This window comes from Pseudomonas sp. GW822-FHT02G04 (assembly GCF_058802085.1).
Genome location: NZ_JBXANU010000014.1, coordinates 112,282 through 157,734 on the forward strand (window position 1 = coordinate 112,282; position 45,453 = coordinate 157,734).

Annotated in this window: 45 protein-coding genes (1 of these 45 only partly in view); 14 read left to right on the forward strand and 31 right to left on the reverse strand. The window is 60.3% G+C overall.

Annotated features, from left to right (window positions below; genetic code table 11):
• The 4 genes from AC1RO5_RS18420 to AC1RO5_RS18435 all read right to left on the reverse strand — a co-directional run.
• A protein-coding gene (locus tag AC1RO5_RS18420; protein ID WP_493176831.1) for a DsbA family protein crosses the window boundary here: on the reverse strand, window positions 1-276 show its beginning. It extends 327 nt beyond the left edge of the window; only the first 276 of its 603 coding nucleotides appear in the window; it begins with the start codon at window positions 274-276; its stop codon lies beyond the left edge, outside the window.
• A 36-nt stretch (window positions 277-312) separates the two neighbouring features.
• A complete protein-coding gene (trhO, locus tag AC1RO5_RS18425; RefSeq protein ID WP_493176773.1) occupies window positions 313-1,254 on the reverse strand; it encodes an oxygen-dependent tRNA uridine(34) hydroxylase TrhO in 942 nt (313 codons plus the stop codon).
• A 299-nt stretch (window positions 1,255-1,553) separates the two neighbouring features.
• Window positions 1,554-1,850, reverse strand: coding sequence for a BolA family protein (locus AC1RO5_RS18430; RefSeq protein WP_018929866.1), 297 nt, complete (start codon window positions 1,848-1,850; stop codon window positions 1,554-1,556).
• 12 nt (window positions 1,851-1,862) lie between these two features.
• Window positions 1,863-2,387 (reverse strand): DUF2059 domain-containing protein, encoded by a 525-nt coding sequence (locus AC1RO5_RS18435; RefSeq protein ID WP_493176775.1) that lies wholly within the window; start codon window positions 2,385-2,387, stop codon window positions 1,863-1,865.
• A 192-nt stretch (window positions 2,388-2,579) separates the two neighbouring features.
• On the opposite strand from AC1RO5_RS18435, the gene AC1RO5_RS18440 reads away from it, so the two are divergent.
• Complete coding sequence (locus AC1RO5_RS18440; RefSeq protein WP_493176776.1) at window positions 2,580-3,974, forward strand: class II fumarate hydratase; 1,395 nt, start codon at window positions 2,580-2,582, stop codon at window positions 3,972-3,974.
• A gap of 113 nt (window positions 3,975-4,087) precedes the next feature.
• On the opposite strand, the gene AC1RO5_RS18445 is transcribed toward AC1RO5_RS18440, so the two are convergent.
• Window positions 4,088-5,047 carry a DMT family transporter gene (locus tag AC1RO5_RS18445; RefSeq protein ID WP_493176778.1) on the reverse strand — a complete coding sequence of 320 codons (960 nt, stop codon included), beginning with the start codon at window positions 5,045-5,047 and terminating at the stop codon, window positions 4,088-4,090.
• A 201-nt stretch (window positions 5,048-5,248) separates the two neighbouring features.
• Here AC1RO5_RS18445 and AC1RO5_RS18450 point away from each other — a divergent pair, with 201 nt between their 5' ends.
• Entirely contained in the window at window positions 5,249-5,443 is a 195-nt protein-coding gene (locus tag AC1RO5_RS18450) for a DUF6316 family protein (protein WP_493176780.1), read from the forward strand.
• A gap of 105 nt (window positions 5,444-5,548) precedes the next feature.
• Here AC1RO5_RS18450 and AC1RO5_RS18455 read toward each other — a convergent pair whose 3' ends face one another.
• Together AC1RO5_RS18455 and pap are read right to left on the reverse strand one after the other, a co-directional pair.
• A complete protein-coding gene (locus AC1RO5_RS18455; RefSeq protein ID WP_493176782.1) occupies window positions 5,549-6,733 on the reverse strand; it encodes a thiolase family protein in 1,185 nt (394 codons plus the stop codon).
• Window positions 6,734-6,838: 105 nt separating this feature from the next.
• Window positions 6,839-8,362: a polyphosphate:AMP phosphotransferase gene (gene pap / locus AC1RO5_RS18460; protein ID WP_493176784.1), complete on the reverse strand. Its 1,524-nt coding sequence runs from the start codon at window positions 8,360-8,362 to the stop codon at window positions 6,839-6,841.
• 321 nt (window positions 8,363-8,683) lie between these two features.
• Here pap and mnmC point away from each other — a divergent pair, with 321 nt between their 5' ends.
• From mnmC to AC1RO5_RS18485, 5 genes are all read left to right on the forward strand, one after another.
• Window positions 8,684-10,666: a bifunctional tRNA (5-methylaminomethyl-2-thiouridine)(34)-methyltransferase MnmC2/FAD-dependent 5-carboxymethylaminomethyl-2-thiouridine(34) oxidoreductase MnmC1 gene (mnmC, locus tag AC1RO5_RS18465; protein ID WP_493176786.1), complete on the forward strand. Its 1,983-nt coding sequence runs from the start codon at window positions 8,684-8,686 to the stop codon at window positions 10,664-10,666.
• 123 nt (window positions 10,667-10,789) lie between these two features.
• On the forward strand, window positions 10,790-12,562 hold the full coding sequence (locus tag AC1RO5_RS18470) for an N-acetylglutaminylglutamine amidotransferase (protein WP_493176788.1): 1,773 nt from the start codon (window positions 10,790-10,792) through the stop codon (window positions 12,560-12,562).
• Window positions 12,563-12,565: 3 nt separating this feature from the next.
• Window positions 12,566-14,314 carry an N-acetylglutaminylglutamine synthetase gene (gene ngg, locus AC1RO5_RS18475; protein ID WP_493176789.1) on the forward strand — a complete coding sequence of 583 codons (1,749 nt, stop codon included), beginning with the start codon at window positions 12,566-12,568 and terminating at the stop codon, window positions 14,312-14,314.
• Window positions 14,315-14,465: 151 nt separating this feature from the next.
• Window positions 14,466-15,656 (forward strand): osmoprotectant NAGGN system M42 family peptidase, encoded by a 1,191-nt coding sequence (locus tag AC1RO5_RS18480; RefSeq protein ID WP_493176791.1) that lies wholly within the window; start codon window positions 14,466-14,468, stop codon window positions 15,654-15,656.
• A 65-nt stretch (window positions 15,657-15,721) separates the two neighbouring features.
• A complete protein-coding gene (locus AC1RO5_RS18485) occupies window positions 15,722-15,949 on the forward strand; it encodes a YheU family protein (RefSeq protein WP_003199186.1) in 228 nt (75 codons plus the stop codon).
• 1 nt (window position 15,950) lies between these two features.
• Here AC1RO5_RS18485 and csrA read toward each other — a convergent pair whose 3' ends face one another.
• The 3 genes from csrA to AC1RO5_RS18500 form a co-directional block, all read right to left on the reverse strand.
• Window positions 15,951-16,136, reverse strand: a complete 186-nt coding sequence (gene csrA, locus AC1RO5_RS18490; RefSeq protein ID WP_007942062.1) for a carbon storage regulator CsrA — start codon at window positions 16,134-16,136, stop codon at window positions 15,951-15,953.
• Window positions 16,137-16,289: 153 nt separating this feature from the next.
• A complete protein-coding gene (locus tag AC1RO5_RS18495) occupies window positions 16,290-16,622 on the reverse strand; it encodes a YnfA family protein (RefSeq protein ID WP_493176793.1) in 333 nt (110 codons plus the stop codon).
• A 64-nt stretch (window positions 16,623-16,686) separates the two neighbouring features.
• On the reverse strand, window positions 16,687-17,502 hold the full coding sequence (locus tag AC1RO5_RS18500; protein ID WP_493176794.1) for an SDR family oxidoreductase: 816 nt from the start codon (window positions 17,500-17,502) through the stop codon (window positions 16,687-16,689).
• 288 nt (window positions 17,503-17,790) lie between these two features.
• Here AC1RO5_RS18500 and AC1RO5_RS18505 point away from each other — a divergent pair, with 288 nt between their 5' ends.
• Window positions 17,791-17,949 carry a DUF3309 family protein gene (locus tag AC1RO5_RS18505; protein WP_177324963.1) on the forward strand — a complete coding sequence of 53 codons (159 nt, stop codon included), beginning with the start codon at window positions 17,791-17,793 and terminating at the stop codon, window positions 17,947-17,949.
• A 62-nt stretch (window positions 17,950-18,011) separates the two neighbouring features.
• Here the strand turns inward: AC1RO5_RS18505 and AC1RO5_RS18510 are convergent, their stop codons facing one another.
• From AC1RO5_RS18510 to AC1RO5_RS18555, 10 genes are all read right to left on the reverse strand, one after another.
• Window positions 18,012-20,105 carry an LTA synthase family protein gene (locus AC1RO5_RS18510; RefSeq protein ID WP_493176796.1) on the reverse strand — a complete coding sequence of 698 codons (2,094 nt, stop codon included), beginning with the start codon at window positions 20,103-20,105 and terminating at the stop codon, window positions 18,012-18,014.
• Window positions 20,106-20,670: 565 nt separating this feature from the next.
• Window positions 20,671-21,273 (reverse strand): START domain-containing protein, encoded by a 603-nt coding sequence (locus AC1RO5_RS18515; RefSeq protein ID WP_413694678.1) that lies wholly within the window; start codon window positions 21,271-21,273, stop codon window positions 20,671-20,673.
• Window positions 21,274-21,314: 41 nt separating this feature from the next.
• Window positions 21,315-21,569: a YkgJ family cysteine cluster protein gene (locus AC1RO5_RS18520; RefSeq protein WP_007942053.1), complete on the reverse strand. Its 255-nt coding sequence runs from the start codon at window positions 21,567-21,569 to the stop codon at window positions 21,315-21,317.
• Between the two features lie 168 nt (window positions 21,570-21,737).
• Window positions 21,738-22,205, reverse strand: coding sequence for a translation initiation factor 2 (locus tag AC1RO5_RS18525; protein ID WP_493176798.1), 468 nt, complete (start codon window positions 22,203-22,205; stop codon window positions 21,738-21,740).
• A gap of 87 nt (window positions 22,206-22,292) precedes the next feature.
• Window positions 22,293-23,732 (reverse strand): aminotransferase-like domain-containing protein, encoded by a 1,440-nt coding sequence (locus AC1RO5_RS18530; protein ID WP_018929883.1) that lies wholly within the window; start codon window positions 23,730-23,732, stop codon window positions 22,293-22,295.
• A 202-nt stretch (window positions 23,733-23,934) separates the two neighbouring features.
• Window positions 23,935-24,747, reverse strand: coding sequence for an OmpA family protein (locus AC1RO5_RS18535; protein WP_493176800.1), 813 nt, complete (start codon window positions 24,745-24,747; stop codon window positions 23,935-23,937).
• Window positions 24,744-25,100, reverse strand: coding sequence for a DUF4398 domain-containing protein (locus AC1RO5_RS18540; protein ID WP_018929885.1), 357 nt, complete (start codon window positions 25,098-25,100; stop codon window positions 24,744-24,746). Before AC1RO5_RS18540 ends, AC1RO5_RS18535 begins: the two co-directional genes overlap by 4 nt.
• A gap of 9 nt (window positions 25,101-25,109) precedes the next feature.
• The gene (locus AC1RO5_RS18545) at window positions 25,110-25,937 is read right to left on the reverse strand and encodes a substrate-binding periplasmic protein (RefSeq protein ID WP_493176802.1); all 828 of its coding nucleotides are present in this window, start codon (window positions 25,935-25,937) and stop codon (window positions 25,110-25,112) included.
• A gap of 102 nt (window positions 25,938-26,039) precedes the next feature.
• Window positions 26,040-26,969: an electron transfer flavoprotein subunit alpha/FixB family protein gene (locus AC1RO5_RS18550; RefSeq protein ID WP_493176804.1), complete on the reverse strand. Its 930-nt coding sequence runs from the start codon at window positions 26,967-26,969 to the stop codon at window positions 26,040-26,042.
• Window positions 26,970-27,719: an electron transfer flavoprotein subunit beta/FixA family protein gene (locus AC1RO5_RS18555; RefSeq protein WP_003226982.1), complete on the reverse strand. Its 750-nt coding sequence runs from the start codon at window positions 27,717-27,719 to the stop codon at window positions 26,970-26,972.
• Between the two features lie 548 nt (window positions 27,720-28,267).
• On the opposite strand from AC1RO5_RS18555, the gene AC1RO5_RS18560 reads away from it, so the two are divergent.
• Window positions 28,268-29,932, forward strand: a complete 1,665-nt coding sequence (locus tag AC1RO5_RS18560; RefSeq protein WP_493176805.1) for an electron transfer flavoprotein-ubiquinone oxidoreductase — start codon at window positions 28,268-28,270, stop codon at window positions 29,930-29,932.
• A gap of 83 nt (window positions 29,933-30,015) precedes the next feature.
• Here the strand turns inward: AC1RO5_RS18560 and AC1RO5_RS18565 are convergent, their stop codons facing one another.
• The gene (locus AC1RO5_RS18565) at window positions 30,016-30,906 is read right to left on the reverse strand and encodes an AraC family transcriptional regulator (protein WP_493176807.1); all 891 of its coding nucleotides are present in this window, start codon (window positions 30,904-30,906) and stop codon (window positions 30,016-30,018) included.
• Between the two features lie 191 nt (window positions 30,907-31,097).
• Here AC1RO5_RS18565 and AC1RO5_RS18570 point away from each other — a divergent pair, with 191 nt between their 5' ends.
• Complete coding sequence (locus AC1RO5_RS18570) at window positions 31,098-32,150, forward strand: NAD(P)-dependent alcohol dehydrogenase (RefSeq protein WP_493176809.1); 1,053 nt, start codon at window positions 31,098-31,100, stop codon at window positions 32,148-32,150.
• Here the strand turns inward: AC1RO5_RS18570 and AC1RO5_RS18575 are convergent.
• The 6 genes from AC1RO5_RS18575 to AC1RO5_RS18600 all read right to left on the reverse strand — a co-directional run bounded on the left by AC1RO5_RS18575 (window position 32,147) and on the right by AC1RO5_RS18600 (window position 38,025).
• Window positions 32,147-32,950, reverse strand: coding sequence for an IclR family transcriptional regulator (locus tag AC1RO5_RS18575; protein WP_493176811.1), 804 nt, complete (start codon window positions 32,948-32,950; stop codon window positions 32,147-32,149). The two genes, AC1RO5_RS18570 and AC1RO5_RS18575, sit on opposite strands and share 4 nt — an antisense overlap.
• A 60-nt stretch (window positions 32,951-33,010) precedes the next feature.
• Window positions 33,011-34,321, reverse strand: coding sequence for an MFS transporter (locus tag AC1RO5_RS18580; protein WP_493176813.1), 1,311 nt, complete (start codon window positions 34,319-34,321; stop codon window positions 33,011-33,013).
• Between the two features lie 159 nt (window positions 34,322-34,480).
• The gene (gene dgoD, locus AC1RO5_RS18585; RefSeq protein ID WP_007903915.1) at window positions 34,481-35,629 is read right to left on the reverse strand and encodes a galactonate dehydratase; all 1,149 of its coding nucleotides are present in this window, start codon (window positions 35,627-35,629) and stop codon (window positions 34,481-34,483) included.
• A 62-nt stretch (window positions 35,630-35,691) separates the two neighbouring features.
• Window positions 35,692-36,312 (reverse strand): 2-dehydro-3-deoxy-6-phosphogalactonate aldolase, encoded by a 621-nt coding sequence (locus AC1RO5_RS18590; protein WP_018926189.1) that lies wholly within the window; start codon window positions 36,310-36,312, stop codon window positions 35,692-35,694.
• A 19-nt stretch (window positions 36,313-36,331) separates the two neighbouring features.
• Window positions 36,332-37,324: a 2-dehydro-3-deoxygalactonokinase gene (locus AC1RO5_RS18595; protein WP_493176815.1), complete on the reverse strand. Its 993-nt coding sequence runs from the start codon at window positions 37,322-37,324 to the stop codon at window positions 36,332-36,334.
• Between the two features lie 218 nt (window positions 37,325-37,542).
• Entirely contained in the window at window positions 37,543-38,025 is a 483-nt protein-coding gene (locus AC1RO5_RS18600; RefSeq protein ID WP_493176816.1) for a GNAT family N-acetyltransferase, read from the reverse strand.
• A 243-nt stretch (window positions 38,026-38,268) separates the two neighbouring features.
• On the opposite strand from AC1RO5_RS18600, the gene AC1RO5_RS18605 reads away from it, so the two are divergent.
• From AC1RO5_RS18605 to AC1RO5_RS18620, 4 genes are all read left to right on the forward strand, one after another.
• Window positions 38,269-38,946 carry an HD domain-containing protein gene (locus AC1RO5_RS18605; RefSeq protein ID WP_493176818.1) on the forward strand — a complete coding sequence of 226 codons (678 nt, stop codon included), beginning with the start codon at window positions 38,269-38,271 and terminating at the stop codon, window positions 38,944-38,946.
• 88 nt (window positions 38,947-39,034) lie between these two features.
• A complete protein-coding gene (locus AC1RO5_RS18610; protein WP_493176820.1) occupies window positions 39,035-40,240 on the forward strand; it encodes an MFS transporter in 1,206 nt (401 codons plus the stop codon).
• A 124-nt stretch (window positions 40,241-40,364) separates the two neighbouring features.
• Window positions 40,365-40,619 carry a hypothetical protein gene (locus AC1RO5_RS18615; RefSeq protein ID WP_018926197.1) on the forward strand — a complete coding sequence of 85 codons (255 nt, stop codon included), beginning with the start codon at window positions 40,365-40,367 and terminating at the stop codon, window positions 40,617-40,619.
• A 99-nt stretch (window positions 40,620-40,718) separates the two neighbouring features.
• The gene (locus AC1RO5_RS18620) at window positions 40,719-41,099 is read left to right on the forward strand and encodes a Rho termination factor N-terminal domain-containing protein (RefSeq protein ID WP_086944608.1); all 381 of its coding nucleotides are present in this window, start codon (window positions 40,719-40,721) and stop codon (window positions 41,097-41,099) included.
• Window positions 41,100-41,127: 28 nt separating this feature from the next.
• Here AC1RO5_RS18620 and AC1RO5_RS18625 read toward each other — a convergent pair whose 3' ends face one another.
• The 4 genes from AC1RO5_RS18625 to AC1RO5_RS18640 are packed head-to-tail and all read right to left on the reverse strand — an operon-like array spanning window position 41,128 to window position 45,294.
• Window positions 41,128-42,057 carry a PfkB family carbohydrate kinase gene (locus AC1RO5_RS18625; RefSeq protein ID WP_493176821.1) on the reverse strand — a complete coding sequence of 310 codons (930 nt, stop codon included), beginning with the start codon at window positions 42,055-42,057 and terminating at the stop codon, window positions 41,128-41,130.
• Window positions 42,050-43,528, reverse strand: coding sequence for a purine-cytosine permease family protein (locus tag AC1RO5_RS18630; RefSeq protein WP_493176823.1), 1,479 nt, complete (start codon window positions 43,526-43,528; stop codon window positions 42,050-42,052). Before AC1RO5_RS18630 ends, AC1RO5_RS18625 begins: the two co-directional genes overlap by 8 nt.
• A 57-nt stretch (window positions 43,529-43,585) precedes the next feature.
• Window positions 43,586-44,584 (reverse strand): ADP-ribosylglycohydrolase family protein, encoded by a 999-nt coding sequence (locus tag AC1RO5_RS18635; RefSeq protein ID WP_493176824.1) that lies wholly within the window; start codon window positions 44,582-44,584, stop codon window positions 43,586-43,588.
• The gene (locus AC1RO5_RS18640) at window positions 44,581-45,294 is read right to left on the reverse strand and encodes a GntR family transcriptional regulator (protein WP_493176826.1); all 714 of its coding nucleotides are present in this window, start codon (window positions 45,292-45,294) and stop codon (window positions 44,581-44,583) included. The genes AC1RO5_RS18635 and AC1RO5_RS18640 overlap by 4 nt, the downstream gene beginning before the upstream one ends.
• Window positions 45,295-45,453 lie beyond the last annotated feature (159 nt).

A 45,453-nucleotide genomic window follows, 5' to 3' on the forward strand; every position in this document is an offset into this window, starting at 1 on the left:
AGCCAGGCTGCGCGCGGTCACCAGTGCCCGACAGGCAGGCTCGGTGTCGTAGACAAACCCGTCGGGCAACGCGCCTTCAAATTTGAACGGCTGGCCGGTGGCCTCGCTGACCGCCTGCCAGTGCTCAAGGATGTAGCGCCGGGTGGTTGGCTCCAGCGCCGCGCCACTGCCGGTGCGCAAACCACCCACCACCAAATGCAACTCCACACCCGCCGCCTGCGCCTGCTCAACCAGCGCTTTGGCCACCGGAGCGAAGCCCCAGCACCAGGAACACATCGGATCCATCACATAGAGCAGGCGTGCAGACATGGTTCAAGCCTCGGAAGCGGATTGCTTGTAGTTGTAACCGATCGGGTGCGGCATGTTGCGCGCCTTGGCCAGTTCGATCTGCTTCTGCCGGTCGATGGCACTGCGACGGGTTTTCTCGCTCAGCTTATCCCAGCAATGCGGGCAACTGATGCCGGCCACATAGTGCTCGGATGCGCGGTCTTCAACGCTGACAGGCGTACGACAGGCATGACATTGATCGTAGTCGCCTTCGCTGAGATCGTGACGAACGGTCACGCGGTTATCGAACACGAAGCAGTCGCCCTGCCATTTGGTTTCTTCCTGCGGCACCTCTTCGAGGTACTTCAGGATGCCGCCCTTGAGGTGATAGACCTCGTCGAAACCCTGGCTGAGCATGTAGCTGGAAGCTTTCTCACAGCGAATGCCGCCGGTGCAGAACATCGCGACTTTCTTGTGCACGGCCGGGTCGAAGTTGGCTTTGATGTAGTCGGGGAATTCGCGAAAACTGGTGGTCTTCGGGTCGATGGCGCCTTCGAATGTACCGATCGAGACTTCGTAATCGTTGCGGGTGTCGATCAACAGCACTTGAGGATCGCTGATCAGCGCGTTCCAGTTCTGCGGATCCACATAGGTGCCGACCTTTTTGTTCGGGTCCACGCCTTCAACGCCCAGGGTAACGATTTCTTTCTTGAGTTTGACTTTGGTGCGGTAGAACGGCTGCTCTTCGCAGTACGACTCTTTGTGGTCGATGTCGTCCATGCGCGGGTCGTTCTTGAGCCAGGCCATCAGCCCGTCAATGCCTTCGCGGCTGCCGGACACGGTGCCATTGATGCCTTCTTCGGCGATCAGCAGCGTGCCTTTGATGCCGTTGTCGATCATCGCTTGCAGCAGTGGCTCGCGCAGATCAACGTAATTTTCCAGGGTGACGAACTTATACAGTGCCGCCACGACAATCTGTTGTGTCATGGGTAATTCTCCAGGTGGCTACCCTCGTAAGGGGTGAACCGGATGCGAAAAAAAACGCGCCGGGTGAGCGGCGCGTTGCGGATTCTAGCAAAAACCGTATGGCTTTAGGACTGTGAGATGCCTCTGTGGCGAGGGAGCTTGCTCCCGCTCGGCTGCGAAGCAGTCGTAAAACCGGCAAACTCGGTTTGCCTGACACACCTCGGTGGTGTTGGTATTTTCAGGGCCGCTTTGCGCCCCAACGGGGGCAAGCCCCCTCACCACAGCAAGCTCCCTCGCCACAACAGCCCCAGACCATCAGATCAATGACTGCCGCCAGCACAGGTCGGCGAGGCCGGAGCCGCGTCGATCTGTGCCCATTCTTCCGGCGTGTAGGTATGCAGCGCCAACGCATGGAACTCGCCCATCAGTTCGCCCAAAGTGCCGTACACCTTCTGGTGACGCTTGACGCGATTGAGCCCTTCGAACTGCCGGCTGACCACCACTGCCTTGAAGTGGGTCTGCAACCCACGGCTGTGCATGTGGCTTTCATCCAGCACTTGCAGGTGCTCGGGCTGCAGCAGCCCCAGCGTCGATTCGATGCGTTGTTGCATGGTCATCCCGAACTCCGCTTAAGGCTTTTTCTTGGCAGGAGCAGCCGCATCTTTCGGCGTCAGCTCGGCCGTCATGTCAGCCAGCAGTTTGTTGACCACAGGCACCGCGCTTTCCAGCTTGGCTTGAGTCATCTGGGCCGATTGCTGAGTCAGCTGCGGCATTTTTTCCAGGACTTTCTTGCCCAGTGGCGACTGGTAGAACGCCACCAGATCCTTGAGCTCGGATTCGCTGAAGTTGGTGGTGTAGAGCTTGACCATGTCCGGCTTCAGCTTGTTCCAGCCAATGGCTGCGTCCAGCGCTGCGTTGGCCTTGGCCTGATAAGTTTCCAGAACCGCTTTTTTCGACTCAGGGGCTTTGGTCTGTTCAAAGCGCTGAGCGAACATTTGCTGCACTTGCATGTACACCGGAGTGCCCAGTTTGTCAGCGTGCGCCAGGGTCAGGAAAGCTTCGGCACTGGCGTTGTGGCTGGCGGTATCGGCAAAAACCTGGCCGCTGGCGCAAACCAGTGCAACCGCGGTACAGATGGCACGAAGACGAGTCATCGAGTTTCCTTTTCTAGCAGGCGAGGTATAACCCCAAGGGCGCCCATTCTGCGCCTAAAAAAGTGTGTCGCTCAACCCCAAGCCTTGTCACGCCTGATTTAGAGGGGTTGAACGGTCAAATTCCAGACTGATGGAACCACGACCGGCGATCACAGCCTAAACTGCGCTATCAGACCTACAGGAGTGTGCATGATGAGCCGTATCGAAACCGACAGCCTGGGCCAGGTGGAAGTCCCGGATGACGCTTACTGGGGCGCACAGACGCAACGTTCGTTGATTAACTTCGCCATCGGCAATGAACGCATGCCGCTGGCGGTGTTGCATGCCCTGGCCCTGATCAAGAAAGCCGCGGCGCGCGTCAATGATCGTAATGGCGACCTGCCCGCCGACATCGCCCGCCTGATCGAACAGGCGGCCGACGAAGTGCTCGACGGCCAGCATGACGACCAGTTCCCGCTGGTGGTCTGGCAGACCGGCAGCGGCACCCAGAGCAACATGAACGTCAACGAAGTGATCGCCGGTCGCGCCAACGAACTGGCCGGCAACCCGCGGGGCGGCAAGTCTCCGGTGCACCCCAACGATCACGTCAATCGCTCCCAGAGCTCCAACGACTGCTTCCCCACGGCCATGCACATCGCAACGGTTCAGGCGGTGCAACAGCACTTGCTGCCGTCGATCGCTGAGTTGTCTGGCGGGTTGGCGGAGTTGTCCGCGCGGCACATGAAACTGGTCAAGACCGGTCGTACCCACATGATGGACGCCACGCCGATTACCTTCGGTCAGGAACTCTCGGCGTTCATCGCACAACTGGATTACGCCGAGCGGGCGATCCGCGGCGCGCTGCCGGCGGTCTGTGAACTGGCCCAGGGCGGCACCGCGGTCGGCACCGGGTTGAACTCGCCCCACGGTTTTGGCGAAGCGATCGCCGCCGAACTGGCCGCCCTCTCCGGCCTGCCGTTCGTCACCGCGCCGAACAAATTCGCCGCACTGGCCGGCCATGAGCCACTGACCACGCTGTCCGGCGCCCTGAAAACCCTCGCCGTGACCCTGATGAAAATCGCCAACGACCTGCGCGTACTAGGCTCCGGACCGCGAGCCGGGTTCGCTGAAGTGAAACTGCCGGCCAACGAGCCAGGCAGCTCGATCATGCCCGGCAAGGTCAACCCGACCCAGTGCGAAGCGTTGTCGATGCTGGCCTGTCAGGTGTTGGGCAACGACGTCGCCATCGGTTTTGCCGCCAGTCAGGGGCACCTGCAATTGAACGTGTTCAAACCGGTGATCATCCACAACCTGCTGCAATCGATCCGCTTGTTGGGCGACGGCTGCAGCAACTTCCAGCAGCATTGCATCGCCGGCCTGGAACCGGATGCCGAGAAAATGGCCGAGCATCTGGAACGAGGCTTGATGTTGGTGACAGCGCTGAACCCGCACATCGGCTACGACAAATCAGCCGAGATTGCCAAGAAGGCTTATGGCGAGGGGCTGACGCTGCGTGAGGCCGCGTTGAAGTTGGGGTATCTGACCAATGAAGAGTTCGATGCGTGGGTGAGGCCGGAGAATATGCTGGAGGCAGGTGCCAAGGGCTGAGTTTCCCTGATCGTTCCCACGCTCTGCGTGGGAATGCCTCAATGGACGCTCTGCGTCCGCTCTTGGGACGCAGAGCGTCCCGGGCTGCATTCCCACGCAGAGCGTGGGAACGATCACTCAACCGCCATTTTGATCTTTCTGGCACGAAGTCCGGCGATCAACGATGGCCCCAACGCCACCAGCGCCGACCCGAGCACCACCAGCACCGCCCCGCCATAACCCAGACCGTTGATCTGCTCGGCATGCACATACTCCGGCCATAACCACGCAGCCACGGCCACCGCGGCAAAGGTCACCAGCGGCGTGATCGCCAGCGTCGCGCTGACCCGCGAAGCTTCCCAATGGGCCAAGGCTTCGGCAAAGGCGCCATACGCGATCAGAGTGTTCAAACAGCACGCCAGCAGCAGCCAGCCTTGCAGCGGGCTCAGTTGCAGCGCTTGCAGCGGATGCACCCACGGCGTGAGCAACAGCGCGCAGAACAGGTAGATCACCATCATCACCTGCAACGAATTCCACACCGTGAGCAACTGCTTCTGGCCCAAGGCATAAAAGGTCCAGACCGTGGACGCCAACAGCACCATCAGCACACCCGCGGTGTAATCGGTCAGCGAGGTGAGCAACTCACTCAAGCGCTGATTGAAGAACAGCGCAAAGCCGATCAGCAGTACCAACAGGCCAATCCCCTGCCCCACGCTGAACCGCTCCTTGAACACGAACAGACTGGCGATCAGCAACATGATCGGGCCCATCTGCACCACCAGTTGCGCGGTGCCGGCGCTGAGCAGGTTCAGGCCCATCAGGTACAGCACGTAGTTGCCGACCAGTCCGAGCACCGCCATCAACACCAACCAGCCACCGCGCGGGCCAAGAACTTTGCGGCTCGGCAAGCGCTTGGTCGCCGCCAGATAAATGAACAGGCAACCGCCGGACACCATCAGGCGAAACCAGGTCACCGTCATCGGGTCCATCACCAGCAGCACTTGCTTGAGCTTGATTGGCAGGATTCCCCACAGCAACGCGGTCAGCAAGGCCAGGAATAAACCGTACACCCAGCGACCCGATGAAATATGCATGCTGACCCCGAAGCCCGTTGACAAGAACGGTCATTCTAGGCTCAGACCGGGGCGCGACACAGGGACAGTTGCCCACGGGCCGCAAATGAAACTGTGCAGGTCGTACCATGACATTGACGGGATGCCGTCGATCAGCTCGCCAGGCGTTGCAAAGGGTTCATGCATAAGCTCATTGAAACCGCCCTCTGCAGGAGATCGCCCATGTACGGCATGCGCGCCCAGGACACCGCCCCCGCCACGCACTTTCGCTGTGACCGGTTGTGTCGTGTCAATGGGGAGTTGTATTTCACCACCCGGGAACAGACCCTGGAGGGGCCGTTCGATAATGCGGCGACGGCCGAGAAAGAGATTCAGGCTTATATCGAGCGGATGCGGGTTTTGCGGATGAACTCGTAAATCGCGTCGCCTGCTTCGCGGGCAAGCCTCGCTCCTACAGGTGCAATTCCTGTAGGAGCGAGCGGTGCGGCGATCCGACTTGCCCGCGAAGGCGACCTCACGGAATTAACGCACCGCCTCAAACAACCCAGTAGCCCCCATCCCGCCCCCCACGCACATGGTGACGATGCCGTAACGCAGGTTACGCCGCTGCAACTCGCGCACGATGTGCCCGACCTGACGCGAACCGGTCATGCCGAATGGGTGGCCGATGGAAATCGAGCCGCCATTGACGTTGTATTTGTCGTTATCGATCTCCAGCCGGTCGCGGCTGTACAGGCATTGCGAGGCGAACGCTTCGTTGAGCTCCCACAAATCAATGTCGGCAATCTGCAACCCCTTGGCCTTGAGCAACTTCGGCACCGAGAACACCGGGCCGATGCCCATCTCGTCCGGCTGGCAGCCGGCCACGGCGAAACCGCGAAAGAAGGCTTTGGGCTTGAGCCCCAGCGCCAGGGCTTTTTCCAGGCTCATCACCAGCGTCATCGAAGCACCGTCAGACAGCTGCGACGAGTTGCCGGCGGTCACCGAGCCGTCTTCGGCAAACACCGGTTTCAACCCGGCCAGGCTTTGCAGGGTGGTGTCAGGGCGGTTGCAGTCATCGTGATCAACGATGCCGTCGAGGATCTGCACCTGGCCGGTGGTCTTGTCTTCAACGCGATACTTCACCGCCATTGGCACGATTTCATCGTTGAACAATCCGGCGGCTTGCGCCATCGCCGTACGTTGCTGACTTTGCAGGGCATACAGATCCTGCTCTTCGCGGCTGACGCTATAACGACGCGCGACGATCTCGGCGGTCTGGCCCATGGGGAAATAGATGCCCGGCACCTGCTCTTTCAGCAGCGGGTTGATCAGGTTGTCGGTGTTGACGCTTTTCATGGTCAGGCTGATCGACTCGACACCGCCGGCGACGATGATGTCGCTGCAACCCGAAGCGATCTGATTGGCGGCAATCGCGATGGCCTGCAAGCCCGACGAACAGAAGCGGTTAAGGGTCATGCCACCTGTGCCGATGCCCAAGTGCGACAGCACCGCGACGTTGCGACCGATGTTGTAGCCCTGGGCGCCTTCGTTGGAACCGGCGCCAACGATGCAATCCTCGACGCTGGCCGGGTCGACGTCATTGCGCATGAGCAGCGCGTTGACACAATGGGCCGCCATGTCGTCCGGACGGGTCTGGTTGAACTTGCCGCGAAAGGATTTGGCCAGGCCGGTCCGTACGCTATCGACGATCACCACTTCACGCATGGCATACACCTCATTGTTGTTGTCAGTCAGGAGTTGGACCGAGCATAAGTCCACCCTATGACTGACCGCGACAATCATTCACCCCGCGTATGCGTAACCATCGGCTCAGCGCTCGCGCTTTTGCAGTTTCTTCTCGCGCTTGTCGGACTTTTCGAATGCCTCTTCCAACGCCTCATTGAGGGTGCGAAGAACCTTGACCCGCGCCCAGCGCTTGTCGTTGGCTTCTACCAATGTCCAGGGCGATACCTCGGTGCTGGTGCGATCGACCATATCGCCGACGGCGGCGCGGTAATCGTCCCACTTGTCACGATTGCGCCAGTCGTCTTCAGTGATCTTGAAGCGCTTGAACGGGATCTCTTCGCGCTCCTGGAAGCGCTCCAGTTGAGTCTGTTTGTCGATGGCCAGCCAGAACTTGACCACGATCACCCCGGCATCGGCGACCTGTTCTTCAAAGTCGTTGATCTCACCGTAGGCACGTAACCAGTCCGCCTTGCTGCAAAAACCTTCGATGCGCTCCACCAGCACCCGGCCATACCAGGAACGGTCGAACACGGTAAATTTTCCTCGCGCCGGAATATGCCGCCAGAACCGCCACAGATACGGCTGCGCCCGTTCTTCTTCGGTGGGCGCGGCGATCGGCACGATGTTGTACTGGCGTGGATCGAGCGCCGCGGCCACTCGACGGATCGCCCCGCCCTTGCCCGCCGCGTCGTTGCCTTCGAACACCGCGATCAACGCGTGACGACGCATGCGTTTGTCGCGCATCAACCCGGAAAACCGTGCCTGTTCGGTAATCAGCTGTTCTTCGTAATCGTCCTTGTCCAGGTGCAGGGTCAGGTCCAGGCTGTCGAGCAGATTCATCTGATCAACGCTGGGGAACATGGGCGCGGCGCTGACTTTGTCCGGGTGAATCCTGGGTCGCTTCAGTGCGCTTTGCAGGCCTTCGAGCAAGATTTTGCCAACCGCCAGGCTCCGATAACGCGCGTCCACGCCAGCGATCACATGCCACGGCGCATAGTCGCGGCTGGTACGGCGCAGCACCCGTTCGCCGTATTTCACGAACTTGTCGTAGGTCTCGGATTGCTGCCAGTCCAGCGGGCTGATGCGCCAGCTATGCAGCGGGTCATCAGCCAGCGCCTTGAGCCGCGCTTTCATCTGTTTCTTGGAGAGGTGAAACCAGAACTTGAAGATCAGCGCGCCTTCGTCGCACAGCATCTTCTCCAGCCGCTCGGCGCCGTTGATGGCTTGATCGAGTCGCGGGTCCTTGAACACGCCATGAACCCGTCCTTGCAGCATCTGGCTGTACCAGTTACCGAAGAAAATCCCCATGCGCCCCTTGGCCGGGAACATCCGCCAGTAGCGCCAGGCGGGTGGTCGCGCCAGCTCTTCGTCGGTCTGCTGGTCGAATGTGCGAACCTCGATCGAGCGCGGGTCCATCCATTCGTTGAGCAACTTGACCGTCTCGCCCTTGCCGGCCCCTTCGATGCCGTTGATCAAAATGATCACTGGAAAACGGTGTTGCTGCCGAAGTTCGAACTGCGCTTCGAGCAGGGCCTCACGCAACGCCGGCAGTTCGGCTTCATAGGTTTCTTTGTCGATGACATGACCGATTTCGGCGGATTCGAACATGAGAGCGCTCCTTCCAGGATTGAGCAAGACTAGCGGATTGGCGTCTCATGCGTAGGACAAATCCATCTTTGAGGCTGATACGAACCCTGTGGCGAGGGAGCTTGCTCCCGCTGGATGGCGAAGCCGTCCCGATATCAGAAAACTTGTACGCCGGTGGTACATAGACAACCAACTTGCGGCTGCTTCGCACCCGAGCGGGAGCAAGCTCCCTCGCCACAAAAGCGACGATTCTCCCTGCCTCCCCAATGTGGCACTTGCCATGGATCAAGCACCCCGTTGGCGATCGGCTAGAATGCCCACCTTGCCGTTGCCGAGCCTGCCATGAAACCTGTATTGCCCCACGCCCAGCTTGACTGGGACGACCAAGGTCGCCCGCGCTCGCGGGTGTTCGATGATGTGTATTTTTCCGACCAGTCGGGCCTTGAAGAAACCCGCTACGTGTTTCTGGAGCAAAACGATTTGCGCAACCGCTTCGCCGCATTGCCGGCGGGTGGGCGACTGGTGATTGGCGAGACCGGTTTCGGCACCGGGCTGAATTTCCTCTGTGCCTGGCAGTTGTTCGAACAACACGCAGTGGCCGGTGCGCGGCTGCATTTTGTCAGTGTCGAAAAGTACCCGCTGAGCGCCCCCGACCTGCAACGGGCGCTGGCGTTATGGCCGGAGCTCAAGCCGTTCGCCGATCAACTGCTGGCGCAATACGTGGCTATCCATCAGGGCTTTCAGCGGCTGGTGCTGGGCAACGGCCACGTCACCCTGACCTTGCTGATCGGCGATGTGCTGGAGCAGTTGCCGCAACTGGACGCGCAGATCGACGCCTGGTTTCTCGACGGTTTTGCTCCGGCGAAAAACCCCGACATGTGGACCGCCGAACTGTTTGCAGAACTGGCCCGTCTGGCGGCACCCGGCTCGACCATCAGCACCTTCACCAGCACCGGTTGGGTGCGCCGCCTGCTGAACGCGGCGGGCTTCAAGATGAAACGCACGCCAGGCATCGGCCACAAATGGGAGATCCTGCGGGGCACCTTCCTCGGCTGGCCTGAAGAGACCGCTAAACCGGCCGCAACTAAACCGTGGTTCGCTCGCCCAACCCCGCTGCCCGGCGAGCGCCGCGCCCTGGTGATCGGTGCCGGGCTGGCCGGTTGCGCCAGCGCCGCCAGTCTCTCCGCGCGGGGTTGGCAAGTGAGCCTGCTGGAGCGCCACGATGCATTGGCGCAGGAAGCCTCGGGCAATCCTCAAGGCGTGCTGTACCTCAAGCTTTCGGCCCATGGCACGGCGTTGTCGCAATTGATCGTCAGCGGTTTTGGTTACACCCGGCGCCTGCTGGAACAATTGCAGCGCGGCGTCGACTGGGACGATTGCGGGGTCTTGCAACTGGCCTTCAATGCCAAGGAAGCCGAACGTCAGGCGCAATTGGCCGCGGCTTTTTCGCCAGGCCTGGTACACCTGCTCGATCAACCGCAAGCACAGGCCCGGGCCGGCATCGAACTGCAGCACGGCGGCCTGTTCTTCCCCGAAGGCGGCTGGGTTCATCCTCCTGCGTTGTGCCAGTGGCAGGCGTCTTCAACGAACATTCAGTGGCTGCCCCATCGCGAGGTGCTGGAACTGCGCAAGGTGGAGGATCAATGGCAGGCCTGGGACGGCGAGACACTGCTGGCCAGCGCGCCCGTGGTGATTCTGGCCGGCGCCGCCGAGATCAAGCGTTTTCCCCAGAGCGCCGAGCTGCCCCTCAAACGCATTCGCGGCCAGATCACCCGACTGGCGCAAACCCCGGAAAGCCAGAGCCTGGCAACCGTCGTCTGCGCCGAAGGCTATGTGGCACCCGCGCGCCTCGGCGAACACACGCTTGGCGCCAGCTTCGATTTCAAGAGTGACGATCTGGCCCCGACCGTCGCCGAACACCTCGGCAACCTGGCGTTGCTCGAAGAAATCTCCACCGACTTGGTCACCCGTCTGCATGTTCAAGACCTGGACCCGCAACAGCTTGCAGGGCGCGCGGCGTTCCGTTGCACCAGCCCGGATTACTTGCCGATCGTCGGACCACTGGCCGACCAGGCCAGCTTCGCCAATGCCTATGCCGCGCTGAGCAAAGATGCCCGGCAAGTGCCCGATGTGCCCTGCCCGTGGCTCGATGGGTTTTACGTCAACAGCGGTCATGGCTCTCGCGGTTTGATCACCGCGCCATTGTCTGGCGAGCTGCTGGCGGCATGGCTTGAGAACGAGCCTTTGCCCTTGCCCAAAACCGTGGCCGAAGCCTGCCACCCCAACCGTTTTGCCTTGCGCCAGTTGATCCGCGGAAAAGTCTGACACGCAGACTTATAACTTATCGGTCTAAAACTCCAGGGATTCAGCCGGGTCAGTTTTCGGGTACCCGCCGTTTTTTGGCGGGTATCGATTGCCCCTCCCCAACGGAAAAACCGGTAAGGACTTATGTGCGGATTAGCTGGAGAATTACGTTTCGACCATCAACCTGCGGACCTCGCAGCCATTGAACGAATCACCCATCACCTGGCCCCTCGCGGCCCTGATGCGTGGGGCTTCCACAGCCAAGGCCCGATTGCCCTCGGTCATCGGCGCCTGAAAATCATGGACCTGTCGGACGGCTCGGCACAGCCGATGATCGACCATCAACTGGGCCTGTCCCTGGCCTTCAACGGCGCAATCTACAACTTCCCGGAACTGCGCACCGAGCTGGAAAGCCTCGGTTATGCCTTCTATTCCAGCGGCGACACCGAAGTGTTGCTCAAGGGCTATCACGCCTGGGGTGAAGCGCTGTTGCCCAAGCTCAACGGCATGTTCGCCTTCGCCATTTGGGAGCGTGACACCCAGCGTCTGTTCATTGCCCGCGACCGTCTCGGTGTGAAGCCGCTGTACCTGTCGCGCACCGGCCAGCGCCTGCGCTTTGCCTCGGCCCTGCCGGCATTGCTCAAGGGCGGCGACATCAACCCGATTCTCGATCCGGTGGCGCTCAATCATTACTTGAACTTCCACGCGGTGGTCCCGGCCCCGCGCACCTTGCTGGCGGGCATTGAGAAACTGCCGCCGGCGAGCTGGATGCGCATCGAAGCGGACGGCACCACCGAGCAGAAAACCTGGTGGACCCTGCCCTACGGCCCACATGCCGACGAACTGAATCTGACCCTCGAAGACTGGCGCGATCGCGTGCTCGACAGCACCCGTGAAGCGGTGGCGATCCGTCAACGGGCGGCGGTGGATGTCGGTGTGCTGCTCTCGGGTGGCGTCGATTCGAGTCTGTTGGTGGGGCTGTTGCGCGAAGTCGGGGTCGAAGACTTGTCGACCTTTTCCATCGGTTTCCAGGATGCCGGCGGCGAGCGCGGTGATGAATTTCAGTACTCGGACCTGATCGCCAAACACTACGGCACCCGGCATCACCAACTGCGTATCGACGAACTAGAGATCATCGAGCGCCTGCCTGCGGCGTTCCGCGCCATGAGCGAGCCGATGGTCAGCCATGACTGCATCGCCTTCTACCTGCTATCGCGGGAAGTGGCCAAGCATTGCAAAGTGGTGCAGAGCGGCCAGGGCGCGGATGAGTTGTTCGCCGGGTATCACTGGTATCCGCAGGTGGACGGCGCGAGCAATCCGTATGCGGCGTATCGCGATGCGTTTTTCGACCGCAGCTACGCCGATTACGCCGCCACGGTGCAGCCTAAATGGCTGACAGCCAACGACGCGGCCGGCGACTTCGTGAAAGAGCATTTCGCCCAACCCGGTGCCGACGCGGCGGTGGACAAAGCCCTGCGCCTGGACAGCACCGTGATGCTGGTGGACGACCCGGTCAAACGGGTCGACAACATGACCATGGCCTGGGGCCTGGAAGCGCGCACGCCGTTTCTCGACTATCGCCTGGTGGAGTTGTCGGCACGGGTGCCGGGCAAATTCAAACTGCCTGATGGTGGCAAGCAAGTCCTGAAGGAAGCGGCGCGGCTGGTCATTCCAAGCGAAGTGATCGACCGCAAAAAAGGCTACTTTCCGGTGCCAGGTCTCAAGCATTTGCAGGGCGACACGCTGAACTGGGTGCGGGAACTGCTGCTCGATCCGAGTCAGGATCGCGGCCTGTTCAACCCCGCCATGCTCGACCGCCTGCTGACCGATCCGCAAGGTCAACTGACCCCGTTGCGCGGCTCCAAGCTGTGGCAATTGGCGGCCCTGAACCTGTGGCTCAGTGAACAAGGAATCTGATCGATGAAACCCCACGCCACGGCTTACAGCCAACGCTTGTTGCGCGGTCAGGCACCCTCCTACGAACGCTTGCAGGCACGCCTGGCCGAAGACGGCAGTGCATTGAGCGCCGCGCCCATCGCCGTGCATTGCGGTTGGGGCCGGTTGCTGATCGGCCATACCTTTCCCGATGCGGCGAGCCTCGCCCAAGAGTTGCTCAATGAGCAGCCCGGTGAACGGGACATCGCCTTGTACGTCGCCGCCCCCCAGCAAGTGCTGGGGTTGGAACCGGTGCAACTGTTTCTCGACCCGTCCGACACCTTGCGCCTGTGGTTCAGCGATTACCGTCAGGCCACCCGGGTGTTTCGCGGTTTCCGTATCCGTCGGGCGCAAAGCGAGGCGGACTGGCAGGCGATCAATCAGCTGTATCAGGCCCGCGGCATGCTGCCGATCGATGCAGGTTTGCTGACCCCCCATCATCAGGGCGGCCCGGTTTACTGGCTGGCCGAAGACGAGGACAGCGGCGCGATTATCGGCAGCGTCATGGGCCTCAATCACCACAAGGCATTCAATGATCCGGAGAACGGCAGCAGCCTGTGGTGCCTGGCGGTGGATCCGCAATGTTCCCGCCCAGGCGTCGGTGAAGTGCTGGTGCGGCACTTGATCGAACACTTCATGAGCCGTGGGCTGAGTTACCTGGACCTGTCGGTGCTGCACAACAACCGTCAGGCGAAGAGTCTTTACGCCAAGCTCGGTTTTCGCAACTTGTCGACGTTTGCGATCAAGCGCAAGAACGGCATCAACCAGCCGTTGTTTCTCGGCCCCGGCCCCGAAGCCGAGTTCAATCCGTATGCGCGGATCATCGTCGAAGAGGCTCATCGGCGCGGTATTGAGGTGCAGGTGGATGACGCGCAAGCCGGTCTGTTCACCTTGATTCACGGCAGTCGCCGGGTGCGTTGCCGCGAATCCTTGAGCGATCTGACCAGCGCCATCAGCATGACCTTGTGCCAGGACAAAAGCCTGACTCACAAGGTGCTGAAAAATGCCGGCCTCAAACTGCCCGCCCAACAACTGGCGGGGAGCGCGGACGACAACCTGGCGTTTCTCGACGAGCACGAACGGGTGGTGGTCAAACCGCTGGACGGTGAACAGGGCCAAGGGGTAGCGGTGGATTTACGCAGCATCGAGGAGGTCCAGCAAGCCATCGAGAACGCCCGTGCATTCGACAGTCGAGTGCTGCTGGAAAGTTTTCACGAAGGCCTCGATTTGCGGATTCTGGTGATCGGTTTCGAGGTGATCGCGGCCGCCATTCGCCGGCCGGCGGAAGTGGTGGGCGATGGTCAGCATTCCATCGGCGCGCTGATCGAGGCCCAGAGCCGTCGCCGTCAGGCAGCGACCAGCGGTGAAAGCAAAATCCCGCTGGATCAGGAAACTCAACGCACCTTGCAGGCGGCGGGTTATGACTACGGCAGTATTCTGCCGGCCGGCGAGCACTTGTTCGTACGGCGCACGGCGAATCTTCATACCGGCGGCATCCTTGAAGACGTCACGGCGATTCTGCATCCAGCCCTGGTGGATGCGGCGGTGCGCGCGGCACGGGCGCTGGATATTCCGATGGTCGGGCTCGACCTGATGGTGCCGGCCGCCGACCAGCCGGAGTACGTGTTTATCGAAGCCAATGAACGCGCCGGCCTGGCCAACCATGAACCGCAACCGACGGCCGAGCGGTTTGTGGATTTGTTGTTTGCGCATAGTCAGCCGGCAGTCTCTTAGTGATGTACTGCCCGGCCCCATGATCGTTCCCACGCTCTGCGTGGGAACGCAGCCAGGGACGCTCTGCGTCCCAAGCGATTGCTGCGCGTCCGAAGAGTCATTCCCACGCAGAGCGTGGGAACGATCAGCTCTCACCCCATCAGGAGTTTCCATGACCAGCAAAATTCCCGAACCGGATCTCAATTACCTGCAAAAAGTCCTGCTGGAAATGCTCGCCATTCCCAGCCCCACCGGGTTCACCGACACCATCGTGCGGTACGTCGCCGAGCGCCTTGAAGAACTGGGCATTCCCTTTGAAATGACCCGTCGCGGCACCATCCGCGCTACCCTCAAGGGCAAGAAGAACAGCCCGGACCGTGCGGTCTCCGCTCACCTGGATACCATTGGCGCGGCGGTTCGCGCGATCAAGGACAACGGGCGCCTGACCCTGGCGCCAGTCGGCTGCTGGTCCAGCCGTTTTGCCGAGGGCAGCCGCGTCAGCCTGTTCACCGACAACGGTGTGATCCGCGGAAGCGTGTTGCCGCTGATGGCTTCCGGGCACGCGTTCAACACCGCCGTGGATGAAATGCCGATCAGCTGGGATCACATCGAATTGCGCCTGGACGCCTATTGCGCGACCCGCGCCGATTGCGATTCGCTGGGGATCAGCGTCGGCGATTTCGTCGCCTTCGACCCGTTGCCGGAATTCACCGAAAGCGGCCACATCAGCGCCCGTCACCTCGATGACAAGGCCGGCGTTGCCGCACTGCTGGCGGCACTGAAAGCGATTGTCGACAGCGGTGAAGAGTTGATGATCGACTGCCATCCGCTGTTCACCATCACCGAAGAAACCGGCAGCGGTGCGGCGGCTGCCCTGCCCTGGGATGTCAGCGAATTCGTCGGCATCGACATCGCGCCGGTCGCACCCGGCCAGCACTCCAGCGAACACGCGGTGAGCGTGGCGATGCAGGATTCCGGCGGGCCTTATGACTATCACCTGTCGCGACATCTGCTGCGCCTGGCCGCTGACAACGAACTGCCGGCGCGTCGGGACCTGTTTCGCTATTACTTCAGCGATGCTCACTCGGCCGTCACCGCCGGCCACGACATTCGCACCGCCCTGCTGGCCTTCGGTTGCGACGCCACCCACGGCTACGAACGCACCCACATCGACAGCCTCGCCGCCCTCAGCCGCCTGCTCGGCGCCTACATCCTCAGCCCACCGGTATTCGCCAGCGATGCACAACCGGCCACAGGATCACTGGACCGGTTCAGTCACCAGATCGAGCACGAGACGCAGATGGAAAGCGATACGCGGGTGCCGTCGGTGGATAGCCTCGTTGGCCTGCGCACAGAAAGCTGAGGCGAACACTGGTGATGTGTTCATATCCGCCGTAGCATCGCGCCAATGTTTAACCGAGGTGCCTTATGCTGATCCCCCACGACCAACTTGAAGTCGACACCCTGACCCGCCTGATCGAGGATTTCGTGACCCGTGACGGCACGGACAACGGCGATGACACGCCGCTGGAAACCCGTGTGTTGCGTGTCCGTCAGGCATTGACCAAGGGCCAGGCGCTGATCGTCTTCGATCCGGAAAGCGAGCAATGCCAGTTGATGCTCAAGCACGATGTGCCCAAGCACCTGTTCGACTGAGTCAACGAACTTTGGCTTTTGCCTGTTTGATCTGGATGCGCTCGTAGACTTCGGCGCGGTGTACGTTGACTTGCTGTGGCGCTTCAACACCGAAGCGCACACTGCTTCCGTTGACGGCGAGCACCCGCACGGAAATGTTGTCACCAATGGATATCAATTCGCCCACAACGCGACTGAGTACAAGCATGGCATTCATCCTTCAGGGTTACCGGCCCCTGAAGATGCCCGGCGCAGAGCGGGTCTTCAATGCAACGACCGCAAAACAGTCCCGCCCTACAATGCAGGCTGCATCACCCTGACGGACGTGTCCGACAAACCGCTTGAATGAAGGACCGATCCGTCAGGAAGCGGTAAGGCGCGGACCAAACAAAATGACACTCGCCCCGAGTACACACAGCGCCACGCCGATCCAGTCCGAGCCCAGTGGTCGAATCCGCTCGACCACCGCCAGCCAACCAATCGAGGCAATGATGTAGATGCCACCGTAGGCGGCATAGGCGCGACCGGCGTAGCTCGCTTCGACACGGGTCAGCAGCAGTGCGAACAACGTCAGGCTGAGCAAGGCCGGGATGACCCACCACACGCTTTTACCCTGGCGCAGCCACATCCAGAAAGCGAAGCAGCCGGCGATTTCGAACAGCGCGGCGAGGAAAAACCACAGGTAATTGAGCATGCAAACGTCTCGTGAGGATGACCGATTGCGGCCACCCTAACGACGGTGTTGCGCACGGGCAAGTTCAGCCTGCGTTTTGTTTGGCCTTGGCGCGCATTTTGTCGGCCATCACAGTCATTTCGTTGTAGAGCAATTGCGGGTCTTTCTGTTTGATCGCCCAGGCCATACGGCCCTGTTCGTGAGGCAGGATCAAGAATTCGCCAGCGGCGACCTGCTGATAGATGTATTCGGCAATGTCTGCAGCGGTGATCGGCGAGCTTTCCAGCAATTTGCCAACCTGCGCTTTCATGGCCGGGGTCGGGCCACGGAAGGAGTCCAGCAGATTGGTCTGGAAGAACGACGGGCAAACTACATGCACGCTGACTTCCTCGTGGGCCAGTTCAATCAGCAAACTTTCGGACAACGCCACTACACCCGCCTTGGCCACGTTGTAGTTGCTCATGGCCGGGCCTTGCATCAGCGCTGCCATCGAGGCGATGTTGATGATCTTGCCTTTGCTTTTCTCCAGCAGCGGCAGGAAGGCCTTGCAGCCCTTGACCACGCCCATCAGGTTGATCGCGATTTGCCAATCCCAGTCCTCAAGCGACAGTTCACTGAAGAACCCGCCCGAGGCCACACCGGCATTGTTGACGATGACATCGATACCGCCGAGTTTCTCTTCGCAGGCCTGGGCAAAGGCGGTCAGTTGGCTGTAGTCGCGTACATCGCAGCGCTGAATGAAGCCGTCACCACCGGCTTCGCGCACCAACTTGAGGGTTTCCTGCAGGCCGGGCTCACTGACATCCGACAAGGCCAGTTGCCAGCCTTCACGCGCCCAGCGCAGTGCGATTTCGCGACCCAGGCCTGAGCCCGCGCCAGTGATCATCATGCGATTTTGCATAGCAAACAGCCTTGTTGTTCCGGGGAAGATGCACCGAGTGTAGCGAAGGATAATGCGCGACCCACGCTCCATCAGAGTGCTGAATGGCCAGCGATGAACCACGGCGCGGTCCGGTTGTTTCAACTTCGAAACGCCGTCAAAGAAATAAGCGTACCTTCCAAAAACACTAAAAATACTTGGAATTATTTTTCATTGCCGCGAGTCGGATTTTGTATGCAGCGCGGATTAATACAGTCCAGCTGAACGGCTGAAACGCCAAGTCAAATCCACAATGCTTCCAGCAAGGAAATAGACATGGGCACAATTCTTATCGTTATTCTTATCCTGTTGCTGATAGGTGGTTTGCCGGTCTTCCCGCACTCCAGAAGTTGGGGTTACGGCCCGTCCGGTATCATCGGCACGGTGTTGGTGGTGCTGTTGATCCTGCTGTTGCTTGGCAAGATTTAAAAATTTTACCGGCAAAAAAAAAAGAGGCCCTGCGAAGGGCCTCTTTTGTATTCCGGAAAAACTTAGTCCGGTTTGCCGTTAACCACACCGGCGGTGTTATCGAGCAGGCTCTTGGTCGCCGTTTGCAGGAACGCTTCGAGCTTGAGTTTCAGCTCAGCTGTACGCGGAGCATCCGGAACGATCTCGGCGTGAGGCGTCGCACCCAGTTCGTACTGGTACATCTTCGGCGCCATTTCCTTTTCTTTCGGCAGCACCAGGATCTGGTCAGCTGTGACGATGGCGGTGGTCTGCTCGCTACCCGACGGCTTGATCACACCAAAACCGGTGTCGCCTTCAGGCAGGTTGAGCAGGTCGCGTCCCCAGCACTGATGACGCACTTCGCCACCAATACGGCCCATGATGGTCGGCACGATGTCGATCTGGGTGCCCACGGTGTGGTCACGCTGGCCGAACTTTTCCTGGATGCCCGGTGCGATCATCAACATCGGCACGTTGAAGCGGCCCAGGTCCATTTCGGTGATCTGACGCTCGTTGCCAAAACCATGGTCGCCAACGATGACAAACAGGGTTTCCTTGAAGTACGGCTCCTTGCGGGCCTTTTCAAAGAATTGACCCACTGCCCAGTCCGCGTAACGCATGGCGGTCAAATGCTCGTTCAGGCTGCCGCGATCGGTTACACGCTCAACCGGCAATGGTGTCGGCAAGGCATATGGCGTGTGGTTGGACAGGGTTTGCAGCAACGCATAGAACGGCTTGCCGTTCGCCCGCGCCTTGAGCTCTACCAAACCACGGTCGAACATGTCCTGGTCGGACACGCCCCAGGTCGGATCGGAGAACACCGGGTTCACGAAGTCGTTACGACCAATGAAGTTGGTCATGCCCTGGTTGCTGAAGAAACCCGACTGGTTGTCCCAGGCGAAATCGCCGTTGTAGACATACACGTCGCCGTAATTACGTGCGCTGAGCAGCTGCGGCAGGCCGGACAACTTGTGGCTGCCTTCCGGGGTCTGCATCAGGTATTCGAAACCCGGCAGGTTCGGGAAGCAGGCCATGGTGGCGAACATACCCTGGTGGGTATGCGTCCCGTTGGAGAAGAAGCGATCGAACAGCAGGCCTTCTTTCGACAGTTTGTCGAGATACGGCGTGATGTTGCCCGGTGCGCCCAAGGCCCCCACCGAGTGACCGGCCATGCTTTCCATCAGGATCACGACGACGTTCTTGATCGGCAGGGTCTTGTCGGCCGGCGGCATGTAATCGCGACGCACCGCTGCGATATCGGCATCCACCAGTTTTTCGTCCGGCATCACCAGCATGTCACGTACGATTTGCTGAGCTTGCGGCTGTGGCAGCGTTGCCTTCCAGATATTGTCGCGATCTTCGGACATCCGGCTCTTGGCCGCGGCGATCAGCGACAGCGTGCCGTTGAGGCCCAACTGGTTGGCGAAGTTCGAGTCGGTGGTGTAGACGTCACCCCAACGCAGCGGCGGGCCCTGGCGCAGGGTGCCACGCGCCGCGACCACACAGACCATCAGGCAGACCACGAACACTACGCCGCGCACATACCACGGAGCGACCTGGCGCGTGCCAATGCTGCCACCACTGAACGGCCCGCGAGGACGCGTGGCGCGGTCGGCGCCCTTGAACGCCAGGGTCAGAATCAACGTGCCCACGGCCCAGGCCAACAGATAGCGAACTACCGGGAAACCGTACCAGAGCATGCTCATCACGGTTTTCGGGTCTTCTTTCACATACTGGAAGACCAGGCCGTTGAGGCGCTGGTGGAACTCGCGGTAAAAGTCCATCTCCATCAGGCCGAGGAACAGCGCGATGCTCGAGGCAACGGTCAACCAGAGCCGGAAGAACCCGCGGGCCGCCATGGCCCGGGCGCTGAACAGGGCCAGCAGCAGCGGAACGCTGAGGTAAACCACCAGGCGCAAGTCGAAACGCAGGCCATTGGCGAACGCTTCCAGGAAGGTCGAAGCCGGTGTGTCGAGGATCATCGAGCGGTTGTAGACCAGCAGCGCGACGCGCAGCAGGCTGAACATGACCATCATGATCAGGGCGCACAACAGTGTGTAGGCCAGATGCGATTTGACGGTCGGTTGCAGCAGGCGACTAGAAGCTCGCTGCTGATTCAGGGCGTCCGGGTTTGCCATGTCGTTTTAGGACCCATTGGAAGTTGAAGTTTCAAAAATACAGCGGCGCCTTGCCCTCTGTTGGCCATCCTCGGCCCCGGGGCGTGCGCGGTGCGCAAATGTTGCACGATCAACCGCGGCATTGCCATTGATTACTGTCCGGCAGCCCAACTGTCGCTTGTAGCGCTCTGGGACAAGGGGCGTGGCGCAGAGTTGCGGGGTTGACTCGTTGAGGCGAGAGTGAATTGTCTTGGAGACTTTGTGAAAATTTTGTTCAACGCATATCCGGAAACAAAATAAAGCCAGCCCTTGGTAAAAAACGCAAACGCCCCGATCAAATCGCAATGCTGTTCACTTAACGCACTCTTCAGTCATGCCTACCTTTGTGGCGAGCGAGCTTGCTCGCGCTGGGCTGCGTAGCGGCCCCAAAAATCTGACAACCATTGCCGATTTTTGTGAGTGCTACGCACTCAAGCGGGAGCAAGCTCCCTCGCCACAGGTTTCTCTGACTCAAGACTCTCTAAGTGAACGGTATTGCGATCAAATCGGGGCGTTGTTCAACAGGTCGTATCAACTGGATACGCGGTTACTTCTCGGCGCGTTCTTTCAGGGCTTTGAGAGTATTGAACGGCGCATCGACCACAAACTTGTTGGCCAACCACGACGGCACGCTGCCGCCTGGATCGGTGTGGACCTGATATGTCACTTCGACTTGATCGCCTTTGGGCACGAACTTCCAGAAACCCTTGACCTGGGCAACCCGTACAAAACCTTTTTCTTCCGGAAGGTACTTCGGCTGCCCTTCCAGCTCGCGGGTCAGGCTGCCATCGGCGCCGTCAACGGTGGTGACATGCAATACCGAATCGCGAGAAGTCACCGGCCACGGTGTATTGAACTGAGTGTAGGTCCAGCTCTGGTTGCCTTCATGCTTGAGCAGCTTCTGGACCTTGCACTCGTGAATCCAGGCGCAGGCTCCCGGAACGTCTTCCTGCAATGCACGCAGTTTGGCCATGGTGGTCTTCATCACCGTTACACCACGGTAAGCCTTGTATTGGGAACCAGCCACCTCACTCAAGGACACCTTGATGCCGTCTTCATCCTTGGCGGTTTTCCAGTCTTCGGCCTGGGCTGTGGAGGCCAGCAAAACCGTCAAACCACACAGCACAGCGATACGATGCAGCGAACCCATAATCTTATTCCTTATTGTTGAAGTTCCGTTCGTTGAACACATCACGCAGCCGTCATTTGCTCCCACCAGCCCAGCAATTTGATCGCTTCGTCGCGGCTGCTTCCGCAAACCTCGACATCGGCCTCAAATGCCGAACACACCGCGGGACGTTCCGGCTTGCCGAAAATGCTGCACAGGTTATCGGCAGACAGTTGTACGCATCGTTCTCCGGCGGCTTTGCCATTGGGCATGCCGGGAATCGGCGAACTGATGGAAGGGGCAATGCAACAGGCGCCACAGCCTTCACGGCATCTCATGACGACAAGCTCCTCGTGGCGAGCAATGTGTTAAAGGGACGTGGCACAGAGTAACGGCTAAAACAGTTGTTTTAAATTACCCGGGCCCGGGTTTTTACGCTCAAACGAACGTGACTGACCAGTCTCCGACAAAGCGTCTGTTTCACGGGTCACGAATAGGGGGGGAATTTACTGCTTGAACTCGAATTCCAGCGCCGCGCCTTCAACATCCCGGCGCTCATCATTGCGCCGTTGCAGCTGCATTTCGTTGCTGATCAGGCGACCGTTGAGCTGAAACGGACTGCTTTTGTCACCGAACATTTGCGGCAACACCGCATCGTGTCGAGGCAACGGTACCGTGCCGACCGGTTTCAATTCATCGACCTTATCCTTGGGCAAACTCAAGTCGAGATTGGCGGGAGGGAGTTTGGTTTTCACCACTTCACTGGCTGGTTTCGACTTGGAAGCAATGGGAGAACGCTTTTTGACCGGTGCAGCCTTCTTTGTGGCCGGAGCGGTTTTTATGACAGTCGCCGGTTTTTTCGCGGTTGCGGCGGCTGTCGGTTTTTCCTGGACGGAAGCCGCCATGACACCTTCCGCATGACAAGTCATCAACAGGCAGATCAATAACCAGGCGGCAGGAAAAATCGGTTTCATGGACCCAACGGCGCGAACGGCAGAAAGCTATATGCTCGCCTGTTGGAGGCGACAAGACAAGCGGGCAGTTCATAACTGCCCGGCAAGTCAAAAACCGCTCGTTGTCTCCTGACACAGTTGTGTCGCCAGCAGCCCCAGCGTCATCAATGCACGCTCGGCCTCGCGGTTCCAGGGGATGCCGCAGTTCAGGCGAATGCAGTGATTGAATTGCTCGGTGTTACTGAAAATAAGCCCCGGCGCAATGCTGATGCCCTGCTGCAACGCACGCACATGCAACTCTTGCGTATTGACCCGCCCCGGCAGACTGACCCACAGAATGAAACCGCCGGTAGGCCGGGTCATCTGTGTACCTTCCGGGAAGTATTGCTGCACTGCCAGTTGGAAAGCGCTGAGGTTCTTGCGGTACTCCTGACGGATGTAACGCAAATGCCGGTCGTACCCGCCGTTCTCCAGATAGGCCGCAATGCCCATTTGCGTGACACTGCAGGCCGAATGCGTGCTGAACGTCTGCAAGCGCTGAATTTCCTGCTGGTACTTGCCGGCAATCATCCAGCCGATCCGCACGCCGGGCGACAGGGTTTTGGAGAAGCTGGAGCAATAAATCACCCGATCCAGCCGGTCATAGGCCTTGAGCGATTTGGTGCGGCCCTGCTCGAACATCAGCTCGCCGTAAATATCGTCTTCGACAATCTGAATATCGAAATCCGAGGCCAGGCGCAGCAGTTGTTTCTGCCGCTCTTCGGGCATGGTGCCGCCCAAGGGATTGCTCAGGCGCGTGGTCAGCACCAGTGCCTTGATCGACCACTGGTTGGCCGCCAATTGCAAGGCTTCGAGGCTCATGCCGGTGGCCGGATCGCTGGGGATCTCGATGACTTTCAGCCCCAGCAGGTCGGCCAGTTGCAGCAAACCGTAATAGGTCGGCGACTCGGCGGCGATCAGATCGCCCGGCCGGGTCAATACACGCAGAGACATCTGCAACGCATCGACGCAGCCGTGGGTGATTACCACCTCCGACGGATCAACCACCACGCCGGCATCGCGCATGCGGATCGCCACTTGCCGACGCAACGGCTCGAAACCAGGGCTGAACATGTAGCTGAACGCCCGCGGACTATGGAAACGGGTGACCTTGGCCAGTTGCTGATGCAGTGCCCGCACCGGCAGATAATCGACACTCGGTACAGCCGCGCCCAACGGGAACACACCTTCGCGGCGGGATTCGACCAGGACTTGCTGAATGATGCTGCTGCGGGTGACCAGGCCTGGGCGCTCGACCCGGGCGATGTCCGGGGTCGGTGCCGTCAGGGCGGGCGTCTGGTGCACGTAGTAACCGGATTGCGGCCGGGCACGGATCAGCCCTTGATCTTCAAGGTTCGCGTAGGCCTGCAACACCGTCGCATGGCTGACGTTGAGCTGCGAACTCATCTTGCGCACCGAAGGCACGCGCTCGCCCGGCTGATAGACACCGCGGCGGATGTCTTCGGCCAGCTGCTGAGCAATACGTTGATAGAGCAAGAGATTGGTCATGACGCAGCACTCGATTTCACGGGCATTTTATTCTTGTGTGAAACAATACCGGAACAGTTTAGAAGTGTACTGGGACAGTTAATACAATAGTCGACCATACAGTGCGGTGTCAGCAAAAACTGTACTGTTTTACGACGCATTTGGCGGGCGCAAAAAAAACCGGCGCTGCTGAACAGGCCGGGTTTTTCCAGTGACGCAGCCCTTAACGAGCCGCGCCGAGCTGGCCTTTTTCGTCGGAGAATACAATTTCCACCCGACGGTTCTGGGCACGACCGCGCTCGGAAGCGTTGGCGTCCACCGGGTATTCATCGCCGTAACCTTCGACCTGGATGCGCTTTTCGTCGATGCCCAGGTCCGTCAGCACGTCAGCCACCGATTGCGCACGGTCGCGGGACAGCTTGAGGTTTTCCTGTTTACCGCCGGTGCTGTCGGTGTAGCCCTCGATCCGCACCACACGCTTGGGGTTGAGTTGCAGGAACTGGACGATCTTCAGCACCACACGGTTCGCCGAGCTCTTCAGTTCCGCTTCACCGGTATCGAACAACACATCGCCCAGGGTCATCACCAGACCACGGTCGGTCTGGGTGGTCGCCAGCGCCACGATCTGCTCTTCGAGCCACTTGCCCTGTTGCTGCACGCTGAGCAATTTGGACTCACGCAGCGCCAGTTGCAGGCGCTGACGCTCGAGTTCGAGTTTCGCTGCGCGCTCTTCGTTGAGTACCTGATTGGTGTGTTCCCGGGCGATTTCGCTGTAGCGCTGGCTCAGGTAGGCGTAATGCACCACGTCAGAACCGCTGCCCCAGTAGCTGGACAGACGATCGGCGCGGGCCAGGGACTCGCCGGCGCGGATCACGTCTTTGGGCGCAATGCGCAGCACGTTGGAATCTTCCTTGACCTTCTGGAAGTCGGCGCCGGCCTGCTGCAACGCGGCTTCGCTGTGTTGACCGGCGCAGCCATAAAGGCTTGCGCAGCCGACCAGGATCAAGCCGCCAAGTGCTTTGGTCTTCAGATTCATTGGGCATCTCCCAGTTGCTTGCGCAGGCGGGTGATGCGGGTATTGAGCACGTTCAACTGCTCCTCGCTCTTGTGGGTCAGGACCCGGGCTTCGGCCAGGCGCGCGTCCAGCTCGGCCTGCTCGGCCCGCATACGCGCATTCTTGAAGGACTGGTCGGCCATGTTGCCCTTGGCACGGTTGAACTTGTCCTGGGCCAGTTTCAGCTCCGGCACTTCCTCGGCGGTAGCGCCCACGGCCTTGGCTTGTTCAAGGGCCTGTTCGGTCAAACGTATTTGTTCATTCGGCGCCGGATCGGCTGCACAACCCGCCAGAGCCAGAACGGCCAGGGCAGCGAAAAGAGGTCGAATACTCACTAAAAATCCCTACTGTTTTGGGGTACTGACAGGTTGTGGCTGCTGTTGTGAGCCTTGCGCTTTCCAACGCTCGATATTGCGCAGCAACGCAGCTTCCGTCAGTCCGGACGCGGGCAATTCTGTCATCTTTTTGGCCAGCTGTCCGCGCAACCAAGGATCGTTACAGGCGGAGTTATGGGAAACCGCGAGGTACAGGCCGGGTTTGTCGATGGGTTGTGGGTGGGCCATCAAGTCATTGGCCATCCCCAGCGTTTGCACCATGGCCATGCCCGAGTAGCGGCCGGCGAGGACAAATTCCACCTCGCCCAGCAGCAATTTCTGAAAGGCCTGAGTCAGATTGGGTGTGCGCACAAGGGTCAATTGCTGTTCGGCAAAAGTGCCGAATGAAGGGGTCACTCGAGCCTTTTCCGACAATGCGCCGGGATGACCGTGAAGGTCCTGCGCTTCGTTGTAGACCAATAGCGAGTCATTGCGAGTCCAGACCAGATAATCGTTTTCCAGCAGCGCTGGATGGATGTAATCCAGATTTTCCAGCTCATTTACCGCCAAGGGCGCATCGGCCAGCATGTCCATGCGCCCGCTGCGCACTTCATCCAGGGCCTGGGAGCGTTTGCCGGCGTACAGCAGCTCAACCTTGATGCCCAACTCCCCCGCCACTTGCTGCAACAGATCAGCACTGGCGCCGATCAGGTGCTTGGGGTTTTGCGGGTCTTGCCACAGGTACGGCGGCGCGTCCGGGCTGCCGGTCACGATCAGGCGCTCGCACTTGCCCGCGGCGGCAGACAGCCCCGGCAATAGCGATAATCCCAGCAAGCCCCATACAAGACGCAGATCCATGGCCAAACTCTCCTCTCAATCCCGGATATGCCAACCGTAGGACAAAACACAAAAAAAAAGCCCGACCAAAAGGCCGGGCTCTTTATAAGTCAAGCCGCCGGATTAGACCAGCTTCTCGAACTCGGGGATGGCTTCGAACAGGTCTGCCACCAGGCCGTAATCGGCCACCTGGAAGATCGGCGCTTCTTCGTCCTTGTTGATCGCCACGATCACCTTGGAGTCTTTCATGCCGGCCAGGTGCTGGATCGCGCCGGAGATACCGACGGCGATGTACAGCTGTGGCGCAACGATCTTGCCGGTCTGACCGACCTGCATGTCGTTGGGTACGAAACCTGCGTCGACCGCAGCGCGGGAAGCACCGACGGCAGCGCCCAGCTTGTCGGCCAGGGCGTACAGGTGTTTGAAGTTGTCACCGTTCTGCATGCCGCGACCGCCGGAAACGACGATCTTGGCAGCGGTCAGTTCCGGACGATCGGACTTGGCCAGTTCTTCGCCAACGAAGCTGGAAATGCCAGCGTCGTGAGCAGCGGCAACGGCTTCAACGGCAGCCGAACCACCTTCAGCCGCCACCGGGTCGAAACCGGTAGCACGCACGGTGATCACTTTGACCGCCGCGTTGGACTGCACGGTAGCGATGGCGTTACCGGCGTAGATCGGGCGCTTGAAGGTGTCAGCGCTTTCGACCGAGATGATCTCGGAGATCTGGTCAACATCCAACTGAGCGGCAACGCGCGGCAGGATGTTTTTGCCGTTGGAAGTGGCGGCGGCCAGGATGTGGCTGTAGCCCTTGCCCAACTCGGCCACCAGCGGGGCGATGTTTTCCGGCAGTTGATGCGCGTAAGCGGCATTGTCAGCAGACAGGACTTTGCTCACACCCGCGATTTTCGCAGCGGCTTCAGCCACGGCGCCAGCGCCTTGGCCTGCAACCAGAACGTGGATGTCACCACCGATCTTGGCGGCAGCAGCAACGGTGTTCAGGGTGGCCGGGGCCAGCACTTTGTTGTCGTGTTCAGCAATAACCAAGATAGTCATTTAGATTACCTTCGCTTCGTTTTTCAGTTTCTCGACCAGTTCAGCCACCGACTTGACCTTGATACCCGCGCTGCGTGCAGCCGGCGCTTCGACTTTCAGGGTCTTGTTGGTGGAGGCGGTGGAAACGCCCAAAGCGTCCGGAGTCAGCACTTCGAGAGGCTTCTTCTTGGCTTTCATGATGTTTGGCAGGGACGCGTAGCGCGGCTCGTTCAAACGCAGGTCGGTGGTGACGATGGCCGGCAGTTTCAGGGAAACTGTCTGCGCGCCGCCGTCGATTTCGCGGGTCACGGCAACGCTGTCGCCGCTGACTTCGACTTTCGACGCGAACGTGCCCTGACCGTAGCCGCTCAATGCAGCGAGCATCTGGCCAGTCTGGTTGTTGTCGCTGTCGATGGCTTGTTTGCCGAGGATCACCAGCTGAGGCTGTTCCTTGTCGACAACAGCCTTGAGCAGCTTGGCCACGGCCAGGGAAGTCAGATCTTCAGCGGATTCGACGAGGATGGCGCGGTCGGCACCCAGAGCCAGCGCGGTGCGCAGTTGCTCTTGAGCGGTGGACGGGCCGATAGAGACGACGACGATTTCAGTCGCAACGCCTTTCTCTTTCAGACGTACGGCTTCTTCCACTGCGATTTCGCAGAACGGGTTCATCGACATCTTGACGTTAGCGAGGTCGACGCCGGAATTGTCCGCCTTGACGCGAACCTTGACGTTGTAATCCACAACGCGTTTGACAGCTACAAGAACCTTCATGGATTCCTCGTTACTCTCCGGTGAAAAGAAAGTCGCCTAGGCGAACCTGGCGGTTGATGCACATGGGGCACAAGGGCACCTCTAAAAACGCCGGCATTCGTATCAAGTGACCATCACTCACGATGTTGATGACCGTTCGTCAGTGGTGACCGACAGGTCATTCATTATCGCGGCGTGTAAACTGCGCGCCAAAGCTGCGCGACACATCACCTTGTCCTGCCATCGCCCTGTCTTTAGAGGTGCTCTTGAAACCTACAATCAGCCTACGGCGAGCGCAAAACCGACCGTATCTTGACCGGAACACCTATTCTGGTCAATACGGCAAAATGGCCAGTCATAAGCCGCGTGACTTTGATTTCTCTGGGTTTGAGCCAATTCAAACAAACGTTTGTATTGGACGCTAAGAGTGGTGTAGATATAATGCGCCACCCAGAGAGAAAGGTGGCTCATCGATTGTCCTCTCCCCCGCGTTGTGGGGGAATTCATGGATGCGACACCCAACCTCCAATTAGAAAAAAAACTGTTGAGCCTTGAGTAGGAGATAGCCTGTGGAACGCGAATACATGGAATTCGACGTGGTCATCGTCGGTGCCGGCCCCGCTGGCCTGTCCGCCGCCTGCCGTTTGAAGCAGAAGGCCGCCGAAGCCGGTAAGGAAATCAGCGTCTGCGTGGTCGAAAAAGGCTCCGAAGTCGGCGCTCATATCTTGTCCGGTGCCGTGTTCGAACCACGGGCCCTGAACGAACTGTTCCCGGACTGGAAAGAACTCGGCGCGCCGCTGAACACGCCAGTCACCCGCGATGACATCTTCGTTCTGAAGAACGCTGACAGCGCGCAGAAGATTCCAGACCTCTTTGTGCCCAAGACCATGCACAACGAAGGCAACTACATCATCTCCCTGGGCAATCTGTGCCGCTGGCTGGCCCAGCAGGCCGAGAACCTGGGCGTGGAAATCTACCCGGGCTTCGCCGCCCAGGAAGCGCTGTTCGACGAGAACGGCGTGGTTCGCGGGATCATCACCGGTGATCTGGGCGTTGACCGCGAAGGCAATCCGAAAGAAGGCCTGTACACCCCAGGCTTGGAACTGCGCGCCAAGTACACGCTGTTCGCCGAAGGTTGCCGCGGCCACATCGGCAAGCAGCTGATCAAGCGTTTCAACCTCGACAGCGAAGCCGATGCCCAGCATTACGGCATCGGCCTGAAAGAAATCTGGGAAATCGACCCGGCCAAGCACCAGCCAGGCCTGGTGGTCCACACCGCCGGCTGGCCGCTGGACATCATGGGCACCGAGAACACCGGTGGCTCGTTCCTCTATCACCTGGAAAACAACCAGGTGGTGGTCGGTCTGATCGTCGATCTTTCCTACAGCAATACCTTCCTGTCGCCGTTCGACGAGTTCCAGCGCCTCAAGCATCACCCGGTGCTCAAGCAATACCTGGAAGGCGGCAAGCGTGTCAGCTACGGCGCTCGCGCCATTTGCAAAGGCGGCCTGAACTCGCTGCCGAAAATGGTCTTCAAGGGCGGCGCTCTGATCGGTTGCGACCTCGGCACCCTGAACTTCGCCAAGATCAAAGGCAGCCACACGGCGATGAAGTCCGGCATGCTCGCCGCTGACGCCGTGGCCGATGCGCTGTTCGCCGATCTGGACGGCACGCAAGAGCTGACCACTTACGTCGACGCCTTCAAGAAGAGCTGGCTCTACGACGAACTGTTCGCCAGCCGCAATTTCGGCCCGGCGATCCACAAATTCGGCGCCATTGTCGGTGGCGGCTTCAACTGGATCGACCAGAACATCTTCGGCGGCAAACTGCCGTTCACCCTGCACGACACCAAGCCGGATTACGCGTGCCTGAAACTGGCGGCCGATTGCAAGAAGATCGACTACCCGAAACCGGACGGCAAGCTCAGCTTCGACAAGCTCAGCTCGGTGTTCATCTCCGGTACCAACCATGAAGAAGAGCAGCCGTGCCACCTGAAGCTGGCCGACGCGAGCATCCCGATCAGCAAGAACCTGCCGCTGTACGATGAACCTGCCCAGCGTTACTGCCCGGCCGGCGTGTATGAAGTCGTCACCCAGGAAAACGGCGAGAAACGCTTCCAGATCAACGCCCAGAACTGCGTTCACTGCAAGACCTGCGACATCAAGGACCCTGCACAGAACATCACCTGGGTGGCACCGGAAGGTGCCGGCGGCCCGACTTACCCGAACATGTAAGTCGAACGTTTGAACAACAAGGCTCCCTGAACGGGGGCCTTTTTGTTGCCCGCAATTCAAGCGTCACCACAAAGCCCTATGGATCAGGCAACGCGCTCATCCCCCGGATTTCGTTCAAAGTAGCGCTTGTACTCACGGCTGAATTGCGACGTGCTCTGATACCCCACCCGATGCGCCACCTGGGCCACGCCCAGTCCTTCGCCCAGCAACAACTGCTGGGCCTTGAGCAAACGCAAACGCTTCAGATACTGCACCGGCGACAATAAGGTGCTGCGCTTGAAATGCTCATGAAACGTCGACGCACTCATGTTCGCACAACTGGCCAGGGTCTCGACGTTCAGCGGCTCGGTGTAATGCGCATGCAGATGGCTCAACGAGGCCGCGATCCGGGCGAACTGCCCCTGTTGCTCCACCAGCGCCCGCAACACATCGGCTTGCGGCCCGCGCAGGGCGACGAACAACAATTCACGCAATCGCGCCTGCCCCATAACCTGGCATTCCAGCGGATCGTGCAGGCAACGCAACAGCCGTTCAACACAACCACGCATCGCATCATCGAGTACCGCCGAAGTCATGGACTCTGGCGTCTGCGCCTCGATATAACGCCCCGGCGCCAGCCTCATGGCCAGCACCAACTCACCGAGCAACACCCGGTCAATGGCGATGGAAACGCCCAGCATCGGGCCATCTGGAGCCGAAAACGTCTCGCATTCGAACGGCACCGGCAGCGCCTGAATCAAATAATGCCCGGCGCCGTATTCCAGAGTACGCGGCCCCAGATACGCCAACTTGCTGCCCTGGGCGATGATGACCAGGCTTGGCTCGTAGATTTGCGGGCCACGGGCCAAATCACAACTGGCCCGCAAAATCTGCACGCCCGGCAACGTGGTAGGCGTGAAACCATCGCGGTTGGTCAGCGGCTGGATCAGCGAAACCAGCGTGGCATTGGCATCGAGATGACGGGTCAACAACATGGAGAGCTCTTCACAAAAAAGTCACGAAAAAAGGGATGAAAACATCATCGCAGGTCTGAACGCCAATGCGACCAAACGAAGGCGCATGCCGGAGGATTAGGCATGACACCCGGAGGAATCGCCATGGCCGGTCACCCGCGCGGTGCCCAGAATGGCTCGCCTCACCTGTCACTGCTTTTGCGAGGTTCACCATGTACACCGCCATCGGATACGCCGCTCAGTCGTCCACCACGCCCCTCGCCCCAATGAAATTCGAACGCCGCAGCCCACGGGCCGACGATGTGGCGATCGAGATTCTCTACTGCGGCGTCTGCCATTCCGACATCCACCAGGCGCGCAACGAGTGGGGCATTGCGGTTTACCCGCTGATGCCCGGCCATGAGATCGTCGGCAAAGTGACCGCCGTCGGCGCGAACGTTACTAAACACAAAGTCGGCGATCTGGTCGGCGTCGGTTGCATGGTCGACTCGTGCCGCCACTGCGAAGCCTGCCAGGCCGATCTGGAGCAATACTGCCTCGAAGGCCCGACCCTGACTTACGCCACCCCGGACCGGGTCGATGGCAGCAACACGATGGGCGGTTACTCCGACAGCATCGTGGTCAGCGAGCACTTTGTCGTGCGCATCCCGGAGAAGCTCGACCTGGCCAGCGCCGCGCCGATTCTGTGTGCCGGCATCACCACCTACTCGCCGCTCAAGCACTACGGCGTGAAGGCCGGTGACAAGGTCGGGATTCTTGGCATGGGCGGTCTCGGTCACATGGGGATCAAGTTCGCCAAGGCGATGGGCGCTGAGGTGACCTTGTTCACCCGCTCGGAGAGCAAAGCTGAAGAAGGTCGTCGCCAAGGCGCGGACCACGTGATCGTGTCCACCGATGCCGAACAGATGAAGGCCGCCGCCGGACAATTCGACTTCCTGCTGGACACCATTCCGGTGCAGCACGACCTCAATCCCTACCTCGATACCCTGCGTTTCGACGGCGTGCACATTGTGGTGGGTTTGATCGAGCCGATCGATCCGCCGGTGCATGCTGCCAAACTGGTATTGGGTCGTCGCATGCTGGCCGGCTCACTGATCGGCGGCATCGCCGAAACCCAGGAAGTACTGGACTTCTGCGCCGAGCACGGCATCTCCTGCGACATCGAAATGCTCGACATCCGCCAGATCAACGAGGCTTACACCCGCATGATCGCCGGTGACGTGAAATACCGCTTCGTGATCGACATGGCGACGCTGAAACTCTAAACCTTCAGGCCCAATTCCGCCGACAGCCGGGCTGTGACCCCTTTGATCAGGGGAATCAGCTCGGCCATTTTTTCCAACGGCATGTACGGCACGGTGCTGGCGACGCTGATACCGGCGACAATGCGCTTGCTGGCATCGCGGATCGGCGCCGCCACGCAGCGGATCGACGGTTCGTTGTCTTCCAGGTCGAAAGCGTAACCGCCGGCCACGTACTCGATCATGCGCTGCTGAAACTGTTCCCAGGATTGCTCCGGGTGCTGCGGCCAGAACTGATTTTTCCCGCCCACCGGCAAGCTGATTTCATACAGCCGTTGCCATTCTTCCTGCGAGTCATCAAGCATCAGCGCCTTACCGATCCCGGTACGCGCCAACGGCATGCGATGGCCAACCCGCGAACGCATTTCCGGGCCGTTGCGCCCCGGATTCTTGTGCAGGTACAGCACCTCGTCGCCTTCACGAATCGCCAGGTGAATAGTGTCGCCGGTCAACGCCGACAACTCATCCAGATACGGCCCGGCCAGCGTCACCAGCGGCAGTTCTTCGCGCGCCTGAAAACCCAGCTCGATCAGTTTCGGCCCCAACAGATAGCCGACCTGTGGCACCACCCGCAGATAACGCTCGTCCACCAGGCAACTGGCCAGGCGATGAGTGGTGCTGCGCGTCGTGCCGATCAGCCGGGCGATTTCCTTGAGATCGCGGGCGCCACTGGCCACCGCCTGAACCACACCCAGGCCACGAAGCAGTGTCTGGGTGCCGGTCGGCGCGGCGTCCTTGGCGATTTTTGGGGCGTCTTCCTGCATATCCAGCCTTTACCGTTGAGCGAGGGAACGGGCGGCATTATGGTCGCCCGGCGGCTGCGACTACAACTTGATACGTTCGACCTTGCCCACCAGCAACACGTAGGAAAGCGCACCCAGCAACGCCAGAACCGAGATATAGGTGATCGCCGGGGCAAACGAATCACCGGAGGCGAGGAAACCGATGACGATTGGCGTGGTAATCGCCGCCAGGTTGCCGATGAAATTGAACACCCCACCTGTCAGTCCGAGCAAGCGCGCCGGGGCCAGGGTCGACACCAGCGACCAGGTGATCGAGGCCAGACCGTTACCGAAGAAGGCCAGCGCGAGGAAGGCAATCACCAGTGGTGTCGACTCGACGAAGTTGGCGCCGATGATCGAGGTGGAAATCAGCAAACCACCGATGATCGGTAACTTGCGAGCAAAGCCCACCGTGCAGCCGCGACGAATCAAAAAGTCCGAGAAGAACCCCGAACACAGCACGCCGACGAAGGCCGCCAGAAACGGTAGCGACGCCAGCAAGCCAGACTTGATGAAGTCCATGCCGCGATACTTCACCAGATAAGTCGGGAACCACGTCAGGAAAAACCACAAGGTCGAATTGAGGCAAAACTGGCCGAGGTAAATGCCCCACAACTTGCGCTTGCTCAGGACAATCCCGAGGTCGACCCAGCTGAATTTCGCCTTGGCCCTGGCGGCTTCGGCCTGGATATCCACCAACCCGCCGCCCTCGCGGATCAGATCGATTTCAGCATCATTGGCGCCCTTGAAATCCCGTGGTTCGCGATACACCGCGTACCAGATCACCGCCCACAGGATGCCCACCGCACCGGTGCTGACAAACACCATGTGCCAGCCATATTGGTGTTGTAGCCAGGCAAGCACCGGCGTCAGGAACGCCAGGCCGACGAACTGCCCGGAGGTGTAGAAACCGATGGCCGTGGCGCGTTCGCGCTCGGGGAACCAGGTGGTCACTACGCGGCTGTTGATCGGGTACGCCGGCGCTTCCAGTGCACCGACCGCCATGCGCAGCACGAACAGCGCAATGAAGCTGGCGGCGAAGCCGAGCATCACCGTGGCCAGCGACCACAGCAGCAATGCGACGCTATAGAGAATGCGCGGCGGCACCCGGTCCACCAGCCAGCCGCCGGGGATCTGCATGGCGGCGTAGGTCCAGCCGAATGCGGAAAAAATCAGCCCGACATGGATCGGATCGATGCCCAGGTCGCTGGTCAACGCCGGGGCGGCAATCGACAGGTTGCTGCGGTCCAGGTAGTTGATCACCACCGTGATGAACAACAGGACCATGATGAAAAAACGCTTGCGACTGGGCGTCACCAACGACGCCTGCCCGGTGAGGGTTTGCGGTTGCATGGGGGTGCCTCTTCTTATGTTTATTGAGGTCGTGGTGGCTGATCGTTCCTACGCTCTGCGTGGGAATGCAGCCAGGGACGCTCTGCGTCCCAAGAGCGGACGCAGAGCGTCCGGTGAGGCATTCCCACGCAGAGCGTGGGAACGATCACCGCGTGAGTATCACCACTCGGCAAAACTGCCATCGGCATGGCGCCAGATCGGGTTGCGCCAGCGGTGGCCGACCGCCGCGCGTTCGATCACGTACTCCTCGTTGATCTCGATCCCCAGGCCCGGACCGTTGGGGATCTTCACGAAGCCTTTGTCGTAGTCGAACACCCGCGGATCTTTCACATAATCGAGCAGGTCATTGCTCTCGTTGTAATGGATGCCCAGGCTCTGTTCCTGAATGAATGCGTTGTAACAAACCGCGTCCAGTTGCAGGCACGCCGCCAGGGCAATCGGGCCCAGCGGGCAATGCAGCGCCAGCGCCACGTCGTAGGCTTCGGCCATGTTGGCGATCTTGCGGGTTTCGGTGATACCGCCCGCGTGGGACGCATCGGGCTGGATGATGTCGACGTAACCTTCGCTGAGCACACGCTTGAAATCCCAGCGCGAGAACAACCGCTCGCCAAGGGCAATCGGCGTGCTGGTCAGCGGCGCCAGTTCTTTCAGCGCTTCGTAGTTCTCACTGAGCACCGGCTCTTCGATGAACATCAGTTTGTACGGGTCGAGTTCCTTCATCAGCACCTTGGCCATCGGCTTGTGCACCCGACCATGGAAGTCCACGCCGATGCCGACATTCGGACCGACCGCATCGCGCACGGCGGCAACGTTGGCCAGCGCCAGGTCGACTTTCTCGAAGGAATCGAGGAATTGCAGCTCTTCGGTGCCGTTCATTTTCACCGCGGTGAAACCACGGCTGACCGCTTCTTTCGCGGCGCGAGCAGTGTCCGCCGGACGATCACCACCGATCCACGAGTAAACCCGGATCTTGTCCCGCACCTGGCCACCCAGCAAATCGCTGACCGACACACCCAGCGCCTTGCCCTTGATGTCCCACAGCGCCTGGTCGATACCGGCCAGGGCGCTCATGTGGATCGCCCCGCCCCGGTAGAAGCCGCCACGGTAGAGCACTGTCCAGATGTCTTCGATGTTGCGTGGGTCTTTACCGATCAGGTAGTCGGACAATTCCTCGACCGCAGCCGCGACGGTGTGCGCGCGGCCTTCAACCACGGGCTCGCCCCAACCGGTCACACCCTCGTCGGTTTCAACCTTGAGGAAGCACCAGCGCGGCGGAACGATGAAGGTGGTGAGTTTGGTGATTTTCATCTGTGCTCTCTTCTTGTAGATGCAGCGCTTATAGAAGTAGCGCGCTCGGCGCCAAAAAAGTCTTAACGCAAGGCATTCCAGGCAGCGACATACGCCTTGGCGCGCACCGCCACTTCGTCTGCGGTCATGCCCGGTTTGAACAATCCGGAGCCGAGACCGAAACCTTTGACGCCGGCCTCGACAAACACCTGCATGTTGTCCGGCGTAATCCCGCCCACCGGCACCAGCACCGTTCCCGCCGGCAACACCGCCAGCCAGGCTTTCACAACGGCGGGGCCCATCTGTTCGGCCGGGAACATCTTCAACACGTCCGCCCCTTCGGCCAGCGCTGCAAAGGCTTCGGTCGGTGTCGCCACGCCCGGCGACAGGAACAGCCCCGCTGCCTTCGCCGCGCGCAACACCTTTGCATCGCTGTGGGGCATGACGATCACTTGGCCGCCTGCCGCTTTCACTTGCTCGACCTGTTCCGGCGTCAACACCGTGCCCGCGCCGATCAGGCAATCGGCGGGTAATGTGCTGCGCAGGATGCGAATACTTTCGTACGGCTCAGGGGAATTAAGCGGCACTTCGATGACGCGAAATCCGGCCGAGTACAGGACTTCGCCCACGGCTGCCGCCTCTTGCGGACGCAGGCCACGCAAGATCGCGATCAGACCGTTTTGTGCCAATGCTTGCTTGAGCATGTCAGACCTCCAGTCAGGTTTAACGGGATGGGTTTGCGGTGATCAGTCCGGCGGCAACCGCCAGCTGCCACAAGCCGCGTTCGGTGGCCTGTTCGGCCAGGGTCACCCGGGCAAAACCGCAGGCGTCGAGCGCCCGGTTGTAGCGAGCACAGAGTTGGGCGTTGCCGATAAGGATGACCGAGGGCAGGTGCACGCTGTTGCGTCGACGCCGCTGAACATTGGCCAGGGCCGACAGTTCATGGCCGATCAACAGGCCGGACAGATAGTCCGGCTGAGCGCTGGCGCTCAGCTCGCCGGTCAGCCCCAGACTGCGGGCACTGAACAATGTCGACAGCGGCCCGATCTCGCCATCCGCCGACAGCGCCACTTGCACGCCACGGTCAAAAGCATCGCCATCAAAAGACGCGCCGCGCTGCTGAGTACGCCCCAGAATGCTGTGTTCGCTGAGCACGGCGAAGACTTCGCCGGTCATGAAAGTATCGAAATGCACGATGCAGCCATCGGCCACTTCCACCCATTTCGAATGGCTGCCCGGCAGGCCGATCAACAGATCGCTACCCGCCTCGCCCGGCAGATTCTGCAACACGCCGAGGACCTGGGTTTCCTCACCACGCATCACGTTCGGTAAGCGCGAACGCTGAATCACGCCCGGCACGATGTGCACATCGACACCGCGAAGACTGCGAACGGTTTGTAGGGAAGTTCCGAGATTGGCGACGTTCGCCGGCGTGTCGCAGTAAGCCGCTTCGCGCCAGCCCTGAGCACTGCCGACCATGCCGCAAGCAATCACCGGCACATCGGGCTGCGCGTCGAGCCAGTCGCCGCAAGCCTCGTCGAAGGCCAGTTCAAAACCGTCGGCGCACGCCTGACCGGCGATGGTTCGCGGCGTCTTGGGCAGCTGCATGATCCCGGACGACAGCGCACGCTGGTCCAGCACCTGGCCACCGAAGCCGAGTTTGTAAGCACGTAATGAGGTTGTCCCCCAATCGAGCGCGATCAATTGCGCCAGCATCGCTTCACCTGTTTTGTTTTTTTGGCAGTGAGTGAGCTGGACTATAAACCTTGACGAATGAAAATCTCAATATATAAATTACAATCCCACATGTTGAGAGACAAGCAAAAAAAGATCGCAGCCTTCGGCAGCTCCTACGGATTCATGTACGCCGCAATATCGCGATCGAAACACAATCCCGTGCAGGAGCTGCCGAAGGCTGCGATCTTTTTAGAGGATCAATTACCGGCGGCAAAATCCCTTAACACCGCCCCATCCATCCGATACCGCACCCACTCTTCCTGCGGCTGTGCGCCGAGGGATTTGTAGAATTCGATCGCCGGTTTGTTCCAGTCCAGCACGCTCCATTCGAAACGGCCGCAGTCGTTGGCGCAGGCGATTTTTGCCAGGTGGCGCAGCAAGGTTTTACCGGCGCCGCCGCCCCGTTGTTCAGGAGTGATGTAGAGGTCTTCGAGGTACAGGCAATTGCTGCCCAGCCAGGTGGAATAGCTGAAGAAGAACACCGCGAAGCCGATCGCCAGGCCATCGCGCAGGCAAATCAGGCCATGGGCGGTGGCGCCTTCGCTGAACAGGCTGCGCTCGATGTCGGCGACGCTGGCGATGACTTCGTGGCGGGCACGTTCGAAGTCGGCCAGTTCAGTGATGAACGCGAGGATTTGCGGAGCATCGCTGGGGGTTGCCGGGCGGATTTCGATCGTCATGGACGTGCCTTGTCAAAAGTTGAAAACGCCATACTAAGTCCGCGCGCGGCGCTCGTCACATTTGAAAGCAATGTGGCGAGGGAGCTTGCTCCCGTCGGCCGGTCCGCGTTCGGGCAAAGCAGTCGCAAAAACTGGCGACGCGGGTCTAATTGAAATACCGTGCCGTCTGGGGTCGGGGCTGCTACGCCGCCCAACGGGAGCAAGCTCCCTCGCCACAAAAGCGTTTTCATACATAGGACATTTATGAGCACCGCTGCTTTCGCACCTCTGCAGAATCTGGCTTCTGAACTGCTGCCCCATGCGCTGGAACCTGGCGAGGACGGTGCCCACGATCTGTCGCACTTGCAACGGGTGTGGCACAACGTGCGCACGCTTCATGCCGAAGAAAGCGGTGATCTTGAGGTGCTGCTGGCCGCCGTGCTGTTGCACGATTGCGTGGCGGTGGAGAAGAACTCGCCGCTGCGGTCCCAGGCGTCACGGTTGGCGGCGCAGAAAGCGTCGACAGTGCTGACAGCCATGGATTGGCCTGACGCAAAAATCACTGCGGTCGTCCATGCCATTGAGGCCCATAGCTTCAGCGCCAACATCACACCCACCACCCTCGAAGCCCGAATCATCCAGGACGCCGACCGCCTCGACTCACTCGGCATGCTCGGCGTGGCGCGTACCTTCTACATTGCCGGGCGCATGGGCAGCGCGTTGTACGACCCAGTGGACCCGGAGGCAAACGAGCGGGACTACGACGACAAACGCTTTTGCCTCGATCATTTCCAGACCAAGCTGCTGCACCTCGCGGACGGTTTCCAAACGACCACCGGCCAGCGTCTGGCACAGGTTCGCCATCAACGCTTGAAGGGATTCATGGAACTGTTCAAGGAAGAAATCGGCGTCTGCCAAGCGCATTACTCCGGCCGGCGCTAACCCTGAAATCGGTAACCACAGACCTAACTTCGGCGCCTTGCGTGATAGATAGATGACGTTCACTTCTATCGGGTCAAGGAACAGCCTCATGTCTACCGCCGCCCCACCAGTCTCAAGCAAGTTATTCGGCCTGTTCTGCCTCGCCAGCTACTTGCTGTCGTTGTCCTATGGCTCGACCTTTTTGCTGTCGCTGCTGATCAGCTCGCGAGGTGGCAATGAACACGATGCCGGCAGCGTGATTTCGGCGGCAATGCTCAGCACCTTTGCGGCGGTGCTCGTCTCTGGTCACTTGTCCGACCTGCTCGGCGCGGCGCGCTCCATTGCCCTGTTCAGCCTGTTGCTGGTGGTCGCCAGCCTGGGGTTTGCCTTGACGCCGGGCGTTGGCCATCTGCTGCTGTTTTTTGGATTGATGCTGGGGTTGGGCTGGGGTGTTTTCTACACCCTCGGACCGATCATCGTTGCGAGCCTGGTGACGCCCGCTCAACGGGCCAAATACTTTGCGTTACTGTCGGGCAGCATGATGACCGGGATCGGCAGCGGCCCACTGTTAGGCCGCGCAGCCAGTGCCCTCGGGTATCCGGTAACGGCCGCGTTTTACCTCGCTGCACTGGCCAGTCTGATTGGCGCTTTGCTGTTCTGGCGGCTGGATGCCCGGCTCAAAAGAACGCCCTCCGCGTCTGCGTCAGTCGCACGCATTTCCTGGCGCGCAACGGCTCAGGTGTTGTCCTCCAGAGCCGTGTTCCCGATCATCATGGTCGGCCTCGGCGGCTGCGTGTTCGGCGGATTATCGAGTTTTCAAACCAGTTACGCGGCGTCTCGCTCACTGGATTATTCACTGTTCTTTTTCGGCTTCATGGGCGCGGCGATCAGCAGCCGAATGCTGATTGCCGGCTTCGTGGTCAAACGCGATCCGTTACGTGCATCCTGCCTGTTGTCCGGCCTGATGATGGGCTCGATCCTGATGTTCGGTTTTGTGGTCGACGACAGTTTCAGCTATGTGCTGGCGGCAGCGATGCTCGGGATTGGTTATGGACTGACGTATTCGGTGATCAATGGCCTGGCGGCGAACGAAGCACCGTCCGGTACCACCTCACAATCCTTGCTGTTGTTCAGCCTGTCCTACTTCATCGGCGTGTTCGGCTTTCCACTACTGGCCGGGAAAATCATCGTCGAATACGGGATGCTGACGTTGTTGCTCACGGTACTGTCGGTCGCCCTGCTGAACTGGCTGATCACCGTGGGGCGGTTGGTCTGGCGTCACGTCAGCAAGGTCACAACGTTGCAGCAAGCCTAGCCCGCCCCTGGACCACTCGTCGTTCCTCAGGCACCAATCCAGGTCTGGGACGGACCAATATCGAGTAAGGGCTCGCCGATGCGAGCGAGGAGCAACACTCGTCCATCCCAACCAAGAGGTCACCATGAACGTCGATAAAAACCTGGAAAAAGAAGTCCTGACCCGCCTGCTGCATGCCCATCCAAGCGGGTTGGGCAAGGAGGTTCTGGACAATTACCGGGGGGAGAAAGTCGTGGCCAGCACCCTCGCGACACTGCAGGAGCGCGGGCTGATCCAGCACGGTCATGTGATCTGCAATGAAGCCGGCGAGCACTCGCTGAACCTGCCGATCAAACTCAGCGCCGCTGGGGTTGAGGCGGCACGCAAACTGGATAACTAGCCGCGCAGGAGCTGCCGCAGGCTGCGATCTTTTGCCCGTTAATGTTTGAAGATCATAAGATCGCAGGCTTCGCCAGCTCCTACGACCAGGAGAAATCTCATGCCTCGTGGAAGCAAAGACAAATACACCGCCGAGCAGAAACGCAAGGCCGAACACATCGAAGAAAGCTACGAACGCAAAGGCGTGTCGAAAGATGAAGCCGAGGCTCGCGCCTGGGCGACGGTGAACAAGCAGTCGGGTGGCGGTGAGCGCGCCGGCGGCTCGGGACGCAAAAAACCGGCCGCGGCCAAGTCTGCCGATCGCAAGGAATCAGCCCGACGTGCAGTGGCCACCCGTGAGGGCAAGCCGCGCAACAGCAAGGCTTCACGCGATACGCAGACGGTGGACAGCCTGATGAAGGAAGCCCGGGCGAAGAAGATTCCCGGGCGTTCGAGCATGCGCAAGCAGGAGTTGATCGAGGCGTTGCGCAAGGCGGGTTGAGGGTGAGTTTGAGGGCCTCAACGCAGGATCAGGCGTCAAAAGTCTCGCGGATCAACGCATCCACCTCAGCCGCCCCCGGCGAAGTCGCCGGCCCCCAACGAGTGACCGCCAACGCCGCTGCCGCATTCGCCCGCCGTGCCGCTTCAACCGCCGATAAGCCCTGCGCCAACCCGGCCACAAACACCCCGGCATGCGCATCCCCCGCACCGTTGCTGTCGACGGCCGTGACCTTGAATCCCGGCACCTGCTGACGGTCGCCATGCTGGCTGATCCAGCAGCCCTGCGGCCCATCGCGAACCACCATCAGGGCGTCCGCCGGCAAATGATCCGCCAGAATACTCAACGCCTCGGCAATGTCCGACACCCCGGTAAACCGCAGCGCCTCGACACTGTTGCTGGTCCACAGATCGATGCGCGGCAGCAAGACCTTCATCAGCGGCGCGTCCGGCGAATCCACCAACGGGCCCGGGTCGAACACCACCTTGATCCCGTCCGGCAGCTCCAGCACCCAATCCACCAGCGCCAGAGCCTTGCCGCGATGCAGCAGGCTGTAGCCACTGACGTAGACAAAGTCTCCCGCCTCGGCCGGCACACTCGCCAGGTCTTCGGCGGTCAGTTCGCCTTCGGCACCGATGTAGGAGATGAACGTGCGTTCGGCCGAGGCTTCGGTCAGTGCGACGCACAGTCCGGTATCGCGCTCGGCGCTCTGTTCGATGCCGATCCGAATGCCTTCCGCAGTCATCGCCTCCCGGGCCAGATCACCGAAACGGCCGTTGCCATGGCGCCCGAGGTAAACCACCGGCAAGCCGTTTCGCTGGGCCGCGGCCATCACATTGAAGCCGCCGCCGGCCTCGAAACGGGCGGATTGCGCCAACACGTCACCGCCCGAATGAGGCAGTTTATCCACGGCCATGACCAGATCGATGATGACCTGGCCGGTGTGCAGCAGCCTAGACATGAACAGGCTCGAGCAACGCGGCGCGGCGGTCCTTGGCACCGCCGAGCGCCCAGTAAATCCCGCCAGCCACCACGAACGTCACGATCCAGCCCAGACCGTTGTGGCCCAGCCAGAAGTCAGACAGGAAGCCCCGGAACCAGACATCTTGTTCAGTGGTGCCAATGGTGGTGAAGCTGAAACCCAACACAATCGCCACCGCCCACGCACCGAATGCACGCCACTCGACGCCGCCGCGATACCAGTAGGCGCTGCTCGGGCTGACGTCCAGCAGGTCCTTGGGGCTGTAGTAATGACGATGGATCAGGTCGACCACGAAGATCCCGACCCACGCCGTGATCGGCACCGCCAGCAAGGAAATGAAGGTGATGAACGGACCGTAGAAGCTCTCGGCGATCAGCATGAAGTAGATCGAGCCGGCGAAGATCGCGACGATATCGACCACCACCGCATACACGCGCTTGACCTTCAGGCCGAGGGTCAAGGTGGTCAAACCGGCGGAGTACACCGACAGGTTATTCGACAGCAGTAGCCCGCCGAACGCGGTGATCAGGTACGGCACCGCCATCCAGGTCGGCAGCATGTCGCGGATCGCGACAATCGGGTCAGTGGCCGAAGCCAGATCATGGTTGCCCACCGACAGCAGACCGCCGAGAGTGATCAGCAGCACCAGCGGAATCCCCGCACCGAACGCCGCCGACGCCACCAGGCGCACGGCTTTGACGCTGCGGTGCTGGTAGCGCGACATGTCCGCGCCGGCGTTGGCCCAACCGATCCCGGTACCGGCGGCCATGGTGCCGATGCCGATGATCATCGCGCTCAGCGGTGCTGGCGTGGCGTTGAATACGGCGCTCCAATCGATGGTCGCGCAGAGGAAACCGCCGACCAGGATGTTCAGCGCACCGAACACGTAGGTTGCCCATTTCTGGATCACCAGCAATGTGGCGTGGCCGAGACCGGACACCGACAACGTCAGCAGCACGAAAATCGCGATGAACACCAAGGTCAGCAGCGGCGCGCTTTTGGCTTGCACCGGCGAGCCGAACACTATCGAGCACAGCGACAGCAAGACGAACGCGGCGGTGGTGGTGTTGACGGTTTCCCAGCCCAGACGCGACATCAGCGAGACCAGCGTCGGGCCGATATTGCCGCGTACGCCGAAGATCGCTCGCGACAGCGTCAGGCTCGGTGCGCGACCACGACGACCGGCAATGGAGATGATCCCGACCACCGCGAAAGAACCGGCGGCGCCGAGGATGGCGACGATGATTGCCTGCCAGATCGCCAGGCCGCGAAAGGCCACCAGCGTAGCGCCCAACGGCAAGCCGAGGATGGAAATGTTGGCCGCGAACCATACCCAGAACAGCTGCAGCGGATGACCGTTGCACTCCCCTTCCGGCACCGGTTCGATACCACGGGTTTCCAGTTGTCCGGCGCTTTGTCCGGAACTTTGCCCGGCGCTCGATGAACTCATGAAAATGCTCCTTGCAATTATTGTGGTTGTGACCCCTCCTACGGGGTTGTGCGTTCCTCAGCGTAGCGTGAGGAGTCCTTGCACCAATGGTTCCAGCTCCAACGAGTTAACCGCTTTAACCTCCTCGATCATTGCCACCGGCCAACTCTCAAGCCCCAGACACGCCCCAAGCATGGCGCCGAGCATCGCCGCGATGGTGTCGGTGTCACCGCCCAGGCTGGCGGCCATGCACAGCGCCTCGAAGGCCGTCATCTCGCCGATGGCCACTTGCTGGGCCAGCGCAAACGACACCACCACCGATTCCTGTGAGGCCACCGAAGTGCCGATCACGTCGTACAACAAATCCGCCAGCAACGCCTTGTCGCTGTCGATGCCGATGCTTCGCGCCCAACTGATGCGCGAGGCGATTCGCCCGCCGGCGACCCAGTGGCCATGGCCTTCGGCCTGCTGCGCGATCTGCTGGCCGAGGTTCAACGCCTCGCCCAGGTCCATGCCGTTGATCCCGGCGGAAACCACCGCTGCCACCGCCGCCGCACTGGCAATCCCCAGCGTGGTGTTGTGGGTCACCTGACAGGCTTGCACCACGGCACGGATGAAACGCTCGGGATCGGCGACATCGGCCGCAATCCCCACCGGGGTGATGCGCATCGCCGCGCCATTGGTGGTGCCGTAGCGCCCCGCCTCTTCCAGCGAGTGCCCGGCGAGGATCATTTCGATCGCGCGTTTGGTCGAAGGGCCGAGCAAGTCTTGCGAGCCCTTGGCCTGCATCCCGGCTTCCCATTCGATCAATCGTTGGGCCAGTACCGCCGGTTCGATCCGGCCCTCGCCTTCGATCAACAACTGGCCGACCAGAATCGCCTGCTCGGTATCGTCAGTGATCGAACCCTTGGGCAGATTCGCGGCGATCGGTTGATCGGGACCTGCGTCTTGCAGGTCAGTGATTTCAACGAAGCGCGCCTTGATTTCGGCGCGGCTCAGGGATTGGGTCGGCATGCCCAGCGCATCGCCCAGGGCCAGTCCATAGAACGCGCCGAGGGCACGGTTGAGCGCGGTCATTTTGGCGTTCCAAACTGCAAATGCAGACGAAAGTGCACCGGATCGAGCAGGCTTTCGACCTGCTCCATAAAACGGTTCTGACGGTCGTAGGTGGTGCGCAGGGCCTTGAGGAACACCGTGCCGACCGGGCGTCCGAGCAGCTCGGCGTCTTCGGCGTTCAAGGGTTCGGCACCGATCCACTGATCGCCGTGCTCGCCGACATAGCCGTAGGCAGCCAGCGTGATGGTCAGGGAGTTATCGATCAGTCCCACTCGCGGCAAGCCTTCCAGGCCTCCGGTCGCGGGCATCAACGCGCGCTCCAGGGACACCAGCGTGCCGTCGGTGGCGCGGCGACGTCGGTCGAGGGTAATGAATTGATCGGTGCCGAAACGCGACAGCAGGTCAGGCCGAGTCACCGCCTCCAGCCGCAGCACCTCGGTATTGATCAACGCCCCGCTGTCCGCCAGCGCCTGGGCCCAGCCGCTGCTCTGATCGAGCACTACGCCGTCGTAAGTAACGATGGAACCGACTCCGCTTTGCGTGGCGATGTAGTGACGCCGTTTCAGTTCGGCCAGGGCTTCACGCAGCGTGCCGCGGCTGACCTTGAATTCTTGAGCCAACTGATGTTCACCCGGCAATAGCAAGCCGTCCTCCATGAGGCCGCTTTCGATGCGCCGGACAAGCTCGTCGACTATCTGTTGTTTCTTGTCAAATCGTACCGGTCTAATCATGTACACCTCGGGTGTACTGTCATAGCTGAAACGGGTTGAGGCGAGCAAGGAATATTTTGTGGGGCGCGAAGATCGTTCCCATGCTCCGCGTCACTAGTGTCCGGTAAAAACTAAAGGGGGAGCTTGCTCCCCCTTGCTGTGCCTGCTTCGTAAGCAATA

Bases quoted from the DNA above. Each gene is read 5' to 3' on its own strand.
- trhO (WP_493176773.1), bottom strand. From the start codon at position 1,254: ATGACACAACAGATTGTCGTGGCGGCACTGTATAAGTTCGTCACCCTG.
- AC1RO5_RS18430 (WP_018929866.1), bottom strand. From the start codon at position 1,850: ATGACCATGCAACAACGCATCGAATCGACGCTGGGGCTGCTGCAGCCC.
- AC1RO5_RS18435 (WP_493176775.1), bottom strand. From the start codon at position 2,387: ATGACTCGTCTTCGTGCCATCTGTACCGCGGTTGCACTGGTTTGCGCC.
- AC1RO5_RS18440 (WP_493176776.1), top strand. From the start codon at position 2,580: ATGAGCCGTATCGAAACCGACAGCCTGGGCCAGGTGGAAGTCCCGGAT.
- AC1RO5_RS18445 (WP_493176778.1), bottom strand. From the start codon at position 5,047: ATGCATATTTCATCGGGTCGCTGGGTGTACGGTTTATTCCTGGCCTTG.
- AC1RO5_RS18450 (WP_493176780.1), top strand. From the start codon at position 5,249: ATGTACGGCATGCGCGCCCAGGACACCGCCCCCGCCACGCACTTTCGC.
- AC1RO5_RS18455 (WP_493176782.1), bottom strand. From the start codon at position 6,733: ATGCGTGAAGTGGTGATCGTCGATAGCGTACGGACCGGCCTGGCCAAA.
- pap (WP_493176784.1), bottom strand. From the start codon at position 8,362: ATGTTCGAATCCGCCGAAATCGGTCATGTCATCGACAAAGAAACCTAT.
- mnmC (WP_493176786.1), top strand. From the start codon at position 8,684: ATGAAACCTGTATTGCCCCACGCCCAGCTTGACTGGGACGACCAAGGT.
- AC1RO5_RS18470 (WP_493176788.1), top strand. From the start codon at position 10,790: ATGTGCGGATTAGCTGGAGAATTACGTTTCGACCATCAACCTGCGGAC.
- ngg (WP_493176789.1), top strand. From the start codon at position 12,566: ATGAAACCCCACGCCACGGCTTACAGCCAACGCTTGTTGCGCGGTCAG.
- AC1RO5_RS18480 (WP_493176791.1), top strand. From the start codon at position 14,466: ATGACCAGCAAAATTCCCGAACCGGATCTCAATTACCTGCAAAAAGTC.
- AC1RO5_RS18485 (WP_003199186.1), top strand. From the start codon at position 15,722: ATGCTGATCCCCCACGACCAACTTGAAGTCGACACCCTGACCCGCCTG.
- csrA (WP_007942062.1), bottom strand. From the start codon at position 16,136: ATGCTTGTACTCAGTCGCGTTGTGGGCGAATTGATATCCATTGGTGAC.
- AC1RO5_RS18495 (WP_493176793.1), bottom strand. From the start codon at position 16,622: ATGCTCAATTACCTGTGGTTTTTCCTCGCCGCGCTGTTCGAAATCGCC.
- AC1RO5_RS18500 (WP_493176794.1), bottom strand. From the start codon at position 17,502: ATGCAAAATCGCATGATGATCACTGGCGCGGGCTCAGGCCTGGGTCGC.
- AC1RO5_RS18510 (WP_493176796.1), bottom strand. From the start codon at position 20,105: ATGGCAAACCCGGACGCCCTGAATCAGCAGCGAGCTTCTAGTCGCCTG.
- AC1RO5_RS18515 (WP_413694678.1), bottom strand. From the start codon at position 21,273: ATGGGTTCGCTGCATCGTATCGCTGTGCTGTGTGGTTTGACGGTTTTG.
- AC1RO5_RS18520 (WP_007942053.1), bottom strand. From the start codon at position 21,569: ATGAGATGCCGTGAAGGCTGTGGCGCCTGTTGCATTGCCCCTTCCATC.
- AC1RO5_RS18525 (WP_493176798.1), bottom strand. From the start codon at position 22,205: ATGAAACCGATTTTTCCTGCCGCCTGGTTATTGATCTGCCTGTTGATG.
- AC1RO5_RS18530 (WP_018929883.1), bottom strand. From the start codon at position 23,732: ATGACCAATCTCTTGCTCTATCAACGTATTGCTCAGCAGCTGGCCGAA.
- AC1RO5_RS18535 (WP_493176800.1), bottom strand. From the start codon at position 24,747: ATGAATCTGAAGACCAAAGCACTTGGCGGCTTGATCCTGGTCGGCTGC.
- AC1RO5_RS18545 (WP_493176802.1), bottom strand. From the start codon at position 25,937: ATGGATCTGCGTCTTGTATGGGGCTTGCTGGGATTATCGCTATTGCCG.
- AC1RO5_RS18550 (WP_493176804.1), bottom strand. From the start codon at position 26,969: ATGACTATCTTGGTTATTGCTGAACACGACAACAAAGTGCTGGCCCCG.
- AC1RO5_RS18555 (WP_003226982.1), bottom strand. From the start codon at position 27,719: ATGAAGGTTCTTGTAGCTGTCAAACGCGTTGTGGATTACAACGTCAAG.
- AC1RO5_RS18565 (WP_493176807.1), bottom strand. From the start codon at position 30,906: ATGTTGTTGACCCGTCATCTCGATGCCAATGCCACGCTGGTTTCGCTG.
- AC1RO5_RS18570 (WP_493176809.1), top strand. From the start codon at position 31,098: ATGTACACCGCCATCGGATACGCCGCTCAGTCGTCCACCACGCCCCTC.
- AC1RO5_RS18575 (WP_493176811.1), bottom strand. From the start codon at position 32,950: ATGCAGGAAGACGCCCCAAAAATCGCCAAGGACGCCGCGCCGACCGGC.
- AC1RO5_RS18580 (WP_493176813.1), bottom strand. From the start codon at position 34,321: ATGCAACCGCAAACCCTCACCGGGCAGGCGTCGTTGGTGACGCCCAGT.
- dgoD (WP_007903915.1), bottom strand. From the start codon at position 35,629: ATGAAAATCACCAAACTCACCACCTTCATCGTTCCGCCGCGCTGGTGC.
- AC1RO5_RS18590 (WP_018926189.1), bottom strand. From the start codon at position 36,312: ATGCTCAAGCAAGCATTGGCACAAAACGGTCTGATCGCGATCTTGCGT.
- AC1RO5_RS18595 (WP_493176815.1), bottom strand. From the start codon at position 37,324: ATGCTGGCGCAATTGATCGCGCTCGATTGGGGGACAACCTCATTACGT.
- AC1RO5_RS18600 (WP_493176816.1), bottom strand. From the start codon at position 38,025: ATGACGATCGAAATCCGCCCGGCAACCCCCAGCGATGCTCCGCAAATC.
- AC1RO5_RS18605 (WP_493176818.1), top strand. From the start codon at position 38,269: ATGAGCACCGCTGCTTTCGCACCTCTGCAGAATCTGGCTTCTGAACTG.
- AC1RO5_RS18610 (WP_493176820.1), top strand. From the start codon at position 39,035: ATGTCTACCGCCGCCCCACCAGTCTCAAGCAAGTTATTCGGCCTGTTC.
- AC1RO5_RS18615 (WP_018926197.1), top strand. From the start codon at position 40,365: ATGAACGTCGATAAAAACCTGGAAAAAGAAGTCCTGACCCGCCTGCTG.
- AC1RO5_RS18620 (WP_086944608.1), top strand. From the start codon at position 40,719: ATGCCTCGTGGAAGCAAAGACAAATACACCGCCGAGCAGAAACGCAAG.
- AC1RO5_RS18625 (WP_493176821.1), bottom strand. From the start codon at position 42,057: ATGTCTAGGCTGCTGCACACCGGCCAGGTCATCATCGATCTGGTCATG.
- AC1RO5_RS18630 (WP_493176823.1), bottom strand. From the start codon at position 43,528: ATGAGTTCATCGAGCGCCGGGCAAAGTTCCGGACAAAGCGCCGGACAA.
- AC1RO5_RS18635 (WP_493176824.1), bottom strand. From the start codon at position 44,584: ATGACCGCGCTCAACCGTGCCCTCGGCGCGTTCTATGGACTGGCCCTG.
- AC1RO5_RS18640 (WP_493176826.1), bottom strand. From the start codon at position 45,294: ATGATTAGACCGGTACGATTTGACAAGAAACAACAGATAGTCGACGAG.